This is a genomic window from Microbacterium sp. P03 (assembly GCF_043556235.1).
Taxonomy (GTDB): domain Bacteria; phylum Actinomycetota; class Actinomycetes; order Actinomycetales; family Microbacteriaceae; genus Microbacterium.
In genome coordinates, this window is record NZ_JBIGIM010000001.1 from 114,693 (window position 1) to 172,363 (window position 57,671).

The window sequence follows — 57,671 nt, forward strand, 5'->3', positions numbered from 1 at the left end:
TGTAGTCCTCGATGCCGTGGGCGGCGGCGAGCTCGGCGAGCTTCGCGGCGCTCCGCCCGACCAGGAGCGGCTTCACCGTGACCTTGGTGCCGTCGCTGAGTTCGATGCCACCCTGGTCGCGGATCGCGAGGATCGAGCGCACGAGGTGCTGCCGGTATCCCATGCGGCCGGAGACGCCGTTCATGATGATGCCGATCTCACGAACGGAGGGGGCGGATGCCGCCGGCTGTGACGGGGCGAGGACGGTCGTCTCTGACACGGTGTCTTCTTTCTTCGGTCTGGCTGATGGTCGAGAGGAGGAGCAGGGTGGTGATCGGGGGAGAAGTCCGCCCGAGGCAGTGAGGGTAAGCGCTTTCCAACTCCCCCAATGGTGCCACGGAGGGGAGGTCGGGCGCAAGCACGGCTACTCCAGGCGGAGGGCCGTCCATGACACGGCGGGAAGATCGATCTCGAGGAAGCCGTCGACGACCGAGGCGCTGTCGACGGCGCGCACGCCGACCCGGTCGGGGTGGGCGAGGGTGTTGACCGCGTAGATGTCGTCATCCGCCAGCTGATGCGTCTCGCTGAGCGAGACGGTGCGTTCGATGAAGTCCTGCAAGGGGCGCAGGTCGATCCGGACCGGGCCACCCTCCGTCGTCGAGCGGTTGACGAGGAACAGGCTCGCACCCGCGGCATCGATCGTCGCCACGGCGTTGACCGCGTCGACATCGCCGAAGCGACTGCTCGGAAAGGTGCCCGAGCGGACCGGGACGTTGACCGCGCGCCCCTGCGCGAGACGCGAGGTGAGGGAGAACGGGAAGAAGGTCGTCTGCCGCCACGCGGGTCCGCCGGGCTCGGTCATGATCGGCGCGATCACGTTGACCAGTTGCGCGAGCGATGCGGACCGCACGCGATCGGCGTGCTGCAGCAGGGTGATCAACAGGTCGCCGAACACGACGGCATCCAGCACGCTGTAGACGTCCTCGAGCAGACGCGGCGCGACCGGCCACTCGTCTTCGCTCTTCTCGTTCATCGTGCCGTCATCGTTGAAGAGGTACCAGACGTTCCACTCGTCGAACGAGATGTCGATGCGCTTGTCCGTCTTCCGGGCGGCGGCGACCGCGTCGGCCGTCGTGATCACGCTCTCGATGAACATCTTCATGTCGACCGCCGACGCGAGGAACTCCTGCGCGTCGCCGCCCTGCTCCTGGTAGTAGGCGTGGCACGAGATGAAGTCCACGTCGTCGATCGTGTGCTCGAGCACCGTGCGCTCCCACGTGCCGAAGGTCGGCATGCTGCGCGCCGACGAGCCGCAGGCGACGAGCTGGATCGTGGGGTCGAGCATCCGCATGGCCTTGGCCGTTCGGGAGGCGAGCTTGCCGTAGTCGTCGGCATTGCGGTGCCCGAGCTGCCACGGGCCGTCCATCTCGTTGCCGAGGCACCACATCTTCACGCCGAAGGGCTCGGGGTGCCCATTGGCCGCTCGACGGGCCGTCCACGCGGTGGGCACGCGCGCGTTCGCGTACTCGAGCAGGTCGAGCGCTTCGGCGGTGTCGCGCGTGCCGAGGTTGACGGCGAGCATCAGGTCGCTGCCGACGCGATCGAGCCACGCGACGAACTCGTGCAGTCCCACCTCGTTGGTCTCGGTGGAGTGCCAGGCCAGGTCGAGCCGTGTCGGTCGCTCGTCGACCGGTCCGATGCCATCCTCCCAGCGATACCCCGACACGAAGTTGCCGCCGGGATAGCGGATCGACGAGACCCCGAGCTCGCGGACGAGCTCGATGACGTCGGTGCGGAAGCCCGCGGCATCGGCGGTCGGGTGCCCCGGCTCGAAGATGCCGGAATAGATGTGCCGGCCGAGGTGCTCGACGAAACCGCCGAACACCCGGCGGTCGATGTCGGCGATGTCGTTGTGCGGATCCAGCCGTGCGGACGCGCCGTCCCCGATGGGCCGGCCGCTCACGAGAGCCCCGCCGTCTCGAGCACGCTGCCGGCCCGTGACGGCGCGATGGGCTCGGCATCGACGGGCACGAGCGCGAACAGCACGCCCTGCGGAGGCAGCTCCCGGCGGTCGACCTGTTCACCGGTCTCCAGATCGGTGCCGACGAGCTCGATCGTCGCGGCCGCGTCGGTGTGGTTGATGACCGTGACGAGGTCGCCCCGACGTGCCGCCTCGACGCCCGCGGGGAGGCCCTCGACCACGGGGACGACACCGGATGCCTCGATCAATGCGTCGAGGACGGCGGCGACGCCCTCACGGTCGGGCATCGTCGCGACGTACCAGCCCTCCCCGGCGCCGTGCCGGTGACGCGTGAGCGCGGGGGAGCCGGCCGAGAGTCCGTCGGCGAACACCGACACGACGTCGGCGCCCGCGGTCTCGATCAGCTCCGCCACCAGGGTGCCGGTGCGGGGAGCGCCACCGAGATCGAAGTGGACGGTGTCGACGGCGATGGGGGACCCGGTCGGGGTGGTCTGCGCCCCGACGCCGCTTCCCCCGGTCGACGAGCGGCCGCCGAGGGCACCGAAGTCCTCGAAGCGGATGCCGAGCATCGGAGCCAGCTGGGTGATGAACCCGCCCGGACGGAACTGGTCGTTCGGGTCGACGATGTCGCTGAACGGGCCCGTGAGCAGCGTTCCACCGCTCTCGACGAAACCGGTGAGAGATGCCGCGCCGGCGTCGCTCAGCAGATACAGCGCGGGCGCGATCACGAGGTCGTAGCCGCTGTCGACCTGTTCGGGGCCGATGACGTCGACCATGAGGCCCCGATCGTGCAGCCCGCCGTACCAGGCGAGCGACAGGGCGAGGTAGTCGATCACGGTCGGGTGATCGCGCTCCTCGACGGCCCACCAGTTCTCCCAGTCGAACACCAGCGCGACGCGCGCATCGCGCCCGGGCGACGGAAGCTCGGGGAGCGCCGCCAAGCGCTCGCCGAGCTCGGAGACCGCCCGCCAGGTGCGGGTGTCGGTGCCGGAATGCGGCAGCATCGCGGAGTGGAACTTCTCGCTGCCCGCCTGGGACTGACGCCACTGGAAGAACATGATGCAGTCCGCTCCGCGCGCGATCGACTGCGCGGTCTCGGCGGCCAGGGCACCCGGTCGCTTACCCGGGTTGGACGGACGCCAGTTCACGGCGTCCGTGGACTGCTCCATGAGCAGCCACGGCGTGCCGGGCTTGAGCGAGCGCACGAGGTCGCGCTGGAACGCGGCATCCCGCACCCGATCGGGGTTGCTCGGATCGGTGTAGCAGTCGTCGGCGATCACGTCCATGAACGGAGCCCACTTGCGATAATCGGCGGGCTTGAACGGACCCATGAAGTTGGTCGTGATCGGCTGTGTCGCTCCGAGCGAGAGGAGGATCTCGCGCTCCATGAGGTAGCACTCGAGCAGCATGTCCGACGTGAAGCGGCGGAAGTCCAGCATCGACGACGGGTTGTGGCTGTACGGGGCGAGGCGCGGGGGGAAGATCTCGTCGAACTCCCCGTAGCGCTGCGACCAGAAGTTCGTGCCCCACGCGTCGTTGAGCGCATCGATCGTGCGGTAGCGCGACCTCAGCCACTCGCGATACGCGTCCCGCGCGGCATCCGAGTAGTCCATCCACAGGTGGCAGCCGTACTCGTTGCCGATGTGCCAGAGGACCACGCCGGGGTGGTCGACGTACCGCTCGCCGATGCGGCGGACGAGGTTGCCGGCCAGCCGCCGGTAGGTGGGCGAGGACGGCGCGAAGTGCTGGCGGCTGCCGGGCCAGTACGAGGCTCCGCTCTCGTCGGCCGGGAGGGTCTCGGGGTAGCGCGCACTCACCCACGGCGGGGGCGAGGCGGTGGCGGTGGCGAGGTTGATCTGGATGCCGCCGGCGTGGAGCTTGTCGATGATCCGGTCGAGCCACCCGAAGTCCCAGGTCTCTTCGGACGGCTGGATGCGCGACCAGGCGAAGATCCCGAGGCTGACGACCGTGACGCCGGCCTGGCGCATGAGGCGGATGTCGTCATCCCAGACCTCTTCGGGCCACTGGTCGGGGTTGTAATCGGCGCCGTACAGCAACGGGGGTCTCCTCGAGGGTGCAGGAAAGCGGGGGAAAGGAAAGGGAAGAGAGGGCGTGGAGTCATCCACGACGCGCGGGACGCTCGGGAATCGCGACGGCGGCCAGTGCCGCGCAGCCGAGAGCCGCGATGATGAGCGGCGGAAGCGCCCACGTCACCACCACGACGAACCCGACGGTCGCCACGAGGAAGAGCGCACCGCGGACATCGCCGGCGATCATCGCCGGCACGCCTCGGACCGCCCGGCGCCACCCAATCTCGGGCGACCACGCCGACGCCGCGGCGAGGAGTGTCACGCCCACGGCCGCGAGCCCGATCCAGCCGACGGCGGCGATGGCCGGGCCGCCGGGGAGGGCGCCGGACCCGGCGAGGTCGATGTCGAGCAGAAGCAGGAGCGTGAGCACCACCGCCCCCGCTCCGACCGCGAGACTCCCGAGGAGGCCCGCACGCAGGTCGCGCCAGAAGAATGCGAGACGAGAGTCTTCGGCGTGCAGGTAGCGACGCAGGTGACGGATGCCGGCCGCCAGCGCGGCGGGCAGCGTCACGACGGGAAGGCTGACCAGGGTCACCAGCATCCCGATCATCACGACTTCGCCGAACAGGGCGAATCCTGCGGTGGCCCCGGGGAACCGCGCGGCGGGCCCCTCTGTGGTGGGACCGGCGCCCGAGACCGCGGCGCGGTGCGCCGCCTTCTGTGCGCGTCTGCTCATGTCGAGGCCTAACCCTTGAGGCCCTGGGTGGCGACGCCGTCCACGAGGAAGCGCTGGAACACCAGGAAGAACAGCAGCACGGGCAGAAGCGCGATGAACGAGGCGGTCACCGTCGCGCCGTAGTCGCTCGTCGACGACTGGTCGTTGTAGAGGCGCAGCGCGATCGGCAGCGGGTAGTTCTCGGGGCTCGTGAGGTACAGCAGCGGTCCCAGGAAGTCGTTCCACGCCCAGATGAACGCGAAGATCGCGCACGTGATGAGGGCGGGACGGATGAGCGGCAGGATGATCGACCAGAACACGCGGAAGTGACCGGCGCCGTCGATGCGGGCCGCCTCGTCCATGTCGCGGGGCATCTGCCGGATGAACTGCACGAGCAGGAACACGAAGAACGCCTCGGTGGCGAGGAACTTCGGCAGCAGCAGCGGCCAGAAGGTGTCCACCATGCCGAGGTTGTTGAACAGGATGTACTGCGGGATGATCACGACGTGGAACGGCAGCAGCAGCGTGCCGATCATGGCGGCGAACAGGATGCCGAGTCCCTTGAACTGCACGCGGGCGAACGCGTAGGCGGCGAGGGCCGACGAGATCACCGTTCCGACGACGGATCCGACGGCGATCAGCAGCGAGTTAGCGAAGAACTGCCACATCGGCACGCCCGCGATGCCCTCCATGACCTTGACGTAATTGTCGATCGTGGGGCTGTTGGGGATCAGGGCGGTGTTCGAGCCGAACTCGGAGTTGGGCTTGAACGTGGAGAACAGCAGCCACACGAGGGGGTAGAGGACGACCGCGGTGATCGCGAGGAGGACGACGAGCCAGATCACCGTCTGCCAGGTGCGGCGCTTGACGCGGCGTCGCGGAGTGGGAGCGGCCTTGGGGTCGGGGTCGACCTGGTTCTCGACCTGTAGAAGGGCGTTCTCGGAGAAGGATGAAGTGGTCATCGGTTGTCTCCTGAGTAGTGCACCCAGGAACGCTGGGTGCGGAAGAGGATGAAGGCGATGATGGCGACGACGACCAGCAGCACCCACGCGATCGCGGCGGCGTAGCCCATCTGTCCGTCGCTGAATCCGCGCTTGTAGAGGTACAGGGTGATGAAGTTCGTCATGCCGGCAGGTCCGCCCGAGCCGTTCGAGATGATGTAGGCGGAGGCGAAGACCTGGAACGCGCCGATCAGGCCCAGCAGCAGGTTGAAGAAGATCACCGGCGACAGCATGGGGACGGTGACGGCCCGGAAGCGGTGGAACGCGTTCGCGCCGTCCATCTCCGCGGCTTCATACAGCTCCTTCGGCACCTGCTTGAGGCCCGCGAGGAAGATGACCATGGTTGCGCCGAACTGCCAGATCGACAGCAGGATCATGGCCGGGAGCACGAGATCGGGGTTGCCGATCCAGCCGCCGAGGTTGATGCCGAAGATCGACAGCGAATTGTCGACCGGGCCGTCGTTCGCGAACATGGCCCGCCAGACGATCGCCACGGACACGGATCCGCCGATGAGGGACGGGGCGTAGAAGGACGAGCGGAAGAAACCGGCACCCTTGTCGCGGTAGTTCAGCAGCATCGCCACGAGGAGGGCGGCGATCAGGGTGATCGGGGTGCCGACGAGGACGTAGACGAGCGTGATCTGCGCGGACTGAATGAACGACGGGTCGCTCGTGAACATCCGGATGTAGTTGTCGAGCCCGATCCAGCGGGGCGGCGAGAAGATGTTGTAGCTCGTGAACGACAGGTACAGCGAATACGCCATCGGCAGGAGCGTGAGGCCGAAGAATCCGATCAGCCAGGGGATGAGGAAGCCGTAGCCGGCCAGGGTCTCTTTGCGCTGTCGGGCTCGCTGTCCCGGGCTGCTCAGATTCTCGGGCCGTTCCTTTCGGAACAGGGAGCGACGTGACGGCTTCCCGGTCACGATGACTCTCGTCGCGGTGGTGGTCACGTCGGCTTCTTCCGTATCGGTGGTGCAGGGGGAGGCGACGGGGTCCGGGCGCTGGGCGCCCGGACCCCGCGCGGACTTACTGGTTGAGGACGACGTCCATCTCGCCGAAGAACTGCGAGACCGCGTCCTCGACGGTGACCGTACCGAAGTTGAGCTCGGCGCCGAGCTGGCGGAACTTCTCCTCGAGCGTGCCGTAGCCGACGATCGGCACCGGCGGGGCGTCGCCCAGACGGTCTTCGATCGACGCCTCGTAGTCCTTGACCTGCTGGCTCAGCGGGTCGAGGTTCGCCGCGGCGAGCGCCGTCTCCGACGCCGGCAGACCGCGGTTGGTGCCGAAGATCTCACCGGACTGCGGCGAGTTCACGAGGAAGTTCACCAGGGTCGCGGCCGCCTCGGGGTGCTCGGTCTTGGAGGAGATCGAGTGCAGCATCGAGGGCTTCAGGTACAGGTCCTTCGCGCCCTCCTTCGTGACCGGCGGGGCGACGAGGTTGAGCTCGGTGTAGCCCTCGCCGAGGTTGCCGAGGTAACCCGATCCGAAGTTGTCCCACGTCAGCTCGCTCGCCGTGTTGGCGGTGTCGAAGGGACCCAGGGGGACGACTTCCTCGACGCGCTGCTGCGGCACACCGATGCCGTCGCGGATGTCCTGGCCGGACTCCCAGAATTCGGTGAGGCGCGCCTCGTCGAAGCCGGGGGTGCCGTCTTCGTTGAAGAGGTTCTTGTCTTCGGAGCGCAACTGCAGCTCGAAGTTCTGGATGCGGCCCGAGAAGTCGCTGCCGCCCCAGAATTCCCCGCCCGACGCGTCGGTGACTTCGCTCATCCAGTCCGTGTAGTCCTCCCACGATCCGCCGGCGAAGTTCTCGACCCCGGCCGTTTCGAGCAGCACGGGGTTCGTGAAGAGCCCCCAGGCGTTGGTCGAGGTGGCGATGCCGGTGGTCACGTCGTCGACGACGCCGATGCCGAGGATGTTCTCGGGGAGCGGTTCGGTGTCGATGATGTTGCCGAGGTACGGGCCGAGGTCCAGCAGCAGGTTGTTCTGTGAGTACTGACGCAGGTACGAGTAGTCGAACTGCATGACGTCGGGCAGGTTGCCGCCGGCCGCTTCGGTCTGACGCTTCTCCCAGAACTCCGGGAAGCCCAGGAACGACGCGTTGACCGTGATGTTCGGGTACTCCTCGTTGAACGCGGCGATCGCCTTGTTGTAGAGGTCGGCGCGCACGTCGTTGCCCCAGAAGGCGAGGTCGAGCGTGACAGCCTCGTCAGGGTTGAAGGTGGGCGTCGCGTCGGGGCTGGCCGAGGTTCCGCCCGAGCAGCCCGCCAGGATCAGTGCGGTGCCTGTCGCGAGGGCGACGGCGGTGCCTATCCGCTTCTTGCTGAACATCCTTGTCCTTTCAATGAACGTCTGCGTTCGAATCCCGCTGAACGTCCGTGTCCGAGTGAGTGGTGCTGTGTGCGCGCCCCCAGCAATGTTGGAAAGCGCTTGCCCGCCACGCTACTACGCGGAAAAACGTTTCGCAAGAGCCATCGTCCCTCAATTCGAACGATTCAACGATTCCTGTCGAGTGGTACCGCCGACGGCGTGCTCAACTCCGCAGGTCGGTGACGGGGCTCGCGAACCCGCGACGGTGCGTCGGGTGATTCGCCAGGTCATCGGGTGTGACGGGGGCTCCGTCGGCGGCGGCCGACGCGTAGATCGCAGCCACGAGCTCGAATGACCGCGCCGGTGCGTCGGCGGTCGCCGGCAGCGGCGAATCAGACAGCAGCGCGTCGTAGACGTCGCGGACGAGGGGTTCGTGGTCGCTGCGCTCCTCGACCGCGGGCAGGTCCCACGTCGCCGCCTCTTCGGCGCCGACGTGCGGCGCAGGCGTGATCTTCCAGTTCTCGTGCCCATGGCCGTAGAGGTGATCCACCGTCACGGTCGCCCGCTGGGTGTCGATCCGGATGGTGCTGATCTCGCGGGGCGAGACGGCGCTGGTGGTGACCTGCGCGACCGCACCGCCCGTGAACGTGATCGTCGCGGTCGAGGCATCCTCGGTCTGCGTCTCACGGTCCAGACGCCACAGACGCCCCTGCACGGTGGCCCAGTCGCCGAGGAGGAAGGCCAGCAGGTCGAGCTGATGGATGGCGTGGCCGAGCGTCGGCCCGCCGCCCTCGGTCTCCCACTTCCCGCGCCACGGCACGGCGAAATACGCGGGGTCGCGGAACCACAGCGTTTCGCACAGCGCGATCAGCGGACGACCCAGTGCGCCGGAGGTGAGCAGCCCGCGCACGTGCGCGGCCGCGGTTCCGGTGCGCTGTTGAAAGACGACGGCGAGCTGTTTCCCGGCCGCGGCGGCCGCATCCCGCATGGCGTCGAGCTCGTCCAGCGACGGTGCGGGGGGCTTCTCGACGATGACGTGCGCGCCCGACTCGAGGGCGGCGATCGCCTGGGCGGCGTGGGCGACGGGCGGGGTGCAGACGTGCACGACGTCGGGATGCTCGGCGGCCAGCAGCTCCTCGAGGGTCTCGTACACCGTCGGCTCGCCGTAGCGCTCCGCGAAGGCCCGCGCGGCCGCGGGGGAGAGGTCGGTGACCGCGACGAGTTCGGCGTGCGGGTGCGCCAGGACGGAACGGGCGTGGGCGTTCGCGATGCCGCCGGTTCCGACGATCGCGGTGCGCAGGGTGTTCACGGGGTGCCTCCTGAGGGGTGGGGCGGAAGGGTGGTCATCACGACGGCGTCGGCGTCGACCGCGCCGGGTCTTGACGCGCGGGGTCGTCGCCCGTCGGGTCTTGGTGGCTCGTGCCGTCGTGTGCCGTGCCGGGGTGGGCTGCTTCGGGGTGGTTCCAGGTGCGGAGCCGTCCGCACATTCCGAAGCCGCGCTCGCCGACGGACTGCTCGGCATGCGCGACGGCGGCGTCTCCGAGCGTGCCCGGCAGGCCCTGCGACAGGGCGTCGAGCTGGCGGCGCGTGCGATCGGTCTCGGCGGCGACCGTGCTCTCCCACAGCGACCGCCACTCCGCGGTGCGGGACTGGACGAGGCGGGCGGCCCGCGCGTGCAGCTCGGCGAGGGGCGCGGAGCCGTGCTCGAGGGTGGCGGCGTGCAGCTCGAGGTAGCCCTCCATCGCGAGGTCGCGACGACGGCGGGCGGCCGTCCCGCGGGCATCGTCCTCGCCGTCGGCGGGCAGTGCGGCGGCTCGGGCGTAGGCGTCGGGATCGTCGAGCACCGCGGACGGGAAGGTGAGCACTGCATCGCCCGCCTCCGGGAGGCCCGCGTTCTGCATCACGACGAGCAGGCGGAGATCGCCGTCGTTGACGAGGCGGTGCACGGTGCCGGGGGAGAACCACAGCACGACTCCGGGATGCAGGCGATCGACGCGGATGCCTGCGGGGGTGATCGTGTGCACGGCTCCCGACCCGCTCCGCACGACGTAGCCCTCGCTCGAGACGGTGTGCAGGTGCGGGGACCCGCCGCAGCGGCCGTCCACCGCCTCCCAGTCGTAGACGGCGAGGTCGCTGACAGCGACGCCGCCCGGGAAGAGGGGCACGGTCGGCAGGATGGTCACGGTGCGAGCTCGTCTGCGAGCGCGGCGATCTCGTCTCGATCCCAGCGGCGGTCGAGGAACACGTGGCGATGGGTGAGTGCGAGCTCGTCGCCGTCCGCGAGCACGACCTCCTCGTGGAACGAACCGGACGGGGCCAGCACCGGGAAGGGCTCGCTTCGCACGAACCACGCGATCGCGGGGCTGCCGGTGGATGTGCCGGCGAACGCCAGAACGGTCGCTCCGCCGTCCACGTCGTCGTGCTGACCGGAGAAGGCGACCCACGCGGCCGCACTGCCCATCACGGTGTCCGCGTCGGTGGTGCCCGGCGCGGTGACTTCGCCGCCGGTCCAGGAACGCGGCATCCGCAGAAAGAGTCCCGTGTAGCCCGCGGCCGGCCGGCCCGCCGTGGTGGGGCTGCCCAGCCGCAGGTCCTGGCCGCGGGTGTTCCGGATCGTCGTGGAGAAGTCCATCGTCCACGACCCGCGTGCACGGTCGAGGGAGTGCATGCGATGCGTGCGGGTCTCATCGACCCACCGCTCGCCGCCCGCCGTGATCCAGGTGAGGTGCTCGGTGAACGACACGTCCGCGCCCTCGGTCACGACGTCGTGGAAGCCGTCGTGACGCATGCTGCCGACGTTGTCCTGCATGACGTACCCCTCGCCGTCGACGAAGGTGGGGCCGCCCCAGAAGTTCTGACCCGACACGTGCGTCCACGTCATCTGCAGGCCCTTGTGCCAGCGGTGATCCCACGGCCGGTAGCCGGTGAGAAGTCCGCCGTCGAGGGCACGCAGCGGATGCCAGTACGGTTTGGGAGCCTCGCTCGCGGGCGCGTCCGGCGACGGGACATAGCGCCCGAGCTGCACGTCGCCACCCCTGAGGAGCACCTCGTCCGGGGTGATCTCGAGGGTGAAACGATCGGGTTCGAAGGTCATGGGAGTCCTTTCTCCGCGCATCGGGTGCGATGCGTCATGTCGTGGCGTCAGCCCGCCTGCGTCGCATGCAGATGGGCGTAGCGGCCGTCGCGCGCCAGCAGATCGTCGTGCGAACCCTCTTCGACGATACGACCGTGCTCCAGCACGATGATGCGATCGGCCTGACGGATCGTGGAGAGCCGGTGCGCCACGACGAGGGTCGTCCGCCCCCGCATCAGCCGCCCGAGGGCTTCTTTCACGAGCTCCTCCGACTCGGGGTCCAGCGCGCTGGTGGCTTCGTCCAGCAGCAGGATCCGTGGGTCGCGGACGAGGGCGCGGGCGATCGCGAGCCGCTGGCGCTGCCCGCCCGAGAGGCGTGCACCGCGCTCGCCGACCACGGTGTTCCACCCCTCGGGCAGCGAGTCGACGAACTCGAGCGCGTTGGCGTCGCGGAGCGCCGCGCGGATGCGTTCGTCCGGCAGCTGGGGGAGTCCGTAGGCGATGTTCTCCCGGATCGAGCCCTCGAAGAGCACCGACTCCTGGGGGACGACGGAAACGAACCGCCGGGCCGTCCGCATGTCGAGGGACTGCGTGTCGACGCCGTCGAGCAGGATCCGCCCCCGTCCGGGGCGCACGAACCCCAGCACGAGGTTCAGCAGCGTCGACTTGCCCGATCCCGACGATCCGACGAAAGCGACGGTCTCTCCCTCGCGGATGTCGAGATCGAGGTCGTGGATCGCGTCGGTGTCGGCACCGGGGTAGCGATGGCTCACACCCTGGAGCACCACTCGGCCGGTGACGGCATCGACGGTGCGCTTGCCCTCGTTCTGCTCGAGGTCGGGCTCCTGCAGCACTTCGGCGATCGATCGCACCGACTCGAGGCCACGTGCGCCGACGGGGATGAGCATGAGCAGCTGGGTGAGCCCCTGCGTCAGCAGGGCGAAGTAGGTCGACAGCAGCACCACTTCGCCGGGACTGATCGGCAGGATGCCGGTCAACGAGAAGACGGCGGCCAGGACGAGGCATCCGGCTCCCAGCAGCTGCATCGCGACCCAGGAGATGGACGCGACGTGCCCGTTGAGCATGTCGAGATGCAGTCCCGCGCGCTTGACCCCGTCGGCGCCGTTCGTCACGCGGGTGACCGCGGTCTCCTCGAGACCGTGCGCACGCGTGACGGGGATGAGCGAGGCCATCTCGCCGACGCGCGCGGCGAAGACCTCGACCTCGCGACGGAACACCTCATTGCGCGTGCGCGACCTGTTGCGCATGCCCATGCGGATGCCGATCGCGATGGGGACCGTGAGGGCGTAGACGGGGAGGAATTGCGGAACGGTGATCGCCGTCATCGTGAGGGCGCCGATCATGACCATGGTGGCCGAGAGGAGCGGATGCGTGACCTGCTGCAGCATCAGCTCGACGTTCTCGACGTCGCGCACCACCTTGGTCTGCACGATCGACGAGCTCATGCGGGTGTGGTAGCCGATGGACAGGCTCTGAAGCCGCGCGGCGAGGGCGTTGCGCAGATCAGCGCCGGTGTCGCGGACGACGGTCATGAAGTTGCGGGTGTAGATGATGTGATTCGGATAGTTCTGCAGGAGCAGCACCACCGCCAGTGCGAACCACCACAGCACCGACATGACTTCCCCGCGATCGGCGACGATATCGATGATCGACGCGGTGATGACCGGCAGGAACCACATCGGGATCTCCTTGATCGCGAAGGCGATCACGGCGACGGTCATCCGTCCGGGGCGACGCAGCAGCAGACGCAGCACCGATCGTGTCGGATGGTCTCCGTCGATGAGGGCGGAGGTGGCGTGATGGGTTCGGTGCGTCATTGCTTTCTCGGTGAAGCGTCAGGCGAAGCGCGACGAGCGCTGATGGGTAAGCGCTTTCTCAGGTGATCCCATGCTAGTCCCGGGCACGCCTCGACGGCACCCCTCGGCCGTGATCCGTCCGGGTTCGGACGGGGCGATCCCTCAGCCGGCCGCCGCCCCCGTCGTCGTCGCGGCCGCCGTCGATGTCGTCTTCGTCGACGCGCGCACGACGAGCTCAGGCTGGAAGACGAGGGCGCGGTGCTCGCGCGAGCCCGCGATGTGCTCGACGAGCAGCTCGGCCGCGCGCCGACCCATTTCGCGCGCGGGCTGTCGCACCGAGGTCAGGGGCACCGCGGCGACCGATGCGAACTCGATGTCGTCGTAGCCGATGACCGCGATGTCCTCGGGGACCCGCACGCCGGCTCCCACAAGACCCGACACGATCCCGCACGCGAGGTGGTCGTTGGTCGCGAGGATCGCATCGGGCCACTCGGCGCGGGGCGCGGCCGCGATGTCGGCACCGAACGCCTGGCCGAGCGCCGCTGTCGTGCGGGTGGAGATCACCACCTCCAGCCGGGCGTCGGTGTGCTCGGCGACGGCTTCGCGCGCACCCTGCAGACGTTCACGCACCTGTCGGACCTCTTCACGCGCACCCACGAAGGCGATACGTCGGCGACCGTTGGCGAGCAGGTGCTCGGCGGCGAGGCGCCCGCCGGCGACGTCGTCGAACGACACCGACGGCAACTGCGCGTCATCGTCCTTCGCGTCGGCGAGGACGACGGGGATGCCGCGGGCCTGCAGCCGACGGATCGACGGTCCGGCGTCACCGAACGGCGAGACGATCACACCCTCGACCTGCACGCGCTCGAACAGCTCGAGGTGGCCGCGCTCCTTGACGACGTCGTCGTCGCTGTTTCCGACGAGGATGCGGTAGCCCGCGGCGGCCGCAGCCTCCTCGGCCCCGCTCACGAGCGCCGCGAAGAAGGGGTTGGCGATGTTGATGACGGTCATGCCGAGCAGTCCGTTGCGACCCGCGCGCAGCTGCTGTGCAGCCTGCAGCGGCAGGTATCCGAGCTCGTCGGCGACGCGCCGCACCCGTTCGACGAGAGGAGCGCTCACCGTGTGCGGGTGGTTCAGCGCGTTCGAGACCGTGCTGATCGAGACGCCGGCACGCTCGGCGACGTCCCGGATGCCCACTCGCTTCACTGCGTCTCCCCGCGATCGGCGGCGATGCGTCATCGCCGTCACGGTGCCGAGGCGGCCCGCTCGATCATGGTAAGCGCTCACCTCCGGCGCACGTCGACGCCCCGCGCGACGCGCGGGACGCGGCCGACCCGGCGGCTCCGGCGCTTCAGGCCATGGCGTCGTGCACGTCGCGCGCCTTCTGCGTGCGGTACGGGGCCGCGAGTCGGGTGCCGAGCACGATCTTGCCGCGCGAATGGAGGCGGGCAAGGTCCTCGTACGCCTCCACGATGTCATCCAGGTCGTAGAGCCCCGAGATGAGGAGCGTGAACGCACGCCGGTCGGCCAGGTCCGCCAGCCGCGCGAGCAGATCGCTGCCGTGGGCGACCGATTCGGGATCGTCCTGCAGCAGCTTCAGCTCGACGTCACGCCGATCGGCGCTGGAGCGATAGCGGGTCTCGGGGACCCCCAGCGCATCGGCGATGTCCCTGCCGTCTTTGCCGAAATTGTCGATGAACGCCGTCACCGGCCCCTGCGCCGCGCGCGATATGCGCTCCGGCATCCCCTCGCCGTACTTGACCGGGGTGATGCCGAGCTGGCGGAGGTAGTCGAAGTTGCGCTCGCCGCACGTCCCGATGACCTTCGCGCCGCGATGCTTCGCCAGTTGCACCTCGATGCTCCCGACCGCGCCCGCGGCGGCCGAGACGACCAGGGTGTCAGCGGCGCCGATGCGGAGATCGTCCAGGGTCTCGAGAGCCGTCGCGCCCGCGAGGTACAGCCCACCGGCGACCTCCCAGCTGACATTGCGCGGCTTGAGCACGAGAGAGGTCGACGGCACGAGGACGTGTGTGGCGTGCGCGCCGGTGCGCACGTGGCCGATCACCTCGGCGCCTCGGGGGAAGCCGGTCACTCCCGCGCCGGTCGCGGTGACGATGCCGGCGAAGTCGCTGCCCGATCCTCGCGGCCACGGATCGTCGACCCACGAGGCTTCGTTGCCGTTGCGGAGGAAGACCTCCATGTGGTTGATGCCCGTCGAGATGACTTCGACGCACACCTCGCCCGCGCCGGGGCTGGCCACGGGATGCATTCGCTTGTGGAGGACGTCGGCGTCGCCGAACTCCTCGTACTCGAAGGTTCCGGTCTGCATCTGCTTCTTCGCCATGCTTCTCCTCCTCGAACGCGCGGATCACTCGCGTCGCGAACGGCACGGAGGCGACGCATTCTCAGCCTGGCGCAGGATCCGGCCCCCGAGGGTCGGTTCCGAGAGGTTTTTCGTCCCGCGGGCGATACCGGCCGCAGGGACGCTGGCGCCGGCGCGCGTGTCGCGAACGGTCACGACTCGCCGTTGCGCCGGCGCGCGTCGGGGCCGGTACGGCGTGTCGCGACCGTTCGCGCCGGACCGGGCCGCGACACGACCGGGACCGGGCCGGGACCGCGCGCCGCCGAGAGGGACGGCCCGGGGCGGGCCCGCGGCCGGCCCTCAGGCGTCGCCGAGCGCCTCGGTCACGACGGCGCGGGCCTCCTCCTGCACCTCGTGCAGGTGATCGGCCCCGCGCAGCGACTCCGCGTAGAGCTTGTAGACGTCCTCCGTGCCCGAGGGGCGCGCGGCGAACCACGCGTGCTCGGTCTGCACCTTCAGGCCGCCGATCGCGGCGCCGTTGCCGGGGGCGTGCGAGAGCTTGGCCGTGATCGGCTCACCCGCCAGCTCGGTCGCCGTCACCGCGTCGGGCGAGAGCTTCGCGAGCGCGGCCTTCTGCGCGGGCGTCGCGGGGGCGTCGACGCGCTGATAGACGGATGCCCCATACTCGCCCTCGAGCTCGGCGTAGCGCTGCGACGGCGTCTTGCCCGTCACCGCGAGGATCTCGGCCGCGAGCAGCGCGAGCAGGATGCCGTCCTTGTCGGTGGTCCACACACTGCCGTCGAAACGCAGGAACGACGCGCCCGCCGATTCCTCGCCGCCGAATGCCACCGAGCCGTCCAGCAGCCCCGGCACGAACCACTTGAAGCCGACCGGCACCTCCAGCAGCGTCCGGCCGAGCGATTCGGCGACCCGGTCGATGATCATCGACGACACGAGGGTCTTGCCGACCGCGGCATCCGTCGGCCAATCCGGTCGATGCGAGAACAGATAGTCGATCGCGACGGCGAGATAGTGGTTCGGGTTCATCAGCCCGGCGTCGGGTGTGACGATCCCATGCCGGTCGGCGTCGGCGTCGTTGCCTGTGAGGAGGTCGTAGTCGCCGCGCTTGGCGACGAGCGAGGCCATCGCGTTGGGCGACGAAGGATCCATCCGGATCTTCTCGTCCCAGTCGAGGGTCATGAAGCGCCACGTCGGGTCGACGTCGGGGTTCACGACGGTCAGGTTGAGGTCGTAGTGCTCGCCGATCAGCGCCCAGTACTCCACGGATGCTCCGCCCAGGGGATCGGCCCCGATCCGGACGCCCGCCGTGCGGATCGCGTCGATGTCGATGATGTTCGACAGGTCGCGGACGTAGCCGTCGCGGAAGTCGTAGGTGCCCAGCGTGTCGGCGTCGATGTCGGCGAACGGGGTGCGCTTGACGCCGTCGAGTCCCGCGACGATGAGTTCGTTCGCACGATCGGCGATCCACGAGGTGGCGTCGGTGTCGGCGGGCCCGCCGTGCGGCGGGTTGTATTTGAAGCCGCCGTCGCGCGGCGGGTTGTGTGACGGCGTGACGACGATGCCGTCCGACCGGCCCGGGTCATCGAGCGCGCGGCCCTTGTTGTAGGCGAGGATCGCGTGGCTGAGGGCCGGGGTCGGCACCCACGCGTCGCGGGAGTCGACGCGGACGTCGATGCCGTTGGCCACGAGCACCTCGATCGCGCTGCGCTCCGCCGGCAGCGACAGTCCGTGGGTGTCGCGGCCGAGGAACAGCGGGCCACTTATGCCCTGACCGATGCGGTAGTCGATGATGGCCTGCGTCGTGGCCAGGATGTGGTCTTCGTTAAAGCTGGTCGACAGCGACGACCCCCGGTGCCCGCTCGTGCCGAAGGCGACGCGCTGCGCCGGGATGGAGGCATCCGGCTTCCTGTCGTAATAGGCGGCGATGAGTTCGTCGATGTCGATCAGATCGGATGCTTCGGCTTGCTGTCCTGCGCGGCTCATGGGTTCATCCTTGCACCGGCGGCGGCGTCGCGCCCATGTTTGATCGCGCGGCGCGCTCTCCCAGCCCGCGACCGCCCCTCCTCATCGTCGTGCCACTCTTGCGTCCCGTCGTTCTGCAGCGTGGTGCCGGAGTCCACACCGGGGAGGCGCCAGCACCACTCCTGCCCCGCGGTGCAGAAGCTGGGCACCTCATGGGCGGGGTACCTCACCCGCGCGGCTAGGCTGGCGATCGTGACGTCCGACCCCGCCGGTGTGCATCCCCGCGTCCGCCGCACGTACAGCTACCTGGGGCCGGCCGGAACCTTCACGGAAGCCGCCCTCGCCCAGGTGCCCGAGGCGCGCGACCAGACGTGGCGTCCGGTCCGCAACGTGGGCGAAGCGCTCGCCGATGTCATCGACGGCCGCTCCGACGCCGCGATGATCGCGATCGAGAACTCCGTCGACGGCGGGGTGTCGACCGCCCAGGACGCCCTCGCGACGATCCCGGGCCTGCGGATCGTCGGCGAATACCTCGTGCCGGTGAACTTCGTCCTGGTGGCCCAGCCCGGTGTGCGGCTCGAGGACGTGTCGCTCGTCGCCGCGCACCCGGTCGCCTACGGCCAGTGCCTGCAGTGGCTCACGCGGACGCTCCCGGCGCACGCGCACCTGCCCGCGGCGAGCAATGTGGCCAGCGCCGTCGGTCTGGTCGACGGCACGAGCAATGCGGATGCCGCGATCGCGCCCCCCGGAATCCTCGAGCACTACGACCTCGAACTGCTGGCCGAGCACATCGGCGACAACCCGAACGCCGTCACGAGGTTCGTCCTGGTGAGCCGCACCTCCGCGCCGCAGCCGCCGACCGGCGCCGACAAGACCTCGCTGATCGTCGAGCTGCCCGAGGATCATCCCGGCGCCCTCCTGGAGATGCTCGAGCAGTTCGCGACGCGCGGCATCAACCTGTCGCTGCTCGCGTCACGGCCGATCGGCGATGCGCTCGGGCGGTACCGGTTCGTGATCGACGCGGACGGCCACGTCAGCGACGAGCGGATGGCGGACGCGCTCCTCGGACTCCGCCGCTTCAGCCCCCGGGTGATCTTCCTCGGTTCGTACCCGCGGGCCGATCGCGCCCTCGTGCGCTACCCCGACCGGTACTCGGACGATGTGTTCGTCGAGGCGCGCGAGTGGCTGCGCGGTCTCGTGAGCGGCGAGCCCGAGGCGTAGCCCGGCCGGTGGCGTCAGGCGGCCAGTGCCGCCGAGACCAGCTCGAGGGTCTGGATGCGGCCGGGCGCGGCATCCACCGGCTCTCCGTCGTAGCCGCCGGCGATCGGTGACAGCATGACCTCGTCGACGTCCCAGCGGGCGGCGAACGCCGACAGCTCGGCGGCGACGGTCTCCCCCGTTCCGACGAACCACTTCGAGCGCGCGGATGCCATCACCGACTGCGCCATCGTGTCGAAGTCGCCAGCGGCACGCGACTGCTCGACGCTCTCCATGGCCACGAGCGGCCGGTTCGTGCGCAGGCGAGCCATCATCCGCTGGTTGGGGAGCGAGCGCTCCTCGGCCTCTTCGGCCGTCGGCGCCGCGACGACGTTGACGGTGAGGAAGGTGCGCGGTGCATCGAGGGTCTCGCTCGGCTGGAAGCCCGAGCGATACACGTCGAGTGCGCGCTCGAGGCCCTCGCCCGAGAAGTGGTTCGCGAACACATAGGGCAGGCCGAGCGACGCGGCGAGCTGCGCCGAGTAGTCGCTCGATCCCAGCAGCCAGACCTCGGGGGTGCCGGCGGCCGCGGGCGTGGCGTGCACGTCGTAGGTGCCGCCGGACGAGAACTGCACGGTCGCTCCCTCGGCCGACATGAGCGAGCGGATGTCGCGCACGTGCTGCGGGAACCGCTCCACGTCGCTGGAGGTGCCCGACATGCGCAGCAGCTGCGTGATCACCGGGTCGCTGCCGGGTGCGCGACCGAGGCCGAGGTCGATGCGTCCGGGTGCGATCGCCTCGAGCGCGGCGAACTGCTCCGCCACGACGAGCGGCGCGTGGTTGGGCAGCATGACGCCGCCGGAGCCGACCCGGATCCGGGAGGTGCGAGACGCGGCGGCGGCGATGAGCACCGGAGGGGTGGTCGAGGCGACGGCGGGCATGTTGTGGTGCTCGGCGAACCAGTAGCGGCGGAACCCGAGGCGGTCCGCGTGCCCGGCGAGGTCGAGGGAGGCCGCGACCGCCTGCGCGGTCGTCTGCCCGGTGTGCACCGGGACCAGGTCGAGGACGGACAGGGCGGGAGCGGCGATCGTAGACATCACCACAACACAAGGCGCGCGGCACCCGCTCTATTCCGTCCGACGCGTCCACACCTCGTGCGGGGTCGCGGTCACCTCGAGCCGGGTGTCAGCGCGACGTCCTCTTGACCTTCTCGTAGGCCTCCAGCGCCGCGGCGCGCGAGGCCTTGAGATCGACGATCGGCTCGGGGGTCGAGGCATCCGGATCGGTGTACTCCGGAGCCCAGCGCCCGATGTACTCGCTGTGCTTGTCGAACTTCTGCGCCTGCAGTTCGGGGTTGAACACGCGGAAGTACGGCGCCGCGTCGGCACCCGAGCCGGCGACCCACTGCCAGTTGAACGGGTTCGAGGCGCCGTCTCCGTCGACCAGGCAGTCCCAGAACCACTGTTCGCCGAGGCGCCAGTCGATCAGCAGATTCTTGATGAGGAAGGATGCCGTCACCATGCGCACCCGGTTGTGCATCGCGCCGCTCTTCCAGAGCTCGCGCATGCCCGCATCGACGAGCGGTACGCCGGTCCTGCCCTGCTGCCACGCCTCGAGGTGGGCGGTGTCGAGCTCGGGCCACGGGAACGAGTCGAACTCCGGCCTCAGGTTGACGGTCGCGAGGTCGGGGTGGTGGAAGAGCACGTGGGTCGCGAATTCGCGCCACCCGATCTCGGAGAGGAACCGCTGCGCGGCCGCCGCGCGTGTACCGGTGGCCTTTGCCGACACGGTCTCGTGCCAGACGGTGTGCGGCGAGAGCTCGCCCCAGCGCAAGCGCGGCGAGAGGTTCGAGGTGACGCCGGCCGCGGGCTCGTCGCGCGCACGGTCGTAGTCGCCGAGGTCGTCGTCGAGGAATTCGCGGAGGCGCGCCCGTGCCGCCGGCTCTCCCGGCTCCCACGCGTCGCGCAGCCCGCCGGCCCAGTCCGGCTTCGTGGGCAGGAGCCCCCAGTCGTCGAGCTCGTCCGATGCGGGCGCGGTGGCCGGGCCCCGCAGCTGCCGGGGTTCGGGTAGGGGTGCGCGGGGAGCCGGCATCCCCAGGCACGCGCGCCAGAAGGGCGTGAACACCGAATACGAGCTGCCCGAGCCGGTCTGCACGGTCCACGGTTCGAAGAGGACGGATGCCGCGAACGACGCCACTTCGACGCCCCCGCCATCGCCCTCGCCGTCGTCGCCGCTGCCGCGGAGGGCGGTCTTGAGCGCCGTGTCGATCTCGCGCTCGGCACCGCCGTAGCGGCGGTTCCAGTAGACGGCTCCGGCGTCGACCTCGGCCACGACCTCGGCCACGACGTCGGCAGCGGGCCCGCGCCGGAGCACCAGCACCCCGCCGCGCTCCTGGATGCGATCGCGGAGCGACGCGAGGCTGTGATGCAGCCACCACTTCATCGCGCCTCCGAGCGGTCGGATGCCTTCGGACTCCTCGTCCAGGACGTACAGCGCGATCACCGGTTCGTCGCGGTCGATGGCGGCGCGCAGGGCCGGGTTGTCGGCCAGTCGGAGGTCTTCGCGGAACCAGACGAGTGAAGGGCGGGGCATCCGCTCATTCTTCCCGCTTCGGGGCCGGCTCGGGCGGGCTTGACACGATCCCGCGCCGCGGGGTCCTCAGAGCGCCGAGACGGAGTGGCCGCGCGGGAGCGCGACGATCAGGCCGCCGGCATCCACTCGGCACCACACCCGGACCGCCTCGCCGAACTCGTCCCCGTCGAGCTGCACGGGCTGCGGTGTGCCCGCGGCCACTTCGATGCCGGTGCCGCGCGCGTAGACGACGGCGTTGTCCTTCGTGCGCAGTGCCAGCACCCGGCGCCCGGCGCGGAAGCGGCGGAGGAACGAGTTGTCCCACGCGACGCGCCGCCAGACCAGGAGCCATCCCAGGGCGTTCTTCGGCTGGAAGATGACGATGTCGAGCTCGCCGTCGGTGACGGACGCCTCGGGAATGAGGTCGAGTCCCGCCGGCAGCCTGCCGCAATTGGCGAACATGATGCTCTGCACTTTGGACGAGTGCAGTCGGTGCCCGTCGAGCTGGTACATCATCCGGTACGGCTTCGCCTTGACGAGTGAGCGGGCGGCGCCGTCGACGTACGCGACCCATCCGACGCGCTTCTTCAGGTCACCGCTGGTGTGCGCGATCATCGAGGCGTCCAGTCCCATACCGCCCATCACGACGAAGGCGTACTGGTCGGTCGACCCGTCGGTGCGGCGGAGCGAGGCGATGCCGACATCCATCGCCAGCCGGTCGCCGTCGAAGGCGGCGCGCACCATGGTCTCGGGCACGGACAGGGGGAGCGAGAGGTTGCGGGCCAGGAGATTTCCGGTGCCGCTGGGCACGATCGTCAGGGGCACGCCCGAATCGTTCATCGCCTGCGCCACCGCGCGGACGGTGCCGTCGCCACCGGCCACCAGCACGGCGTCGGCACCGGCGGCCAGCGCCTCGCGCGTCACGCCGTCGCCGAGATCCTCGACGCGGGTCTCGAAGAAGAGGGGCTCCGCCCACCCGGCCTCTGCGGACTGACGGGTGACGATCTCGCGCAGGCTCTCGGGGTCGACCTTGATCGGGTTGTAGACGAGGGCGGCGCGCTGACGGGCGTCGGTCTCGGTCATGGGGCCACACTATCCGGCACGATCCGGCGATATCGCGCTCCGAAGCCGCCGCTCCACCGCTGGATAGACTTGCACGATGATCGATCCCGCCCTCCTTCGTGACCACCCTGAGCTCGTCAAGCGCTCGCAGGAGTCCCGTGGCGAGCCCACGGAGAGCGTCGACGAGGCGCTCGCCGCCGACCGCGAACGACGCGCTGCGATCACCGCGTTCGAAGAGCTGCGAGCCGCTCAGAACGTGCACGGCAAGCGCGTCGCGCAGGCGCCGAAGGACGAGAAGGCCGCGCTCGTCGCCGAGGCGAAGGCTCTGAGCGATCAGGTGAAGTCGGCGCAGCATGTCGTCGCGGCCGCCGAGGAAGCGGCATCCGCGGCCCTCGGCAAGATCGAGAACGTCGTGCTCGACGGCGTTCCGGCAGGCGGCGAGGAGTCGTTCGTCACGCTCCGCACCCACGGCGAGCCGCCGACGTTCGACTTCACCCCGCGCGACCACCTCGAACTCGGCGAGCTGCTCGGCGCGATCGACATGGAGCGCGGCACCAAGGTGTCGGGCAGCCGCTTCTACTTCCTCACCGGCATCGGCGCGCGGCTCGAGATCGCACTCATGTCGCTGGCCCTCGACCGGGCTCTGCGCGCGGGCTTCACCCCGATGATCCCGCCCACCCTCGTGCGGCCCGAGGTCATGCAGGGCACGGGGTTCCTCGGCCAGCACGCCGCCGAGGTCTACCACCTCGAAGAGCAGGACCTCTATCTCGTCGGCACGAGCGAGGTGGCCCTCGCCGGCTATCACATGGGCGAGATCCTCGACTTCGCACGCGGGCCGAAGCGCTATGCCGGCTGGTCGACCTGCTATCGCAGCGAGGCGGGTTCGTACGGCAAGGACACCCGCGGCATCATCCGCGTGCACCAGTTCAACAAGCTCGAGATGTTCATCTACACGACACCGGATGCTGCCGAAGCCGAGCATGATCGCCTCGTGGAGATGCAGGAGGGCATGCTGCAGGACCTCGGACTCTCGTACCGTGTGATCGATGTGGCGGCCGGCGACCTCGGGTCCAGCGCTGCGCGCAAGTTCGACGTCGAGGCGTGGGTGCCCACGCAGGACGCCTACCGCGAGCTCACCAGTACCAGCAACTGCACCACCTACCAGGCCCGCCGGCTCGACGTGCGGTACCGGCCGGACGGCGCGAAGACGTCCTTCGTCGCGACCCTGAACGGCACGCTGGCGACCACGCGCTGGATCGTCGCGATCCTCGAGACCCACCAGCGCGCCGACGGATCGGTCACGGTGCCGGAGGTGCTGCGGCCCTACCTGGGCGGCCTCGAGGTCATGGAGCCGACCGGATGACCGACGACGCGAACACCGCGAGCCCCGAGCCCGTCGACGCGATGACCCACCGCCCGCACCTGCCCGAGACCGGCTCGGTGGAGGTCGTGGCGCCGTCCGAGGCTGCCGAACTCGTCGAGGAGATCGCCGCGGATGCTGCGGACCCGACGACTCCGACCGACCCGCTGCTGATCGTGCTCGACATCGACGGCACGATCCTGCTCGAAGACGAGTCGCTGAGCCCCGGGGTCCTGCAGGCGGTCGAGGACGCCCACACCGCCGGTCACGAGGTCATGCTCGCGACGGGGCGCAGCTGGAGCGGCACCCGCGGCATCCAGCGCCTGCTCGAGATCGAGCCGGAGTATCTGGTGTGCTCCAATGGCGCCGTGATCATGCGCCGGCTCGACCAGCCCGACGCCGACGGCGAGCGGTACGAGCGGTTCCACACCGAGACCTTCGACCCCACGGCGGTGCTGACGCTTCTGGGCGAGCATCTTCCGGACGCGCGTTACATGGTCGAGCTCGAGAACGGCGACCGGCTCTACACCGAGTACCTCGACGACTGGAACATGAGCGACGCGAAGCGGGTGACGTTCGACGAACTGTCGCATGCACCGGTGAGTCGTGTCGTGGTGGTCTCGCCCGATCAGGACGAGCACGACTTCATGAAGCTCGTCGAGGACATCGGATTGAACCAGGTCTCCTACGCGATCGGGTGGACCGCATGGCTCGACATCGCCCCGATGGGAGTCGACAAGTCGTCGGCTCTGGAGCTCGTGCGGGGCTGGCTCGGCGTCGACCCGGCGCACGTGCTGGTGATCGGCGACGGGCGCAACGACGTGGGCATGTTCCGGTGGGCGCGCGAGAACGGCGGTCGTGCGGTGGCGATGGCGCAGGGTCCGCAGGAGGTGCGCGATGCCGCCGGCGAGCAGACCTCGTCGGTGCAGGACGGTGGCGTCGCCGCCGTGCTGAAGGCCCTCTGAGGACACAGATCCGGTGCACGTGGCGGGAGAAGCGCCGATGAGACCGGGGAATCTCCCGGTGCGTCGTTCAGCACCTCCCCAGCCACGATGGGGACAATGGCGGGATAGGGCCGTCGACTAGACTCGGGCACTGTTCGGTGAATGCCTCGGCATTGATCGGGAGGGTTGTCCGAGCGGCCGATGGACCTGGTCTTGAAAACCAGTGGGCAGCAATGTCCCGTGGGTTCGAATCCCACACCCTCCGCAGTGGAACCAGGGTGTGCCGAGCGCACCCTGGTTCAGCCCCGAGAGGACCCGAGTGAGTCAGTCGACCAAGCCCGGCACACGTGGCCGCCGCACCGTCGCACGTCACGGCGCCCTGAAGTCGCCGCATCCGTTCAGCCAGCTGATGAAGATCGTGGGCGTCATGCTCGCCGTCGTGCTGGTGTCGGGTGCGGGCGTCGCCGCGTACGCGGCCTACGACCTGACCGCGAGCTTCACCGATGACGCCGTGGCCCTCGAGGGCCAGAGTCCTGTGCCCCCCGACATCGGAGCCATCGAGGGCGGCATCGACGTGCTGCTCACCGGCACCGACGAATGCCTGCCCGAGTTCGCCGCGTACTTCGGCGACCGATGCACGGGCGCCGACGCCGGCGGGGAGCTGAACGACGTCAACCTGCTGATGCACATCTCGGACAACCCCCGTCGCGTCACGGTGATCTCGTTCCCCCGCGACCTCATGATGCCGATCCCCGCGTGCACGGAGGAGGACGGCACGGAGCACGCCGCGATGACGAAGCAGCAGCTCAACTCCGCGTACTCGTACGGCGGGCTGTCCTGCGTCGCGAAGACCATCTCGCAGCTCACCGACATCAACATCCCCTTCGCCGCGAAGGTCAACTTCGGCGGCGTCATCAATATCACCGACGCGATCGGCGGTGTCAGCGTCTGCATCGGCAACGGCGGCATCCGCGACAGCTACACCGGCATCGACTGGCCGGCCGGCGAACGCACCGTGCAGGGCCTCGAGGCGCTGCAGTTCCTGCGCACACGCCACGGCCTCGAGAACGGCAGCGACCTCGCGCGCATCAGCAACCAGCAGCAGTACATGTCGCAGCTGGCCCACAAGCTGGTCAGTGACGAGGTGCTGTCGAACCCCGCGACCCTGTACAAGCTCGCCACGACGGCGGTCGACAACATCACCCCGAGCAAGAGCCTGACCAACCCGCTCACGCTCGTCCAGATCGCTCTGGCCGTGAAGAGCGTCCCCTTCGAAGACATCGTGTTCGTGCAGTACCCGGTCCAGACCGACCCGTACGACGCGAACCGGGTCGTACCCAACTACGACTCGGCGCAGGTGCTGTTGGACGCTCTCGCGGCCAATCAGCCGCTGCAGCTCACCAGCGACGTCGACGCGGGCGGCGGCTCGATCGTCGTGAGCCCGGAGCCCACGACCGAGCCGGTCACGCCCGACCCCGCCGCCACGACGGATCCGGGCGCCACGCCTGCGCCGACCGAGACCGCAGCGGTGCTGCCGAGCGACGTGCCCGGACAGAACGCCGCGACGCAGACCTGCTCGGCGGGCAACCTCCGCGAATGACGGTCGGGAGGAGGAGGGACGGATGCCGCGGCATCCGTCCCTCCTCCTCCCGAGCGGCGCCGGCGTTCGTCTGAGCGGACCGCAGCGGTTATGATTGCTGAGCGCAGGTGCGCGCTTTCGAGCGTCGCCTGACTGGAGACGTCGCATAGTTCGGCCTAGTGCACCACCCTGCTAAGGTGGAGACCCCTTAAGGGGTCCGAGGGTTCAAATCCCTCCGTCTCCGCACTGAGAATGCCTGGTCAGACGACGTTTCATGACGGCCCTCGTGTGCCCTCATGATCGGTGTCGTGCGGCGCCCGTGGTTCGGACACATCGAGCTCGCGGACTGCGCGCGAGCCTCGTCCCGATCCATTCGCCGATACTCCCGCACGGGAATGCGCGCCATTGCTCGTCGTGGGGTGGCGCAGTCCGTAACGTGGAGGTATGGCGCGCAACGACCTCCGACCGGAAGATCTGTACACCGGTCCGATCGACCTCCCCCGCACGGATACGACCGACGGGGAGAACGACTCAGAGAAGAACGAGATCACCTACGACGAGCAGCGCTATCCCGCGCGGCCGAGGCGGCTGCGACCGCGTGACCACTTCCGCGGCGGGAGCGTCCGCCGCATCACCACCGATCCGCGCACGGCCAACGGCACCAACCCGTCGTACGTCGAGTGGCTCGTGCGGCAGTCGATGCTGAAAGACGCGGACGTCCTCGCCCGGCAGCTCTCCGGGCAGCCGGCGATGTGGCGCAATCCCTACGCGCGTCCCGACGCGCGACGCGCGATCGCCACCAGCGATGTGTGGTTCACGGCCTATCCGATCTCCTTCATCACGCGGCCTGGGCAGTCGTTCCTCTCGGCGCTCGGCGACGACCAGCTGTGGTCGGCGTTCGAGCGCGTCGGGATCACCGCGATCCACACCGGCCCGGTGAAGCGCGCGGGCGGGATCGCCGGGTGGCTCGAGACCCCCAGCGTCGACGGGCACTTCGACCGCATCAGCACGTCGATCGATCCTGCGTTCGGCACCGAGGACGAGTTCCGCGCGCTGTGCGACGTCGCAGAGTCGCACGGCGGCAGCGTCATCGACGACATCGTGCCCGGGCACACCGGCAAGGGCGCCGATTTCCGCCTCGCGGAGATGGGCTTCAAGGACTATCCCGGGATCTACCACATGATCGAGATCCCGCCCGAGGACTGGTCGCTGCTGCCCGACGTGCCCGAGGGGGTCGACAGCGTCAACCTCGACCCGGCGACCGAGCACGAGCTCGCCGAACGCGGGTACATCATCGGCGCACTCCAGCGCGTCATCTTCTACACGCCGGGCGTGAAGGAGACGAACTGGAGCGCGACGGCCCCCGCCATCGGACCCGACGGGATCACCCGTCGGTGGGTCTATCTGCACTACTTCAAGCAGGGTCAGCCGTCGATCAACTGGCTCGACCCGACGTTCGCGGGTATGCGCCTCGTGATCGGCGATGCCCTGCACTCCCTCGGGGAGCTCGGCACGAGCGCACTGCGCCTCGACGCCAACGGATTCCTGGGCGTGGAGAAGAGCGCCGAGGGTCTGCCCGCATGGTCGGAGGGGCATCCGCTCTCCCACGCGGCGAACCACATCATCGCCGGGATGGTCCGCAAGGTCGGTGGCTTCACCTTCCAGGAGCTCAACCTCACGATCGAGGACATCCGCGACACGGGGGCCGTCGGAGCCGATCTGTCGTACGACTTCATCGGGCGGCCGGGCTACCATCACGCGCTCGCGACGGGGCAGACCGAATTCCTGCGGCTGGCGCTCACCACCTCGCTCGAGCTCGGCGTCGCACCCGTGCAGCTCGTGCACGGGCTGCAGAACCATGACGAGCTCACCTACGAGCTCGTGCACTGGGCGACGCGTCACGGCGAGGACCTGTTCCGCTTCCGCGGGCGGGAGATCACGGGCGGACAGCTCGCCGAGGAGGTGCGGGCCGACCTCACCGAGAGCCTCACCGGTTCGGCCGACTTCAACCGCGTCTTCACGCAGAACGGCATCGCCTGCACGACGACATCGCTCATCGCGGCCACGCGCGGCGCCTCGCGACTCGACGAGATCACCGACGCCGACGTGCCGGCCATCCGTGATGCGCATCTTCTCCTCTGCGCCTACAACGCGTGGCAGCCGGGTGTCTTCGCGCTCTCCGGGTGGGACCTGACGGGCATGCTCACCGTCCCCTCCCGCGAGGTCGCGGACCTCCTCTCGGCCGGTGACACGCGGTGGATCGAGCGCGGCGCGCATGATCTGCTCGACGTCGATCCGGGAGCCACGCGCTCGGCGGCCGGCATGCCGCGCGGGCGGGCGCTGTACGGTCCGCTTCCCGCGCAACTCGACGACCCGACTTCGTTCGCCTCGAAGCTGGCCGGTGTGCTCGAACTCCGGCGGGAGTACGGCATCGCGACGGCCACGCAGGTCGACATCCCCGAAGTCGCACACGCGGGGATGCTGGTGCTCGTGCACCGTCTCGACAACGGCGACGCCGCAGCCGATGCGCAGATGCAGGTGACGGTCCTCAACTTCTCCGCCGAGGCGATCGAGGGCACGGTGCGCTCCGAACAGCTCGTGCCGCAGAGCGATGTGATGGATGCCGCGTCCGGCGACATCGTCGGACGCGTCGACGATCTGCAGAGCTTCGCCGTCTCGCTTCCCGCCTACGGGGCGAAGTTCCTCGTGCTGAAGCCGCTGGAGAGCGCGGAGGCCGGCGCCGAGTGACTCAGGCGAGCGCGGCGTCGATGCCCGCGAGCGGTACCGCGAGCCAGTCGGGACGGTTGCGCGCCTCGTAGATCGCCTCGTAGACGGCCTTGTCGAGGACGAGTGCGCGCAGGAGCACGGGATCGAGATCGATCGATCCGGCCGCGTGGCTGTACGCATCCAAGAAGGCGGTCCGGCAGGCCGTCGCCCAGTCGTCGGCGCCGGGCCCGCCCGCGACTGCGGCCGCGTAGTCGAACGAGCGCAACATGCCTGCGACGTCGCGGAGCGGGAGGTCGGGGATCGCGCGCTCCTCCATTGGCCGGAGGGGCTCGCCCTCGAAGTCCACGATGCGCCATCCGCCGTCCGGGACGGCGAGCACCTGCCCGAGATGGAGATCTCCGTGGATGCGCTGCAGCAGCGGCCACGGGCGCTCGAGTGCCTCGCGGTAGAGCTCGTCGATCGCCGACAGACGGTCGGCGACGGCGGGCACTTCGGCGGCGGCGATGCGGAGACGACGTCGCCAGGCCGCACCTGTGAGGGTCACGTCCTCCGGGGTGGCCACCGTCGTATCGAGAGCTGTGGCGAGAGCGTCGTGCACCAGGGCGACCGCGGTGCCGAGGTCGCGGGCGGCACCCGTGAAGTCGGAGTCCGCGCGGGCTGCCCCCAGCGCGATCGACCACCCGTCGCGCACACCGGGAAGGAACTCCTGCGCGAAACCGAGAGTGCCCCGCGCGACACCGGACTCGCGCCCGACATCCGGCCATTCGGCGTCGACGCTGCCGAAGAACCGTGGCACGAACGGCGACCCGGCCTCGCTGAGCGCCCGCTGAACCGTGACGTCGGGATTCTCGCCGTGATGAAGTGTCCGGAAGAGCTTGAAGATGATCGTCGGCAGGCCGTCCTCGTCGAACACGATGGAGGTGTTGGACTGCTCGCCCGTGAGCACCCGCGCGCCCGTCACCCGGCTCACGACCACCCCGGTCTCGGCGAGCATCCCGATGGCGAAGTCCGCCTGCCGGGCAGCGTCGACGAGGTAGCTGTCCCCATCGGGGCCGATCACCTCATCCGTGGGCGCCGGCGTCGCGACGCGCGCGAGGGGCACGTTGTAGAGAGCGGGAGAAGAGCCGGCATCGTCCATGAGCAGATATCGCGTGGCCGAGGGAGCAGGTTGAACGTCGAGGATCCGGAAATCCGGTTCGTGGCTCTTGCCCGCGTACCACCGCTGCTGCGCCACCCAGGCGCTGAGATCATCCGTCTGCTGCACGCTCCACCATGACACGGTTGCCGCCGCAGAAGAAAGGGGTTGACGGGCGTTCAGCCGTGCAGGGTCGGGGAGCCGCCATGGTGACGGCTTTCCGCGATCGCGTCGATCACCTCGGCGAGTGCGTCCGTGGCCGAGATCGCGGGGTCCCACCCGAGCACCTGCCGCGCGCGGTCCGTCGACATCACCGGCACCTGGGTGGCCATGTCGATCCACCCCGCGTCGGTGCGCTGCAGCCGCAGCCGCCAGCTGAGTTCCACGAGGAGACGGACCACACGGCCGCGCATCGGCACCCAGCGCCCCGCCCCGATCGTGTGCGCCACGGTCGGGGGGTCCAGGACGGGTTCGCCGGCGATGTTGAACGCTCCACCGGCCCGGCGGTCGACGATGCGCCAGATGGCATCGGCGAGGTCATCGGCGTGGACGCCCTGGAAGATCGCCTGACTCGGGAACGGCAGGACGGGCGGTCGCCACGTGCGGAGAACGCCCACCGGTATCCAGCGTCCGAGGAAGAGGCGCGCGAGCTCCGCGCCTGCTGCCGCCTGGAACACGAGACCCGGGCGCACCCTGGTGAGGATCGCCTCCGGGTGGCGACGCTCGAACTCGTCCATGGCACGTTCGTTGGCCGCCTTGTGCCGCGAATAGTGCGAGGTGGGGATGCCGCCCGTGGGCCACGACTCGTCGACCCTGCGGCGCTTCGGCCCAAAGCTGTACGCGCCCACCGACGATGCGACGACGACGTGGGGGACCCCCACTGCCGACGCCGCGGCGAGCATGCGGGCCGTGCCGCCGACGTTCGTCGCCCGCATCGCACCCTCATCGTGGTTCGGCTGCAGCGCCCACGCGAGGTGGATGACCGCGTCGGCGCCGTCGAACACCGACCGCAGTCGTGCCACGGCATCGGCCCGGGAGACGTCGATGCCGTGCCACCGCACTCCCGCGTACGGCGGTGAGGCCGTGTCGGGTTCACGGCGGGCGACGCCGACGATCTCGGTCACCCTGTCGGCAGCGTGCAGGCGTCGCAGCACCGCCGTGCCGACATTGCCCGTCGCCCCCACCACCACGACCTTCATGCGTGGTCGCCCGCGGCTTTCACCGGAGCGAGGCGTGCGGGGATGGTGGGATGTCGATCAGTGCTCATGTCTCACCGTAGATCGATGGGATGACCGTGCGGGCCGATTCCGGCCCGCGCGGCGCCCAGTCCTGATCCAGGGCGATGACTCAGCGCGGCATCCGCCTCCGGCGAGCCGAGAACGCGAGAGCGCCCAGGACGATCAGCGCTCCGCCGCCCCAGAGCCACGGTGCCGCATCGAACGCGAGCCCCGTCCGTGCGAGACGTCCGTCGGCATCGCGCTCGCCGGCGGGCGAACCGACGACGACACCCGGAGTCGGACTCGGGCTGGGTGCGGGTGATTCGACCACCGGTGCAGCGGAGACGACCAGGGTCGCGGCATCCGTGTAGGCCCCTCCTGATCCGTTGTCGAAGAAGGCCCGGAACTGCGCGCCGTCATCGGCGGCCACCGTGCGGAACGCGAACGTCGAGCCCGTCGCTCCGACCACCGGCGTCCACACTCCGTCGACGAGCCGCTGCCACTCCGCCGTCGGCACGGGATCTCCCGAGGCGGTGGCGCTGAAGACCGCGGAGTCTCCGATCGTCACGGCGGCGTCCCGCGGGTGAGACGTGATGCGCACGACGCTGCCGGCGTCGGCGCGCGCGCCGGCACCCTGATCGGCCACGAACGACGCGACCCACGACAGGGCCGAGTTCCAGTTGACGGTGATCTCGTTCGTCGACCACGACTGGATGTCATCGAGATAGCACAACTGCGGCGCGCACATCCGGGCGGGCGTATAGGTGCTGCTGATCACCGGATCCCACGTGCCGGTATCGGAGTTGGGCCCGCCGGCGACCGATCCGCGTGGCGGGTTCGGAAGGGACGGCTCGATGGAATCCGCGAACCACCGGCTGTGCTGGTTCTCGGAGAACGCGTCGCCGTAGCCCGTGATGTACGAGTGATTCAGTGCGTTCCGTCCCAGCAGGTAGTCCATCGCCTCGACGACGGCGTCGGCGTAGCGCTGATCGCTCGTGAGGTCGAACGCCGTCGCCAGCACGACCTGATTGTTGAGCACCATGCTGTTCGAGCCCCACTGGTAGCCACCGTCGAGGCCGGGATAGGTCGTCCCGAACGGCTGGGCCTGCTGCCATGCGAGATACCGGTCCGCCCCGGCGATCACCGAGTCGCGCACCTGCTCCCGTCCGGGGAGGTCGGATTCCACGGTCGCGAGATCGAGGCGCGCCAAGGCGGCCGTGTGGCCCCAGTCGAAGCCGTCCGCACCCCAGATGTCGGCCGTGTGGAACGGGCTGGAGAGCACGCGATCCTCGAACGGCTGCTCTCCCGTGGTCAGGAAGAGCTCAGCGGCGGCCCAGTAGAACTCGTCGCCGACCTCGTCGTCGTCGTAGGGACCGCTTCCGGGGCTCGGGTCGGCGTTGGGCGCGGGAGCGAAGACGGCCGGATCGGCGACGGCGGCCGCCCACGCGACGCGTGCGGCGGCCAGCAGGCTCGTTGCGAACTCGGCGTCGTACGGCGCCCACAGGCGCGAGCCCTGCGCGGCGACCGCCGCGAAGTTCAGCGTCGCTGCGGTCGACGGCCGGTGCAGGTACCGGGCTTGCGGGTCCTCGGAGGGCAGCAGGGGGAGTCCGGTCCAATCGACGTCGGCGATCTTGTGATGGACCATGCCCGCGAACTGCGCACCGGCCGGAACCTGCATGCTCGCCATCCACTCGAGCTCCCAGCGAGCCTCATCGAGGACGTCGGGAACGCCGTTCGCACTCTCGGGCACGTTCAGCGTGCCGTCTGCGAGAGCCGACGCGGTGGCCGTGGGGCTGTAGCGGGTGCGTTCGTATGTGCTGAGCAGCTGCGACACGGCGATACCGCCGTTGACGACGTACTTGCCGTGGTCGCCGGCGTCATACCAGCCGCCGACGACGTCGAGCGTGTAGTCGCACGACCAGTCGCCGTACATCCAATACTCGCCTTCGGTCGCGGGTGACAGGCACGGTACGTCGAGGTCACCCTTGTTGGCGCTGTCGCCGACCAGGGAGCTGTCCGGGTCATCGACATGGCCCGCGTCGCGGGTGAATTCGGCGGCATCGGGCTGGCCGTCCATGATCGATCCGTCGATCGCGATGCCGCTGCGCACGGGGTAGAAGTAGTTGAGCGCGTCCACGCGCAGCTGCTGGTAGATCTCGGCGCCGATTGTGAACTCGTAGCTCGTCTCGCCGTCCGAGGTCAGGGTGTAGGTGCCGGGGGTCGTGACCTCGCTGAAGTCGATCACCTGCACGTTCAGACCCGCTGTCTGATCGACGCCCGCGGGAACGGTCTCGCCCGTTGCGATGCTCACGCCCCCGCGGGACAGGTCCCAGCCGACGGCCGCCGTCGCGTCGGTCACGAGCGTGGCGCGCTTGGGAGCGTCCGGCAGGTAGCCGACCTGGTTGACGCGCACGCGGGAGCCGGTGGCGGGCGTATACGCCTCCTCTTCGGTGCCGCCGAGCAGCGACACGTCGTCGAGGCACAGCGTCCACGGATCGGGCGAGCCTCCGACCTGGAACGCGACCTGGCCGCTGGGCGGAGTCTCCGAGCCGTCTGCGCCCCCGTCGAAGCCGCTCGCGGCGGTGAAGGTGTACTCGTAGCGGGTGAGGTCGGGGGTGAGGGTCGGATTCTGCTCCAGGAGCACCTGGTAGGGCGCGTCGTCGTCGCCGATGATCGCGCGGATCGGTCGTCCGGACGATGAGCTCGCGTCGAAGGACATCGTGTACGTCGTGCCCGCATCGATGACGATGCCGTTGACGCCGATGATCTGATCCCACCGGTTGGTGGATCCGCCCGGCAGGTCGACGCAGAGTGTTCCGGCGGTGATCGTGGGGGTGCCGGCGGTGGCGAAGAACGGGTCGAGCGTGCCGTCGGCGAAGTCACCGCCCGGTACCTGCTCGATCGGGGCCGCGGCAGCGGGCTCGGCGACTGCGACGAGCGAGGTCGCGAGGAGGCTCGCGCTGAGGGCTGCGGCCAGACGGGTGAAGCGAGAGGGTGCTGAGACCACGGTGTCTCCGATGGATCCGGGGGAAGCGAACGCAAGTGGGAGCGCTCTCATAGGAAGTTCCCAGGTTAGTCGGACGTGCCGGCGACTGTCTAGGAGCTCGCGCGAAAGAACCGGACGGGCTCCGTCGAGTGGGAATAATCCGTATGGCGAGCGGTTATACCTGACATGTCAGCAAAAATGTCTCCGGAGGCACTGCGCGTCTGGCAGCGCCTGCAGACCGTGACCGAGGTGCTCCGCCGCGAAGTGGGACGGGGGCTGCAGGCCGACGCCGGCCTGTCTGACTCCGAGTTCGCCGTTCTCGCGCACCTCGTCGAGCTCGGAGGATCCGCACGTCCCTCGGAGTGCGCGCGGGCGATGGGCTGGGAATCCAGCAGACTCGCGCACCAACTCGGACGGCTGGAGCGCAACGGGCTGATCCTCCGGGTGGCGGAGGCCGGCGCTGACGGTCGCGCGTCGACGGTGACCATGACGGATGCCGGACTCGCCGCGCACCGGCAGGCGGTCGGACCGCACCTGCGAGCGGCCCGGCTCTGGTTCGCGGACGCGCTCGACGAGGCGCAGCTTGCCGCCCTCGATGATGTGCTGGCAGCGCTGGAAGACCATGCGCGTGCGAAGGAGGAAACCCGCCTGGCGGGTTCGCAGAAGGAGAGGCAGACGAAGTGACGGAACGCAAGCAGTTCGCATGGGAGGGCGCTCGACCCGATCTGACCGGCAAGGTCGTCGTGGTCATCGGTGGCTCCGGGGGAGTGGGCGAAGGGGTGGTCCGCACTCTCGTGACCGACGGCGCGACGGTCGTGGCGACCGGCCGAGACCTGTCGCGACTGGCGGACCTCGTGGCGAACATCTCGACGGTGGGGGGCGGTGGACGGCTGGTCACCGAGGTGCTCGATGCCGCCGGCGACGGCCTGGACGATGAAGCCGCCCGTCTGGCCGAGCGCTACGGACCCTTCGACGGCGTCGTCATCAGCGTCGCGTCGTGGGGCGAGCAGGGCCGCAAGCCCGCACTCTCACTCACGGATGCCGAGTGGGACGACCTCATCGCCGGCAATCTGACGAGCGTGTTCCGGCTGCTCCGCGCCTTCGTCCCACACACGAAGAAGTCCGGCATCGTGCTGCAGCTGAATGGCATGAGCGCCGACCTCGCGTTCCCGGGCGGAGCCGGCATCGCGCTGAGCGCCGCCGCCACGAAGTCGTTGACGCGGACGATCGCCGCCGAGCTCGGCAGCCGTGGGCCGCGGGTCTATCAGGTGGTGCTCGGCGTGGTCCGCACGCGCGCACGCCGGGCAGCGGGGATCGACGACCTCGGCTGGCTCGACGGCGAGGAGATCGGCGCACACATTGCCGGCCTCGTCGCGGCGACGAGTCCCCTGGTCGGCATCGCCCTGCAGTACCACGTCGAGAAGGCGACCGGACCGGTCGCCGGATCGGACAGGTTCTGACGTGCGCACGATCGAGGACATCGAGGTCGTGCGTCCTGGCGGGACCGATTACGAACGGGTCAGGCACGTGTACTCGGCGAAGGGATCGCCCGCGACAGTGCTGCTCCCGCGCACGACGGGCGAGACCGCGCGCTCCCTCGCGTTCGCTCGCAACCAGGGCGGCCCCCTCGCGGTGCGCAGCGGTGGCCACGGCATCAGCAGCATCGCCACGAACGACGGTGGCGTCGTCATCGACCTGCGCCGCCTGAACGGGGTGGATCATCTCGGCGGGGCGACAGTGCTCGTCGGGCCCGGTGCGCGCTGGTCTCAGGTCGCACACGGTCTCGGTGACTGGGGCCTGGCTCTCACCTCGGGCGACTCCGGCGATGTGGGAGTCGGCGGACTGGCGACCACCGGCGGTATCGGGCTGCTGGGGCGCCTGCAGGGCTTGACGATCGATCGGATGCGGGCGGCTGACATCGTGACCGCCGACGGCCGCCTGGTGCGCGCATCCCCTGAAGAGCACCCCGATCTGTTCTGGGCGGTGCGGGGCGCGGGCGCCAACATCGGCATCGTCACCTCGTTCGAGTTCGAGGCGGGAATGACACCGGTCGTCGCGCAGGCCACGTTCGCCTACGAGATGACGGATGCTGGGGCATTCCTCCGCTCGTGGGGCGACGTGGTCGAAGCCGCACCGCGTGAGGTCTCGGCGTTCCTCTACGTCGGGGCCGGCGCCCGGCCGTTCGCGCAGGCGACGGTCGTGTTCGCGAGTGACGATGCGAACGCGGCAAGCACTGCGCTCGAGCCGTTCACGCGGCTGCGTGGTCTCGCCGGACAGCGAGCCGGTATGACCGCCTATGCGAACGTGCCGCTCACTTCGGGAGCCCCGCACAGCGGACAGCAGGGCGCCGCCATGCACTCGGGTCTGGCCGACCACCTCGACGAGGCCGTGTCGGGTGGTCTCGCGGAGCTTCTCGCATCAGGTCGCGCGGAGATGGTGCAGATCAGGTCGGCAGGCGGCGCGATCAACGACGTCGCCGCCGACGCGACGGCCTACGCCCACCGACACCAGAATTTCTCGGTGACGGCCGTCTCCACCCGGCCGGGGCCGGCTTTCGACGACGCGTGGGCTCCGGTGCGCGCGACGCTGGACGGCCTCTACCTCAGCTTCGAGTCCACCCACCGCGCCGCCGACGTCGAGGCGGCGTTCCCGCCCGCCACCCTCGCCCGCCTCCAGAGGATCAAGAAGCGCTGGGACCCGGATGACGTGTTCTCGCAGAACTTCGACGTCTCGCCGGCGGGCGCATCACCGCGATAGTCGAGGCGCTTTTACGGCAGTCCACCTCCGTGCGCAAGCCCCTGATCCGCGGCATCGTTTCCTTCCTACAGTGCCGCGATACCCCGCCACCCGGTTCCGACGCGCACAGAGGGAACGACGATGACAGACACCACGGAGCAGGCTCCTGCGGCGCAGGGTCGTCCGACCACGCTGCCGGCGCGGCAGGCGGCTCTTCTGAGTTCGACGCGTGTCGAGCAGAAGGGCAACATCGTCGTCAAGTGGATCACGTCCACCGACCACAAGACGATCGGATACATGTACCTGATCTCGTCGGTGGTGTTCTTCATGTTCGCGGGTGTGATGGCGCTTCTCATCCGGGCGGAACTGTACGAGCCGGGAATCCAGATCGTCCCGACGAAGGAGCAGTACAACCAGCTGTTCACGATGCACGGCACGATCATGCTGCTGATGTTCGCGACGCCGTTGTTCGCGGGTTTCGCGAACGTGATCATGCCTTTGCAGATCGGTGCGCCCGATGTCGCGTTCCCGCGGCTGAACGCGTTCGCGTTCTGGCTGTTCCTGTTCGGCTCCACCATCGCCGTCTCGGGCTTCCTCACGCCGCAGGGGTCGGCGTCGTTCGGCTGGACGGCGTATCAGCCGCTCGCCAGCGCCACATTCACCCCCGGCGCGGGCGGAAACCTGTGGATGCTGGGATTGGGGATGAGCGGGTTCGGAACGATCCTCGGCGCGGTGAACTTCATCACGACGATTATCACGATGCGCGCGCCCGGTATGACCATGTGGCGCATGCCGATCTTCACGTGGAACACGCTCATCACCAGCATCCTGGTCCTCGTGGCTTTTCCGGTGTTCGCGGCGGCGATCCTCGCTGCCGCCGCCGATCGTGTGCTGGGATCGCACATCTACGATCCGGCCAATGGCGGGGTGCTGTTGTGGCAGCACTTGTTCTGGTTCTTCGGGCATCCGGAGGTGTACATCATCGCGTTGCCGTTCTTCGGGATCGTGTCGGAGATCTTCCCGGTGTTCAGCCGGAAGCCGATCTTCGGATACAAGACCCTGGTGTACGCGACGATCGCGATCGCAGCCCTGTCGGTGGCGGTGTGGGCGCACCACATGTATGTGACGGGCTCGGTGCTGCTGCCGTTCTTCGCCCTCATGACGATGCTGATCGCGGTGCCCACCGGGGTGAAGATCTTCAACTGGATCGGCACCATGTGGGGCGGCTCGCTGACCTTCGAGACGCCCATCGTCTTCGCCCTCGGCTTCCTCGTGACCTTCGTTTTCGGAGGACTCACCGGAGTGATCCTCGCGTCGCCGCCGCTGGATTTCCACGTCTCCGACACGTATTTCGTCGTCGCGCACTTCCACTACGTGGTGTTCGGGACGGTCGTGTTCGCGATGTTCGCGGGCTTCTACTTCTGGTGGCCGAAGTTCACCGGCCGCATGCTGAACGAGCGCCTGGGGTACATCCACTTCTGGATGCTGTTCGTCGGCTTCCACATGACCTTCCTCATCCAGCACTGGCTGGGAGCGGACGGGATGAACCGGCGTTATGCGGACTACTCCGACGCCGACGGCTTCACGTGGGGCAATCAGGTCTCGACCGTCGGATCGCTTCTCCTCGGCGCATCCATGATCCCGTTCCTCTACAACGTGTGGGTCACCGCGCGGAAGGCGCCGAAGATCACGGTGAACGACCCGTGGGGATATGGCGCGTCATTGGAGTGGGCGACGTCGTGCCCGCCGCCGCGGCACAACTTCACGTCGATCCCGCGCATCCGCAGCGAGCGCCCCGCCTTCGATCTCAACCACCCCGAGGCCGGACTGCCCGTCGGGGTGGGACCCAAGGACGCGCCGCAGGCCCCCGTACGGGACGCGGACGGCGGAGGGATGAAATAGGAGCTGCGTGTCGTTCTCCGACGGAGCACACGAGGGGCTCAGGGCTGCAGCCGCTCCACCGTCCAGCGACCCGCATCGCCAGGATCGCGTGTGAAGACGAGGCGATCGTGCAGGCGCGAGGTGCGGCCCTGCCAGAACTCCACGCGCGACGCGCGGACGCGATAGCCGCCCCACCGGTCCGGCCTCGGCACGTCGACGTCCTCGGGGTACTGCGCTTCCAGGTCGCGCACCCGCTGCTCGAGATCGGACCGCGCGGCGAGGGGCCGCGATTGCGCGCTGGCCGTCCCTGCGATGCGCGAGCCGTGGGGCCTGCTCGTCCAGTACGCATCGGACTCGGCGTCCGTCACCGTGGTCACGTCGCCGGTGACGATCACCTGGCGGTGCATCACGTACCAGGGGAAGAGCAGCGTGACCGTGGGATGCGCGTCGATCGCGAGACCCTTGCGGGACGACCGGTCGGTGTAGAACACGAATCCCGCCTCGTCGACCCCGCGCAGCAGCACGGTCCGGCTCGACGGGGTGCCGTCGGCGCCGACGGTCCCGAGCACCATGGCGTTGGGCTCGTAGATATCGCGGTCCGCAGCATCGGTCAACCAGCGCCGGAACTGCGTGACGGGGTCTGCCGCGAGATCGGGCTCTTCGAGACGCTCGACGCCGTAGTCGGTGTGGCGCGCGAGGGCGTCGTCCGGGCCGGGTTCCTGGTCAGTCACATCTCGACCCTAAGCCCGCGCGCGAGGGGCGCGGCCGGGCCGTTACGCTGACCTCGGGCGGCACTGCGACCGTCATCTCGACGCGAAGGAGTGCTCGATGAGCGAGGTCGACACGATCATCGTCGGCGCGGGTGTCGCGGGCTTGACCGCCGCCCGCCTGCTTGCGGGTGAGGGGCGATCGGTCATCGTGCTCGAGGCGCGGGATCGCATCGGCGGACGGGTCTGGACCGACCGCACCGACGGACTGGTCACCGATCTGGGTGCGTCGTGGATCCATGGAATCGACGACAGCCCGGTGGCGGATGCTGCCCGCGCGTTCGGTCTTCCGACGATGGAGTTCACCGTCGGCGGGTATCAGCCCGATAGTCGTCCGATCGCCTACTACGATCCGGCCGGGCAGCGTCTGGACGCCGCAGCGACGGCGCGCTACGTCGCCGACATCCACGCCGTGGACGCCGCGCTCGTCGGGGCGATCGCCGCGTCGGCTCCCGGAAGCTCGTATCTCGATGTCACCGAAGAGGCCCTCGCGGCCCAGGGGTGGGATGACGCGCGCACCGAGCGGGCCCGGGAGTATTTCCGGCACCGGTCCGAGGAGCAGTACGGCGTGTGGATCGCCGATCTCGATGCGCATGGACTCGACGACGATTCCATCGACGGTGACGAAGTGGTCTTCCCGGAGGGGTACGACCAGCTCCCGGCGCGACTCGCCGACGGCGTCGACGTCCGGCTCGAACATGCCGTCACGCGCGTGCAGTGGTCGCCCGACGGCGTGTCGGTCACGACCGACCGTGGCGAGTTCATCGCCCGACACGGGGTGGTGACGGTGCCGATCGGGGTGCTGAAGTCCGCGGACTTCGTGATCGACCCCCCTCTGCCCGACCCCGTGGCGGGCGCCGCAGCCCGACTCGAGATGAATGCCTTCGAAAAGGTGTTCCTGCGATTTCCGAAGAAGTTCTGGGATGACGACGTCTACGCGATCCGTCAGCAGGGGCCGACCGCCGCATGGTGGCACTCCTGGTACGACCTGACCGCGCTGGACGGGGTGCCGACCCTGCTGACCTTCGCGGCGGGGCCGGCCGCCCACGAGACCCGGGAATGGAGAGCGGAGCAGGTCGTGCACTCGGTCCTCGGCGAGTTGCGCCGTCTGTACGGCGGGAGGGTGCAGACGCCGACTCACGCCCACATCACGTCCTGGCAGGACGACCCGTACGCACGCGGGTCCTACGCCTACATGGTGGTCGGGGCGACGCCCGACGACCACGACATCCTCGCCACCCCGATCGGCGACGTGCTGCACATCGCGGGTGAGGCGACCTGGACCGACGACCCGGCGACGGTCACCGCCGCCCTGTGCTCGGGCCATCGCGCGGCCTCTCGCATCCTCGGCCGCGACATCGCCGTCGACCAGCTCTGGGCCCCTCGCTGACAGCCGACCACTGCCGGAGGGGATCGGCGAGCCGGCCCACCGCGCCCCGCTGAGATGCGGATGAACGCGTCGCAACGCCCGGGTGGCGCGCCGGCGGACTGATCACGAAATCAAATCGTCGATCCGGCCCCTGCCGTATCTTCCGCGCCTAAAATGTCGGGCTCCGCCCGTGATCTGTGCGAGACTTCAGCGTCGAGATTGCCGTGGGGGAGGTCTGATGCCGCGGACGAGCGTGCGCGCACCGAAGCGCCGAAGGCCCTACCGGGCGATCCTGCTGATCGCGGGCCTGGTCGTGGTCCTCGCGGGAGCGGGTACGGCCACGGTGGCGCTTCTGGGCACTTCCGCGACCGGCGCCTCCTCCGACGGGTCGCCGAGCCCGAGCGCCAGCACGATCTCTCATCCGGACGTGACCCAGGTGCCCACGCCACCGCCTCCGCCGCCCCCGCCGCCCCCACCTCCGCCACCCCCGCCGCCTCCGCCCGCTCCGGTGTCGCCGGCAGACACCATCTGCGCGACGCCGGTGACCATGTCGGTGTGGGCGCACTACGACGACGACCTGCTGTTCATGAACCCCGCGCTCGATGAAGCCTTCGACGCCGGCAACTGCGTGCGCACCGTGTTCCTGACCGGGGCCGATGCCGGCAAGGGCGACGCGTACGCGAAGGGCCGCGAGCTCGGCATCCTCCGGGCGTACAACACCATGCGGGGCCAGCAGGGGTTCTGGGCCGAGAAGCGCGTCACCCTTCTGACCGGCGTGGTCGCCAGCCAGTGGTCGCCCGAGAACGACCCCGATGTGACGATCACCTTCCTGCGTCTCCCCGACGGCAACCTGACGGGTCGCGGATTTCCCGCGACCGGCGGCGTGAGCCTGCCGGAGCTGCTCTCGGGCGAGATCGCGGCACTCACGCCGGTGGGCGGGGGAGCGCCCATCACGCTGCCCGCCCTGATCGCCAGCGTGGGGGAGCTGATCACCGCGTACCACGCCAACGCGCTCTACACGAGTATTCCCGTGGAGGCGACGGAATGGTCCACGGGCGACCACCCCGACCACTCGGCGACCGGCACCATCACCCGCGCGGCCTGGCATCAGATCTCCTACCCCGCGGACGCCGTCCACTACGTCATCGGCTACCCGACGGCGAACCTCGCCCCCAACGTCGACGGCGGCGCTCTCACCCGGAAGATCGAGGCGTTCCGCGTGTACTCGTCGCAGGACTCGGTCGTGAAATGCGAAACCGATACCGTGTGCCTGACCAAGAGCAGATTCGGCCCGATGCTCCAACGGCACTACGCGAAGACCGAGGTCGAGCTCTTCCCCACCGGCTGAGCGCGCCCGGCCTCTCCGAGCACCGGGCGCGCAGCATCCGCACGTCTCTGCAGATCAGCCCCCGCCGGTCAAGTCCCTGCCCGCCGGCGAGCTCAGGGGCGACACTGCTGACACAGGAGTTCGGCGAGAGGATCTTTCGATGGCACGGTTCGGGTACACGTTGATGACGGAGCAGAGCGGTCCGCGGGAGCTCGTGCGGTACGCCGTGGCCGCGGAGGAGCTCGGGTACGATTTCGAGGTCTCGAGCGATCACTTCTCACCGTGGCTGACCAGCCAGGGACACGCGCCGAACGCGTGGGTGACTCTCGGCGCCGTGGCGCAGGCCACCTCGAAGGTCGAGCTCATGACGTACGTCACGTGCCCCACGATGCGGTACCACCCTGCGCTCGTGGCCCAGCAGTCCGCGACGCTCCAGATCCTGTCGGAGGGCCGTTTCATCCTCGGACTGGGGTCGGGCGAGAACCTGAACGAGCACGTCATCGGCGAGGGGTGGCCCTCGGTGGCGGTGCGTCAGGACATGCTGCAGGAGGCGATCGAGATCATCCGAGAGCTGCACACGGGCGAGTTGACGACCTGGGAGGGCGAGTACTTCCGCGTCGATTCCGCGCGCATCTGGGACGTCCCCGAGACCCCCGTGCCGATCGGGGTGGCCGTCTCCGGCGACCGGTCGATCGAGAGGCTCGCCCCGCTCGCCGACCACCTCGTCGCCGTCGAACCCGACGCGGACCTCATCACGGGGTGGAACGAGACGCACGGCCCGGGTTCGCGCAAGATCGGCCAGATCCCGATCAGCTGGGACCCCGACGAGAAGACCGCCATCGCTCGCGCGCACGATCAGTTCCGCTGGTTCGCCGGCGGCTGGTCGGTCAACGCCGATCTGCCGACTCCTGCGGGATTCGCCGGCGCGAGCGCGTTCGTGCGCCCGGAGGACGTGGCCGAGTCGATGCCCTGCGGCCCCGATCTCGACAAGATCGCCGAGGCTGTGCAGGAGTACGTCGAGGCCGGCTTCACCGACGTCGCGATCGTGCAGGTCGGCGATGAGGCGCAGGCGCGCTTCCTCGCCGAAGCCGCCGGTCCGCTCCTCGAACGACTCCGCGCCCTGTAGGCCGGGCGAGGCGCGAGGATGGACGCATGACGTCGATCCTGCGCCTCACCTCCGACGGTGAGCAGTTCGTCCGCGACCGCCACCTCGCCACCCTGTCGACGATCGGCCCGTCCGGTCTGATCCACGTGGTCGCGGTCGGGTTCACGGTTGACGACGGCATCCTGCGGGTCATCACGAGCGACGCGACGCAGAAAGTGCGGAACATCGAGCGCGACCCGCGCGCGACGATCAGCCAGGTCGCAGGACCGCAGTGGCTCACGGTCGCCGGCCACGCCACGATCGAACGCGAGCCCGCCGCCGTCGCTCGCGCCGTGGAGCTGTACGCGGCGCGCTATCGGCAGCCGAGCGTGAACCCGCGGAGGGTCGTCATCCGCCTCGAGCCGGCGCAGGTGCTCGGATCGTCCGGGCTGCTCGAGCGGTCCTGAACCGGATCCCGCGGCGCGCGTCGAGCGGATGCCGCGTCCCGGAGCGTGTCGGCGCGGTACGGTCGTTTCGTGGCCTCCGCGTATCCCGATGACGAAGTCGACCTTCTGATCGACGCCTGGTCGCGCCGGCTGCCCGAGGTGGACCTGACGCCGCTGGACGTGATGTCGCGGCTGCGTCGTGCATCACTGCGTCTCGCGCGACTGCGGGCGGAGGCGTTCCGCACCGCGGGACTCTCCTCGTGGGAGTTCGATGTGCTGGCCGCCCTCGGCAGGGCGGAGCCGCCCCACGAGCTCACCGCGACCCAGCTGGTCGACCTCACGATGATCGGCAGCGCGGCGATGACCAATCGGCTGACCAACCTCTCCGAGCGCCGGTTCATCACCCGCATGCCCAATCCGAACGACGGCCGGAGCGTGCTGGTCCGGCTGACGTCGGAGGGCGCTGCCCACGTCGATGCCGCCATGACCGAGCTCGTCCGCCGTGAGGCCGCCGAGCTGAGCGGTCTGACGCCCGCCGACCGCGCCGCACTGGTCCGTCTGCTCCGAGCTCTCGCCACCGACTGAGCTTTCTGCGTTCCCGGGCGGCGATTGTCAACCCCGGATCGCACTCCCGCCCCGACGGTTAACGTCGCGGTAGGAGGTCGCCGTTCATGACTCGGAGTCACAGGACTCACTCGCTCGGTCCCACGACCCCGTTCGTGCGGGCCGCCATCGATGCGGCACGTGCGGTCCCCGGATTCGGTGTGGATGTCGAGGTGACCCTGCGCTGGTGCGTCGAGGTGGCCCAGGACACGCCTCCGATCGCGACGGGCCGCACCACGGAGTTGTGGGACCTGCTGGCCGCGACCGCCGCCCTCGACGTCGCGGCCGGACGCATGCTGGAACCTCATCTGGATGCGCTGTCGATCCTGCAGCAGGCGGGCGCCGCACATCGTGCCGACCGCGATCCGCGGGGCGTGGCGGCCATCCGGGCCGACGCCTCATCATCGTGGGGCGTCTTCGCCGCCGAGGCGCCCGGCGCGCGACTGACGGCGAGGCCCGACGGAGACGCCTGGCGGCTCGAAGGTCGCAAGGCCTGGTGCTCGCTCGCGGGGTTCCTCTCCCACGCGCTCGTGACCGCCACGCTCGAGGACGGCCGTCGAGGGCTGTTCGCCGTCGCCCTGAGCGATCCCACGGTGACGACGCACGCGGGTCCGTGGCATCCGCGCGGGTTGACGCAGGTGGTCAGCGCCCCCGTCGATTTCGCGGGCACGCCGGCCGTGGCCGTGGGAGACCCGGAGTGGTACCTGCAGCGGCCCGGCTTCGCGTGGGGCGGGATCTCGGTCGCCGCCGTCTGGTGGGGCGCGGCTCTCCCGTTCATCGACCTGCTCGCGTCGGCGGCCGCATCGGAGCGCGCCGACCAGCTCGCGTTCGCGCATCTGGGTCGTGCGGATGCGGCACTGTGGGCGGCCCGCGCCGCGCTGCGCGAGGCATCCGCTCTCGTCGACCGCGCTGCCGACCCTGCCGACGCGCCCGACCCGAGGATGCTGGCCGCGCGCGTGCGCAACATCGTGGCGGCGGCGGTGACCGCAGTGTTGACAGAAGCGGATGCTGCGCTCGGTCCGGCGCCGCTGGTCGAAGCCGACGCGTACCCGCGGCGGGTCGCCGACCTGCATCTCTACCTGCGCCAGCATCACGGTGAGCGTGACGCAGCCCGTCTGGGTCGTCTCTTGGCCCCGACCGGGGAGAACTCATGATCCCGGCCTTCAGTCACCTCGACCCCGGCACGGACGAGACGGTGTGGGCGGAGCACCTCGGCGGTGTCGCGTTGCGGCCCTTTCCCGAGAGCGTGCAGAGCCTCGTCGTGGTCGCGGCGCACCCCGACGACGAGACCCTCGGCGCCGCAGGCGTGATGCAGAGGGTCCGGGCGGCAGGCGGAACCGTCACCGTGGTGGTCGCGACAGACGGCGCGGCGTCGCACCCCGACTCGCCGACGCATACGCCGGGCGCGCTCGCGCGCGACCGGCGCGGCGAGGTCGTCCGCGCCGTCGACCTGGTGGCGCCCGGCGCCCGCCTGCACTTCCTGGGGCTGCCCGACGGCGGGCTGCGCGAGCACGCCGGCGTGCTGCGTACCGCGATGGACGGGATCCTCGACGGGCTCGCAGCCTCATTCGACGACGCGGACCGAGGTGAGGGCGGCCGACACGGGGTCGCGTCCGACATCGTCGTGGTCGCGCCCTGGACGGGCGACGGGCATCGCGACCACCGCATCGCCGGCGAGATCGTGGTCGCCGCGTGCGCGGCGCGCGGGCTCGCGTCCTTCGGCTACCCGATCTGGCTGTGGCATTGGGGCGCGCCGTCGGACCTCCCGTCGCTCGCGGCCCGCGCGGTCGAGCTGTCGCCCGAGGAACGTCGCGTCAAAGCGGCGGCCATCCAGCTGCACACGAGCCAGGTCCAGGCTCTCTCCGCTGCGAAGGGCGACGAGGCGGTCGTCCACGACCGCATGCGGGCGCACTTCGAGCGCGCGACCGAGGTCTTCATCGCGGAGACCGACGTCGAGGCGCTCGCGTCGCTCGACGCCGCGTGGTTCGACGAGTTCTACGCGCGCAACGGGGACGACCCCTGGGGGTTCGAGACCCGATGGTACGAGGAGCGCAAGCGCAGCATCCTGCTCGCTGCCCTCCCCACTCCCGAGTTGGGTGCGACACTGGAGATCGGCTGCTCGACGGGAATGGTCACGGAGCAGCTCGCCGCGCGCGCGACGAGCGTCATCGCCCTGGATGCGGCGGAGGCCGCGGTGCGCCGCTGCCGCGAGCGTGTCGCGTCGCTCGCGCACGTCAGCGTCGAGCTCGCGACCGTCCCGCGCGATTGGCCGGAGGGCTCCTTCGACACGATCGTGCTGTCGGAGGTCGGGTACTACCTCTCGTCGGACCGTCTGGCCGAACTCATCGATCGGATGCACGCGTCCTTGAGCGCGAACGGCCGTGTCGTGGCGGTGCACTGGCGGCATCCGGTGGCGGCGTACCCGCAGAACGGCGATGACGTCCACCGGTCGCTGCGGGCACGGCCCGAGTGGGAGGCGAGCGTGCGCCATCTCGAGAGCGACTTCGTGCTCGAGGTGTTCGAGTTCCGCCCGGCGGTCTCGGTCGCACGACGGGAGCGGCTGATATGAGCACCGATGTCATCCGGGCTGTCGCCGTCGTGATCCCGGTGCACAATGAGGCGGCGCTTCTGCACCGGTGCCTGCTGGCCGTCCGCGCCGCGGTCCGCGAGGTCGATCCGTCGGTGCAGGTCATCGTGCGCGTCGTGCTCGACGACTGCACCGACCAGTCGCCGGCGCTCGTACGTGCGCACCGGCTCGTCGGTCTGCCCATCACCGCGAACGCCGTCGGGCGGGCGCGGGCGGTGGGCACGGCCTCGGCGCTGCAGGCGCTCCGCGGCATCCCGCGGGAGAGTATATGGACGGCGCACACGGACGGTGACTCCGAGGTGCCGGCCGGGTGGCTGACGACCCAGCTGGCCGCCGCGCACCGGGGCGCCGACGTCTTCCTCGGAACCGTGCGTCCCGATTTCGCCGACCTCACCGCGGCCCATCGGGAGCACTGGATCGAAACGCACGCGGGAGGGCGCGGGGTCGGCAACGTGCACGGCGCGAACCTCGGCATCCGCGCGTCCACATATCTTGCTGCGGGGGGCTTCGCTTCGGTGACCGAACACGAGGACGCCCAGCTCGTCGCGAGCTGCCGGCGCCGCGGCGCCCGCATCGCCGCGTCAGGACGAGCGGAGGTCCTCACCTCGGGGCGGCTCTTCGGACGCACGCCCGGTGGCTACGCGGCGTTCGTACGCGAACAGGCCGCCCACTTCGGAGGGGCGGGTTCCGCGGAGACGAGCCCGTCCCCGCGGGCTGAGGAGCTCCTCGACGCCGAGGAGCGCGCGGGCTGACCGCGAGGCGGCTGAGCCGCCCGGACGCGGAAATGCCCGGCACGGATGACTCCGCACCGGGCATTCCACAGGCTCAGTGCTTGAACGCGTCCTTCACGTTCTCGCCGGCCTTCTTCGCGTCGGCCGCGACCTGATCGGTCTGGCCTTCCGCTTCGAGCTTCTCGTTGCCGGTGACCTTGCCGGCACCCTCTTTGACCTTGCCGCCGAGGTCTTCAGCGGCGTTCTTGATCTTGTCGTCCAAGCCCATAGTGAGCTCCTTCCGTTGGCTCGGCGATGATGTTCTCATCGCCTTCCGATGCCCGGAGAAGCTCGTGCAACCCCGCGCGTTCCTCATTATCGGCACCGACCCTGTCAATCGGATGGGATTGACAGCCGCAGACCTCTGTGACATAACGATGCGCGGATGCTGCGCACGGTGCACATCCATCGGACTGCGCATTTCGCGGCGTAGGCTCGCCTCGACACCGAACGTAGGGAGTGGCGATGCAGCTGGGAATGGTCGGCCTCGGCCGGATGGGCGCGAACATCGTGCGCCGACTGATGCGCGACGGACACGAGTGCGTCGTGTACGACGTCAACCCCGCCTCGGTGGCCTCGCTGGTCGACGAGGGAGCGGTCGGCGGTGACAGCATCGCGGACTTCGTCTCGAAGCTGCAGACGCCCCGGGTGGTCTGGCTCATGATCCCCGCCGGACTCACCGGCATGGTCGTCGACCAGGTCGCCGAGGTGCTCGAGCCGGGCGACATCATCATCGACGGCGGCAACTCGAACTATCGCGACGACGTGCGCCGGGCGGCGAAGCTCAAGAGCACCGGCATCCACTACGTCGACGTGGGCACCAGCGGCGGTGTCTTCGGACTCGACCGCGGGTACTGCCTGATGGTGGGCGGCCCCGACGAGGCGTTCGAGATCATCGAGCCGGTGCTCAAGACGATCGCGCCCGGACCGGGCGAGATCGACCGCACGCCCGGTCGTTCGGGTTCCTACGCCCCCGAGGAGCAGGGCTATCTGCACTGCGGGCCCTCGGGCGCGGGTCACTTCGTGAAGATGGTGCACAACGGCATCGAATACGGCATCATGGCGGCGCTCGCCGAGGGACTCAACCTGCTCGACAACGCCGACGCCGGAGTGCGCGAGGCCGACCACTCCGCGGAGGTCGCCCCGCTAGAGGATCCGGAGTTCTATCAGTTCACGATCGACACCCCGAAAGTCACCGAACTCTGGCGCCGGGGATCGGTCATCTCGTCCTGGCTGCTGGATCTGGCTGCGGCCGCGCTCGAGGAGAACCCCACACTCGACGGCCTCGCCGGACGGGTGTCGGACTCGGGTGAAGGGCGCTGGACGGTCAAGGCCGCGGTCGACGTGGGGGTTCCGGTGCCGGTGCTGGCTGCCTCCCTGTTCGAGCGTTTCGCCTCGCGCGGCGAGGACCACTTCGCCAACCAGGTGCTGTCGGCGATGCGGCTGCAGTTCGGCGGCCACCAGGAGCTGCCCGCGGGCGATGTGCTCGAGGCGGGCGGTCGCAAGGCCGAGTCCGAGTGACCCCGCCCCGACGGTGACGTCGCGCGGCTCCCGGCGTACCGACGTCGCACAGCCGAGGCGACTAACGTTGCCGTCATGGCCTCTTCACATGATTCCGACACCCTCGAGGCGCAGGATGCTCCGCCCACGCTCACCTTCTCAGACCTGGGCCTCGACGACGGAGTGCTCAAAGCGCTGAAGGACGTCGGGTACGAGACGCCGTCGGCGATCCAGGCCGCGACGATCCCGCTGCTCCTCCAGGGGCGCGACGTCGTCGGACTCGCCCAGACGGGCACCGGCAAGACCGCGGCGTTCGCCCTGCCCATCCTGTCGCGTCTTGATCTCGCCCAGAAGACCCCGCAGGCGCTGGTGCTGGCACCGACGCGAGAACTCGCGCTGCAGGTGTGCGAGGCGTTCGAGAGCTACTCGGCGCACCTCCGTGGGGTGCACGTGCTGCCGGTCTACGGCGGGCAGGGCTACGGCCAGCAGCTGTCGGCGCTCCGTCGCGGCGTCCACATCGTCGTCGGCACCCCGGGCCGGATCATGGATCACCTCGACAAGGGGACGCTCGACCTCTCCGAGCTCAAATACCTCGTGCTCGACGAGGCCGACGAGATGCTCAAGATGGGCTTCGCCGAAGACGTCGAGACGATCCTCGCGGACACGCCCGACGACAAGCAGGTCGCCCTGTTCTCAGCGACGATGCCCGCGCAGATCCGGCGCATCTCGGCGCAGTACCTCCACGACCCCGAAGAGATCACGGTCAAGAACAAGACCACGACCTCGGCGAACACGACGCAGCGCTACCTGATGGTGTCGTACCCGCAGAAGGTCGATGCCCTCACGCGCATCCTCGAGGTCGAGAACTTCGAGGGCATGATCGTCTTCACGCGTACGAAGAACGAGACCGAGACGCTGGCCGAGAAGTTGCGCGCCCGCGGCTACACGGCCGCCGCGATCAACGGCGACGTGCCGCAGGTGCAGCGCGAGCGCACGGTCAACCAGCTCAAATCGGGCAAACTCGACATCCTCGTGGCAACCGACGTCGCGGCGCGTGGCCTCGATGTCGAGCGGATCAGCCACGTCATCAACTACGACCTGCCGATCGACACCGAGTCCTACGTCCACCGCATCGGCCGCACCGGCCGTGCCGGCCGGTCGGGTGCCGCCATCAGCTTCGTCACGCCGCGCGAGCGACGCATGCTCACCTCCATCGAGAAGGCCACCCGCCAGCCGCTCACCGAGATGAAGCTGCCGAGCGTCGACGACGTCACCGCGACGCGCTTGACCCGCTTCGACGACGCGATCACCGCGGCGCTCGCCGACCCCGCTCAGATCAGCCAGTTCCGCGATGTCGTCGCGCACTACGTGGCGCACCACGACGTCCCCGATGTGGATGTCGCCGCCGCGCTCGCCGTCGTCGCGCAGGGCGACCAGAAGCTGTTCGAAGAGGTCGAGGAGATCTCGCTCCCGCGCGCTGATCGCGGTGACCGCGACGGCGGGCGCTCGGGCGGCGAGCGGGCTGAGCGTCGTCCCCGCGCCGGCGGCGGGTCGATGACGACGTACAAGATCGCGGTGGGCCGTCGGCACAAAGTCGAGCCGCGCCAGATCGTCGGTGCGCTCGCCAACGAGGGCGGTCTGCGCCGGGAGGACTTCGGCGCGATCCAGATCCGCCCCGACTTCTCGCTCGTCGAGCTGCCGGCAGACCTCCCGGCGGCCACTCTCAAGCGGCTGGAGAACACCCGCATCAGCGGCAAGCTGATCGAGATGCAGCTCGACCGGGGCGCCCGCTCCGCGAAGCGCGAGGATCGTCCGCGCTACTGAACGGGGGAGCCCTTCGTCAGCAGCGCGGAGGCTCCAGCATCCGTGACAGCATGGCCAGCGCTTCGTCCTGCGGGGCGTCGGCGTCCAGCAGCCATTGGATCTGCAGGCCGTCGGAGGCCGCGATGACGAGCGCGGCGATGGCGTGCGGATCGACGTCGCGGCGCATGAGACCGCGCTCCTGACGGTCGGCGATCTGTGTCGCGAGCGTGTCCCGGAGATCGGCGAAGCGCTCGCGGGCGAACTCGGTCGCCGCCGGATGCCCGTCCTCGATGGCCGACGCGACGAGGGTCGAGTAGAGCTGCACCAGGCCCGGCACCTCACGGTTGCGTTCGGCCGAGACGGCCATCATCTCCACGGGGGAGAGGTCGCGGAGGGTGGCCTCGTGGTCATCCTCGCGTTTCGCGGCTTCGCGGTAGACCTCTACGAGCAGCTGCTCGCGCGATGAGAAGTAGTGCGTCAGGGCGGCGTGCGAGACGCCGATGCGCTCGGCGATGGCCCGCAGGGACGTCTTCTCGGCGCCGCGGGCCGCGAAGACCTCGATCGCGCGGTCGAGGATCTCCTGCCGGCGGGCGATGCCCTTGGCGTACGTGCCGCGCGCGCGTTCGCGGTCGGTGTCGTTCGCGTCTCTGGGCATGGGACCACTGTACTCAGCAAAAGCTCCGCGTGGAGGTTTCTTCTGGTAGCGTCGGACCGTCACGGCATCGCCCGTCAACGGAGACCAGGAAGAAGAACATCATGCAGCCCACCACATCGGTCCAGCTGTTCACCGTCAACGCCGCCCTCGAGGCCGACATGGACGGCACGCTCGCCAAGATCGCCGACGCCGGATTCACCTCCGTCGAACCCTACGACTTCGTCCGCCGTGCCGACGCCCTCGCCGCGGTGTTCTCGAAGTACGGGTTCGCGGCGCCCACCGGCCACGCCTTCCTCGCGTCGGAATCGTTCGTGAACCCGGACGGTTCGGGCTCGACCGTCCCGGTCCCCAGCCACGACGAGGTGTTCACGGCAGCCGAGACGCTGGGCATGAACCTCGTCATCGACCCCTACACGGCGCCCGCCCGATGGGAGACGCGCGAGCAGATCGAACAGACCGCGCGGCTCCTCAACGCCGCGGCGGCCTCCGCCCGCGCCCGTGGCCTGCGCGTCGGGTACCACAACCACGCTCACGAGCTCGAGGCGACGATCGACGGCCGCACGGGTCTCGAAGTGCTCGCAGAGCTGCTCGACGCCGACGTCGCTCTGGAGGTCGACCTGTACTGGGCCGCCCGCGCCGGAGTCGATGTGCCCGCGCTCCTCGGCCGCCTCGGCGACCGGGTGAAGGCCGTCCACGTCAAGGACGGCACCCTCGCCCCCGAGCTCCTGGCCGCCTACCCGCCGGCCGATCAGGTGCCGGCCGGACAGGGGAGCGTCCCCCTCGCGGACGCGCTGGCCGCAGCATCCGCCGTCGAATACGCCGTCGTCGAGTTCGACGCCTACGACGGCGACATCTATGACGCGATCGGTCAGAGCCGCGCATTCCTCGAAGCTCAGGCGACCCGCTGATGGCCACGACATCGGATGCCGTCGGCGTCGGCTTCATCGGAGCCGGGAACATCAGCGACACCTATCTCGAGAACCTCTCGTCCTTCCCCGACATCAGGGTGGTCGCCGTCGGCGACCTCGACGAGGATCGTGCACGCGCGCAGGCCGCGAAGCACGGTGTTCCGGCCGGGGGGAGCGTGCAATCGGTGCTCGATGATCCCGACGTCGAGATCGTCGTCAACCTGACGATCCCGGCGGCCCACGTCGAGGTCTCTTCGGCGGCGATCGCAGCGGGAAAGCACGTCTGGAGCGAGAAGCCGATCGGCGTCGACCGCGACAGCTCGCGCGCGCTCCTCGCGCAGGCAGCGGCCGCGGGCCTTCGGGTGGGCATCGCGCCCGACACCGTGCTCGGTCCCGGCGTGCAGTCGGCCAAGCGCGCGATCGCGCGCGGCGACATCGGTCGCCCGCTGTTCGCGCAGACCTCGTTCCAGTGGCAGGGCCCGGAGCTCTTCCACCCGAACCCCGCGTTCCTCTACGCCCGCGGTGCCGGTCCGCTGCTCGACATGGGGCCGTACTACGTCTCGGCGCTGGTGCACATCTTCGGACCCGTCGGCGCGGTCGCCGCTCTCGGGCTGTCGGCGACGCCGACCCGGCGCGTGCAGGTCGGCGAGCTCGCGGGTCAGGAGTTCCCCGTCGAGATCCCCTCCACCGTGTCGGTGCTCACCCGGTTCGAGCAGGGCGGCCAGGCGCAGAGCCTGTACAGCACCGACTCGGCGCTCCGGCGCCACGGCGTGTTCGAGATCAACGGCACCGAGGGGACGCTCGTCATCCCCGACCCGAACACGTTCGGTGGACGCATCGCGTTCGTCCGTCCGCTCGAGAAGATCGAGGTCCCGCCGGCGACCAACGTGCAGGAGTGGATCGAGGTCGAGCAGGACGGGGTCACGGTCGGCCGTGGTCTCGGGCTGCTCGACATGGCGCGCGCGATCCGTGAGGGTCGGCCCCACGTGGCGAGCGGCGAGCTGGGGTACCACGTGCTCGACACGCTCCTGTCGATCGAGGAGTCGGTGGTCTCGGGCGCGTTCGTGGAGGTCGGGAGCACGGTCGCGGCCGTCGGTTCGGTCTCGGCGGACTTCGACCCGTTCGCGCGCACGATCTGAGGCTGGCGCCGCGGCGCCGCGTGGCGGTGCGGCGGGGCGTGGCGTTCCGACGCTCGGACGCGCCGCGAGCGGTCGCGACATGCCGTTCGGCGCGTGCTCGGGTCGGTGAGCCGCGGCGTGTCGTGACCGTTCGCGGTGGCGCGGGGAACCGTCGCGCGCGGTCGTGCGAGGCATCCGCAGCGCCTCGTGGCGTTCCGACGTGGCGCGAGCGGTCGCGACATGCCGTTCGGCGCGTGCCCGGTCGGTGAGCCGCGGCGCGTCGTGACCGTTCGCGGTCGCGCGAGGAACGGAACACGTCGCGCGCGGTGCGCGAGCAACGGAACACGCCGCGCGCGGTCGCGCGAGGAACACCCGCGCGGCGCGGCGGGCGTCGCGTACCGCGGGGCGGGAGCCCGGCTTCCGTCGTCGGGCCGCGTGTCGGTGCATCCTGAGAGACTCGAGGGGTGAACCCCGACGCCGCCCCGCCCGTACCCGCGACGTCCGATCCGGCCGAGACCGGCACCCGCGGTGCGGCACTAGCGACGCTCCGCACGCTCGTCGGCCGCGACGACGTGGACTTCCACGAGGGACAGTTCGAGGCCATCGCGACCCTGGTCGACGGGCGTCGCCGCGCGCTGGTGGTGCAGCGGACGGGATGGGGCAAGTCTGCGGTCTACTTCGTGGCCACCCTGCTGCTGCGGCGGCGCGGGGCAGGCCCGACGGTACTCGTCTCGCCGCTGCTCGCCCTCATGCGTGACCAGATCTCGGCCGCCCAGCGGGCGGGTGTGCGCGCCGTCGCGATCAACTCCACGAACGCCCACGAGTGGGAAGACGTGCGCGCGGCGCTCGAGCGCGACGAGGTCGACGTGCTCCTGCTCTCTCCGGAACGTCTGAACAACCCCGCGTTCCGCGATCAGCAGCTTCCCGACCTGGTGGACCGCATGGGGATGCTGGTGGTCGACGAGGCCCACTGCATCAGCGACTGGGGGCACGACTTCCGCCCCGACTACCGACGCCTCGGCGACCTCATCGCCCAGATGCCGACCGGCGTGCCGATCCTCGCGACCACTGCGACGGCCAACAGCCGCGTGGTCACCGACATCGCCGAGCAGCTCGGCCGGGGGAGTGGGACGACGGATGCCGCGACGCGTGGAGGTGATCCCGACCTCGACGCGGAGGTGGTCACGATCCGGGGCCCGCTGGCCCGGGCATCCCTCCGACTGGGCGTGCTGCGCCTCTCCGATGCCCGCGCCCGCCTCGCCTGGCTGCTGACACACCTCGGCGACCTGCCCGGATCGGGGATCATCTACAGCCTCACCGTGTCGGGTGCCGAAGACACGGCCCGCCTCCTGCGTGAGGCGGGCCACGAGGTGCGCGCCTACACGGGCAGGACCGACCCGGCGGAGCGGGAGGAATCGGAGGCGATGCTCAAGGCCAACGAGGTGAAGGCGCTGGTGGCCACCAGCGCGCTCGGCATGGGGTTCGACAAACCCGACCTCGGGTTCGTCGTGCACCTCGGCGCACCGTCCTCGCCCGTCGCCTACTACCAGCAGGTCGGCCGTGCGGGTCGTGCCACCGCGAACGCGGACGTGCTGCTGCTGCCCGGTCCGGAGGACCCCGACATCTGGCGGTACTTCGCGACCGCATCGATGCCGACGCAGGAGCGCGCCGAGCGCGTCATCGCCGAACTGGGCGATCGGCCGATCTCGACGCCGGCGCTCGAGGCCCTCGTAGACATCCGACGCACACCCCTCGAGCTGCTGCTCAAGGTGCTCGACGTCGACGGCGCGGTGCGAAAAGTGCAGGGCGGGTGGGTGTCCACCGGCGTCGCGTGGACCTACGACGCCGAGCGGTACGAGCGCATCGCCGAGGCTCGACGGGCCGAGCAGCAGCACATGCTCGACTACGAGCGCACAGACGACTGCCGCATGGAGTTCCTCCAGCGCACGCTGGACGATCCGACCGCGGCGCGGTGCGGCCGCTGTGACAACTGCGCCGGCGCGTGGTTCGACTCCGGCGTCGCGTCCGAGGCGACGGATGCTGCGGCCGGCGCTCTTGCGCGGGTCGGCGTGCCCATCGAGCCGCGGGCGCAGTGGCCCGTCGGAGCCGACCGTCAGGGCGTGCCCGCCAAGGGTCGCATCGCCGCCGACGAGCGGTACGAGGAGGGACGTGCGTTGTCCCGGCTGAGCGATCTCGGCTGGGGAGGGGCTCTGCGCACGCTCTTCGCGCAGCCTGTCACAGACGCGCCGATCAGCCCCGCACTCTTGGACGCCGCCGTGCGGGTGCTCGCCGACTGGTCGTGGGAGCACCGACCCGTGGCCGTCGTGGCGATGCCGTCGCGCGGGCGCCCGCAGCTGATCGAGTCGGTCGCCCGAGGCCTTGCGAGTGCGGGCAGACTGCCCTACCTCGGTACGCTCGGTACGCGCAACGGCGGCCCGAGCGGCGGACCAGGCGGCAACAGCGTCTACCGACTCGCCGGGCTCTGGGACCGCTTCGACGCGTCGGGCCTCGACGTCCCGGGCGGACCCGTTCTGCTGATCGACGACCTCGCCGACAGCCGCTGGACGTTCACGGTCGCCGCCCGCGAGCTCCGGCGGGCGGGCGCTTCCGCCGTGCTTCCCTTCGCCCTCGCGCTGAACGGCTGATCGAGGACGCCCGTTCGCGCGAGCCGCGGGGGTTGACCCGCGTCGATCCGCCGCCTAGCGTTCACCGCGACGTGAGGAGTCGCAGATGATCGACACGACGAAGGGGTTCACGCTGACGCGTGTGCTCGACACCACCCCCGAAGAGGTCTGGAAAGCGTGGACCGATGCCGACGAGGCCGCCCAGTGGTGGCATCCGCGTGATCTGGTCACGCCGCGGGAATCCGTCCGCATCGACGCGCGGGTCGGAGGAGAGTACGCGTACACGATGGTGAACGAGACCGACGGCGAGGAGTACCCCACGGGCGGCGTCTATCGGGAGGTGGAGCCGCTGCGACGCCTGGTGTTCACGTGGGGCGACCCGTCGGCCGACCCGGACGACACCCCCATCGTCACGGTGACCATCGATGACCTCGGCGAGCTGACCCGCCTGACGTTCGATCTGCGCGGCGTCGACGGGGTGAGCGGGGACGACGAGTTCTACGACGGGTGGGACAGTGCCCTCGACCAACTGGTGGAGCATCTCGGTCAGACCGCCGTCCACGGCTGACTCGATCGCCACCGGCCTCGGACGCGGTCCTGCGTCCTCCCAGGCGTGGCAGAGTTGACGATCATGAGCACACGCACGATCGTCATCACGGGAGCCAGCGACGGAATCGGGGCAGCGGCGGCGCGCGAGCTGTCGAGCAAGGGCCATGAGGTGGTCGTGGTCGGGCGCTCCGCCCCGAAGACCAAGGCCGTCGCGGATGAGATCGGCGCCGAGTCGCATCTCGCGGACTTCTCCGACCTCGACGACGTCCGACGCCTCGCCGATGAGCTGGCGTCGCGGCATCCGCAGATCGACGTGCTCGCGAACAACGCCGGCGGCATCTTCGCCAGCGAACGCGCCGAGACCGAAGACGGGCACGAGATGACGTTCCAGGTGAACTACCTGGCTCCGTTCCTGCTCACCCATCTGCTCCACGACAACCTCGTGGCCGCGGGCGGCACGGTGATCAACACCTCGAGCGCGGCCGGCCGACTGTTCTCGAAGCTCGACCTCGACGACCTCGATGCCCGGCGGAACTACGACGCCCGCCGTGCTTACGGCAATGCGAAGCTCGCGCAGGTGATGTTCGCGAAGGAGCTCGACCGCCGTTACCGCGACGAGGGCGTCACCTCGACGGCCTTCCACCCCGGAGTGATCGGATCCAACTTCTCGGGCGACCCGGGTTCGGCGATGGCTGCCGTCTACCAGTCGAAGATCGCGCAGCGCTTCCTCGCGCCGGTGGAGAAGGGGGCTGACACCCTCGTCTACCTCGCCGAGCATGCGCCCGGCGTCGACTACCCGTCGGGTGAATACTTCGTCGACCGCAAACGCGCCCGTGCCCACCGGATGGCGTCGGATGCCGCGCTGGTCCGTCAGCTCTGGAACCGCTCCGCCGAGATGCTCGAGATCGGCTGACCCGGCCGGGATCATGCAGGAGGCTCAGGACCCGCGCGAGGCGGCGGCGCGCTACCGCCAGGGTC

At 69.7% G+C, this 57,671-nt stretch carries 48 protein-coding genes and 2 tRNA genes (2 of these 50 cut by a window edge); 27 read left to right on the forward strand and 23 right to left on the reverse strand.

All coding sequences use genetic code 11. The features are described 5' to 3' along the window. The 14 genes from ACFXOO_RS00470 to pgm form a co-directional block, all read right to left on the reverse strand. On the reverse strand, window positions 1-184 hold the 5' portion of the coding sequence (locus tag ACFXOO_RS00470; RefSeq protein WP_394563164.1) for a Gfo/Idh/MocA family protein. It extends 944 nt beyond the left edge of the window; only the first 184 of its 1,128 coding nucleotides appear in the window; the start codon lies at window positions 182-184; the stop codon falls past the left edge of the window. A 219-nt stretch (window positions 185-403) separates the two neighbouring features. Further along, on the reverse strand, window positions 404-1,942 hold the full coding sequence (locus tag ACFXOO_RS00475) for an alpha-N-arabinofuranosidase (RefSeq protein WP_394562443.1): 1,539 nt from the start codon (window positions 1,940-1,942) through the stop codon (window positions 404-406). Further along, window positions 1,939-4,017: a beta-galactosidase gene (locus ACFXOO_RS00480; RefSeq protein WP_378853297.1), complete on the reverse strand. Its 2,079-nt coding sequence runs from the start codon at window positions 4,015-4,017 to the stop codon at window positions 1,939-1,941. The genes ACFXOO_RS00475 and ACFXOO_RS00480 overlap by 4 nt, the downstream gene beginning before the upstream one ends. A 61-nt stretch (window positions 4,018-4,078) precedes the next feature. After that, a complete protein-coding gene (locus ACFXOO_RS00485) occupies window positions 4,079-4,726 on the reverse strand; it encodes a hypothetical protein (RefSeq protein ID WP_378843523.1) in 648 nt (215 codons plus the stop codon). 8 nt (window positions 4,727-4,734) lie between these two features. Continuing rightward, complete coding sequence (locus ACFXOO_RS00490) at window positions 4,735-5,667, reverse strand: carbohydrate ABC transporter permease (RefSeq protein WP_378843525.1); 933 nt, start codon at window positions 5,665-5,667, stop codon at window positions 4,735-4,737. Then, window positions 5,664-6,656: a carbohydrate ABC transporter permease gene (locus ACFXOO_RS00495; protein ID WP_378843527.1), complete on the reverse strand. Its 993-nt coding sequence runs from the start codon at window positions 6,654-6,656 to the stop codon at window positions 5,664-5,666. Before ACFXOO_RS00495 ends, ACFXOO_RS00490 begins: the two co-directional genes overlap by 4 nt. 76 nt (window positions 6,657-6,732) lie before the next feature. Continuing rightward, window positions 6,733-8,034, reverse strand: a complete 1,302-nt coding sequence (locus tag ACFXOO_RS00500) for an ABC transporter substrate-binding protein (protein WP_378843529.1) — start codon at window positions 8,032-8,034, stop codon at window positions 6,733-6,735. Window positions 8,035-8,236: 202 nt separating this feature from the next. Next, the gene (locus ACFXOO_RS00505) at window positions 8,237-9,322 is read right to left on the reverse strand and encodes a Gfo/Idh/MocA family protein (RefSeq protein ID WP_378853301.1); all 1,086 of its coding nucleotides are present in this window, start codon (window positions 9,320-9,322) and stop codon (window positions 8,237-8,239) included. A gap of 37 nt (window positions 9,323-9,359) precedes the next feature. Next, window positions 9,360-10,196: a cupin domain-containing protein gene (locus tag ACFXOO_RS00510; protein WP_378843531.1), complete on the reverse strand. Its 837-nt coding sequence runs from the start codon at window positions 10,194-10,196 to the stop codon at window positions 9,360-9,362. Beyond that, window positions 10,193-11,107 (reverse strand): PmoA family protein, encoded by a 915-nt coding sequence (locus tag ACFXOO_RS00515; RefSeq protein ID WP_394562445.1) that lies wholly within the window; start codon window positions 11,105-11,107, stop codon window positions 10,193-10,195. Before ACFXOO_RS00515 ends, ACFXOO_RS00510 begins: the two co-directional genes overlap by 4 nt. A 47-nt stretch (window positions 11,108-11,154) precedes the next feature. Continuing rightward, complete coding sequence (locus tag ACFXOO_RS00520; protein ID WP_378853307.1) at window positions 11,155-12,924, reverse strand: ABC transporter ATP-binding protein; 1,770 nt, start codon at window positions 12,922-12,924, stop codon at window positions 11,155-11,157. Between the two features lie 141 nt (window positions 12,925-13,065). Then, the gene (locus ACFXOO_RS00525; RefSeq protein ID WP_394562446.1) at window positions 13,066-14,109 is read right to left on the reverse strand and encodes a LacI family DNA-binding transcriptional regulator; all 1,044 of its coding nucleotides are present in this window, start codon (window positions 14,107-14,109) and stop codon (window positions 13,066-13,068) included. Between the two features lie 145 nt (window positions 14,110-14,254). Beyond that, window positions 14,255-15,247 carry an NADP-dependent oxidoreductase gene (locus ACFXOO_RS00530; protein ID WP_378853312.1) on the reverse strand — a complete coding sequence of 331 codons (993 nt, stop codon included), beginning with the start codon at window positions 15,245-15,247 and terminating at the stop codon, window positions 14,255-14,257. A 318-nt stretch (window positions 15,248-15,565) separates the two neighbouring features. Then, complete coding sequence (gene pgm, locus ACFXOO_RS00535) at window positions 15,566-17,209, reverse strand: phosphoglucomutase (alpha-D-glucose-1,6-bisphosphate-dependent) (protein ID WP_378853314.1); 1,644 nt, start codon at window positions 17,207-17,209, stop codon at window positions 15,566-15,568. Between the two features lie 231 nt (window positions 17,210-17,440). Here pgm and pheA point away from each other — a divergent pair, with 231 nt between their 5' ends. Further along, window positions 17,441-18,409 carry a prephenate dehydratase gene (pheA, locus tag ACFXOO_RS00540; protein ID WP_378843544.1) on the forward strand — a complete coding sequence of 323 codons (969 nt, stop codon included), beginning with the start codon at window positions 17,441-17,443 and terminating at the stop codon, window positions 18,407-18,409. 14 nt (window positions 18,410-18,423) lie between these two features. Here the strand turns inward: pheA and ACFXOO_RS00545 are convergent, their stop codons facing one another. The 3 genes from ACFXOO_RS00545 to ACFXOO_RS00555 form a co-directional block, all read right to left on the reverse strand. Next, entirely contained in the window at window positions 18,424-19,482 is a 1,059-nt protein-coding gene (locus ACFXOO_RS00545; RefSeq protein ID WP_394562447.1) for an LLM class flavin-dependent oxidoreductase, read from the reverse strand. Window positions 19,483-19,570: 88 nt separating this feature from the next. Then, a complete protein-coding gene (locus ACFXOO_RS00550) occupies window positions 19,571-20,977 on the reverse strand; it encodes a cryptochrome/photolyase family protein (RefSeq protein WP_394562448.1) in 1,407 nt (468 codons plus the stop codon). A gap of 66 nt (window positions 20,978-21,043) precedes the next feature. Continuing rightward, on the reverse strand, window positions 21,044-22,039 hold the full coding sequence (locus tag ACFXOO_RS00555; RefSeq protein ID WP_378843550.1) for a diacylglycerol/lipid kinase family protein: 996 nt from the start codon (window positions 22,037-22,039) through the stop codon (window positions 21,044-21,046). A gap of 76 nt (window positions 22,040-22,115) precedes the next feature. Between ACFXOO_RS00555 and serS the strand changes: the two genes are divergently transcribed. The 6 genes from serS (at window position 22,116) to treS (ending at window position 28,649) form a co-directional block, all read left to right on the forward strand. Further along, window positions 22,116-23,381: a serine--tRNA ligase gene (serS, locus tag ACFXOO_RS00560; protein ID WP_378843552.1), complete on the forward strand. Its 1,266-nt coding sequence runs from the start codon at window positions 22,116-22,118 to the stop codon at window positions 23,379-23,381. A 41-nt stretch (window positions 23,382-23,422) separates the two neighbouring features. Further along, window positions 23,423-24,343, forward strand: coding sequence for an HAD family hydrolase (locus ACFXOO_RS00565; protein WP_394563166.1), 921 nt, complete (start codon window positions 23,423-23,425; stop codon window positions 24,341-24,343). A gap of 159 nt (window positions 24,344-24,502) precedes the next feature. After that, a tRNA-Ser gene (locus tag ACFXOO_RS00570) sits at window positions 24,503-24,587 on the forward strand. Between the two features lie 54 nt (window positions 24,588-24,641). Further along, a complete protein-coding gene (locus tag ACFXOO_RS00575) occupies window positions 24,642-25,922 on the forward strand; it encodes an LCP family protein (RefSeq protein WP_378843554.1) in 1,281 nt (426 codons plus the stop codon). Window positions 25,923-26,056: 134 nt separating this feature from the next. Further along, window positions 26,057-26,145: transfer RNA gene (locus ACFXOO_RS00580), tRNA-Ser, on the forward strand. 200 nt (window positions 26,146-26,345) lie between these two features. After that, a complete protein-coding gene (treS, locus tag ACFXOO_RS00585) occupies window positions 26,346-28,649 on the forward strand; it encodes a maltose alpha-D-glucosyltransferase (protein WP_394562449.1) in 2,304 nt (767 codons plus the stop codon). A 1-nt stretch (window position 28,650) separates the two neighbouring features. On the opposite strand, the gene ACFXOO_RS00590 is transcribed toward treS, so the two are convergent. From ACFXOO_RS00590 to ACFXOO_RS00600, 3 genes are all read right to left on the reverse strand, one after another. Then, window positions 28,651-29,892, reverse strand: a complete 1,242-nt coding sequence (locus tag ACFXOO_RS00590) for a hypothetical protein (RefSeq protein WP_394562450.1) — start codon at window positions 29,890-29,892, stop codon at window positions 28,651-28,653. Between the two features lie 50 nt (window positions 29,893-29,942). After that, complete coding sequence (locus ACFXOO_RS00595) at window positions 29,943-30,962, reverse strand: NAD-dependent epimerase/dehydratase family protein (protein WP_394562451.1); 1,020 nt, start codon at window positions 30,960-30,962, stop codon at window positions 29,943-29,945. Window positions 30,963-31,110: 148 nt separating this feature from the next. Next, window positions 31,111-33,987 carry a glycoside hydrolase family 9 protein gene (locus ACFXOO_RS00600; protein ID WP_394562452.1) on the reverse strand — a complete coding sequence of 959 codons (2,877 nt, stop codon included), beginning with the start codon at window positions 33,985-33,987 and terminating at the stop codon, window positions 31,111-31,113. 177 nt (window positions 33,988-34,164) lie between these two features. On the opposite strand from ACFXOO_RS00600, the gene ACFXOO_RS00605 reads away from it, so the two are divergent. From ACFXOO_RS00605 to ctaD, 4 genes are all read left to right on the forward strand, one after another. After that, a complete protein-coding gene (locus tag ACFXOO_RS00605) occupies window positions 34,165-34,650 on the forward strand; it encodes a MarR family winged helix-turn-helix transcriptional regulator (RefSeq protein ID WP_394562453.1) in 486 nt (161 codons plus the stop codon). Then, window positions 34,647-35,426: an SDR family oxidoreductase gene (locus ACFXOO_RS00610; protein WP_394562454.1), complete on the forward strand. Its 780-nt coding sequence runs from the start codon at window positions 34,647-34,649 to the stop codon at window positions 35,424-35,426. The genes ACFXOO_RS00605 and ACFXOO_RS00610 overlap by 4 nt, the downstream gene beginning before the upstream one ends. A 1-nt stretch (window position 35,427) precedes the next feature. Then, window positions 35,428-36,723 carry an FAD-binding oxidoreductase gene (locus ACFXOO_RS00615; RefSeq protein WP_394562456.1) on the forward strand — a complete coding sequence of 432 codons (1,296 nt, stop codon included), beginning with the start codon at window positions 35,428-35,430 and terminating at the stop codon, window positions 36,721-36,723. Between the two features lie 120 nt (window positions 36,724-36,843). Beyond that, on the forward strand, window positions 36,844-38,604 hold the full coding sequence (ctaD, locus tag ACFXOO_RS00620) for a cytochrome c oxidase subunit I (RefSeq protein ID WP_378843570.1): 1,761 nt from the start codon (window positions 36,844-36,846) through the stop codon (window positions 38,602-38,604). 38 nt (window positions 38,605-38,642) lie between these two features. Here ctaD and pdxH read toward each other — a convergent pair whose 3' ends face one another. Continuing rightward, window positions 38,643-39,314, reverse strand: a complete 672-nt coding sequence (pdxH, locus tag ACFXOO_RS00625; protein WP_394562458.1) for a pyridoxamine 5'-phosphate oxidase — start codon at window positions 39,312-39,314, stop codon at window positions 38,643-38,645. Window positions 39,315-39,411: 97 nt separating this feature from the next. Between pdxH and ACFXOO_RS00630 the strand changes: the two genes are divergently transcribed. From ACFXOO_RS00630 to ACFXOO_RS00665, 8 genes are all read left to right on the forward strand, one after another. Further along, window positions 39,412-40,740, forward strand: coding sequence for a flavin monoamine oxidase family protein (locus tag ACFXOO_RS00630; RefSeq protein WP_378843574.1), 1,329 nt, complete (start codon window positions 39,412-39,414; stop codon window positions 40,738-40,740). A gap of 217 nt (window positions 40,741-40,957) precedes the next feature. Then, entirely contained in the window at window positions 40,958-42,067 is a 1,110-nt protein-coding gene (locus tag ACFXOO_RS00635; protein WP_378843576.1) for a PIG-L deacetylase family protein, read from the forward strand. A 139-nt stretch (window positions 42,068-42,206) separates the two neighbouring features. Then, entirely contained in the window at window positions 42,207-43,172 is a 966-nt protein-coding gene (locus ACFXOO_RS00640) for an LLM class F420-dependent oxidoreductase (RefSeq protein WP_394562459.1), read from the forward strand. Window positions 43,173-43,198: 26 nt separating this feature from the next. Then, on the forward strand, window positions 43,199-43,597 hold the full coding sequence (locus ACFXOO_RS00645; RefSeq protein WP_394562461.1) for a PPOX class F420-dependent oxidoreductase: 399 nt from the start codon (window positions 43,199-43,201) through the stop codon (window positions 43,595-43,597). 69 nt (window positions 43,598-43,666) lie between these two features. Beyond that, complete coding sequence (locus ACFXOO_RS00650; RefSeq protein ID WP_378843582.1) at window positions 43,667-44,161, forward strand: MarR family winged helix-turn-helix transcriptional regulator; 495 nt, start codon at window positions 43,667-43,669, stop codon at window positions 44,159-44,161. Between the two features lie 86 nt (window positions 44,162-44,247). Continuing rightward, the gene (locus ACFXOO_RS00655; RefSeq protein WP_394562463.1) at window positions 44,248-45,333 is read left to right on the forward strand and encodes an acyl-CoA dehydrogenase; all 1,086 of its coding nucleotides are present in this window, start codon (window positions 44,248-44,250) and stop codon (window positions 45,331-45,333) included. Beyond that, entirely contained in the window at window positions 45,330-46,748 is a 1,419-nt protein-coding gene (locus ACFXOO_RS00660; RefSeq protein ID WP_394562464.1) for a PIG-L family deacetylase, read from the forward strand. The genes ACFXOO_RS00655 and ACFXOO_RS00660 overlap by 4 nt, the downstream gene beginning before the upstream one ends. Beyond that, on the forward strand, window positions 46,745-47,518 hold the full coding sequence (locus tag ACFXOO_RS00665; protein WP_394562465.1) for a glycosyltransferase: 774 nt from the start codon (window positions 46,745-46,747) through the stop codon (window positions 47,516-47,518). Before ACFXOO_RS00660 ends, ACFXOO_RS00665 begins: the two co-directional genes overlap by 4 nt. A gap of 73 nt (window positions 47,519-47,591) precedes the next feature. Here the strand turns inward: ACFXOO_RS00665 and ACFXOO_RS00670 are convergent, their stop codons facing one another. Next, complete coding sequence (locus tag ACFXOO_RS00670) at window positions 47,592-47,765, reverse strand: CsbD family protein (protein WP_378843590.1); 174 nt, start codon at window positions 47,763-47,765, stop codon at window positions 47,592-47,594. 236 nt (window positions 47,766-48,001) lie between these two features. Between ACFXOO_RS00670 and gnd the strand changes: the two genes are divergently transcribed. Further along, window positions 48,002-49,057, forward strand: coding sequence for a phosphogluconate dehydrogenase (NAD(+)-dependent, decarboxylating) (gnd, locus tag ACFXOO_RS00675; protein WP_378843592.1), 1,056 nt, complete (start codon window positions 48,002-48,004; stop codon window positions 49,055-49,057). Window positions 49,058-49,132: 75 nt separating this feature from the next. Then, window positions 49,133-50,860, forward strand: coding sequence for a DEAD/DEAH box helicase (locus ACFXOO_RS00680; RefSeq protein ID WP_378843594.1), 1,728 nt, complete (start codon window positions 49,133-49,135; stop codon window positions 50,858-50,860). A 16-nt stretch (window positions 50,861-50,876) separates the two neighbouring features. Here the strand turns inward: ACFXOO_RS00680 and ACFXOO_RS00685 are convergent, their stop codons facing one another. Beyond that, window positions 50,877-51,494: a TetR/AcrR family transcriptional regulator gene (locus ACFXOO_RS00685; RefSeq protein WP_394562466.1), complete on the reverse strand. Its 618-nt coding sequence runs from the start codon at window positions 51,492-51,494 to the stop codon at window positions 50,877-50,879. A gap of 101 nt (window positions 51,495-51,595) precedes the next feature. Between ACFXOO_RS00685 and ACFXOO_RS00690 the strand changes: the two genes are divergently transcribed. The 6 genes from ACFXOO_RS00690 to ACFXOO_RS00715 all read left to right on the forward strand — a co-directional run. Continuing rightward, complete coding sequence (locus ACFXOO_RS00690; RefSeq protein ID WP_378843598.1) at window positions 51,596-52,402, forward strand: sugar phosphate isomerase/epimerase family protein; 807 nt, start codon at window positions 51,596-51,598, stop codon at window positions 52,400-52,402. Next, window positions 52,402-53,541, forward strand: a complete 1,140-nt coding sequence (locus tag ACFXOO_RS00695) for a Gfo/Idh/MocA family protein (protein WP_394562468.1) — start codon at window positions 52,402-52,404, stop codon at window positions 53,539-53,541. Before ACFXOO_RS00690 ends, ACFXOO_RS00695 begins: the two co-directional genes overlap by 1 nt. Before the next feature lie 443 nt (window positions 53,542-53,984). Then, window positions 53,985-56,165: a RecQ family ATP-dependent DNA helicase gene (locus ACFXOO_RS00700; protein WP_394562470.1), complete on the forward strand. Its 2,181-nt coding sequence runs from the start codon at window positions 53,985-53,987 to the stop codon at window positions 56,163-56,165. A gap of 85 nt (window positions 56,166-56,250) precedes the next feature. Further along, window positions 56,251-56,712, forward strand: coding sequence for an SRPBCC domain-containing protein (locus ACFXOO_RS00705; protein ID WP_378843604.1), 462 nt, complete (start codon window positions 56,251-56,253; stop codon window positions 56,710-56,712). Between the two features lie 63 nt (window positions 56,713-56,775). Continuing rightward, window positions 56,776-57,606, forward strand: a complete 831-nt coding sequence (locus ACFXOO_RS00710) for an SDR family NAD(P)-dependent oxidoreductase (protein WP_378843606.1) — start codon at window positions 56,776-56,778, stop codon at window positions 57,604-57,606. A gap of 13 nt (window positions 57,607-57,619) precedes the next feature. Then, on the forward strand, window positions 57,620-57,671 hold the beginning of the coding sequence (locus tag ACFXOO_RS00715; protein ID WP_394562472.1) for a DUF1992 domain-containing protein. The gene runs 566 nt beyond the window's last position; the window shows 52 of its 618 coding nt (coding positions 1-52); the start codon lies at window positions 57,620-57,622; the stop codon falls past the right edge of the window.

Bases quoted from the DNA above. Each gene is read 5' to 3' on its own strand.
- ACFXOO_RS00485 (WP_378843523.1), bottom strand. From the start codon at position 4,726: ATGAGCAGACGCGCACAGAAGGCGGCGCACCGCGCCGCGGTCTCGGGC.
- ACFXOO_RS00490 (WP_378843525.1), bottom strand. From the start codon at position 5,667: ATGACCACTTCATCCTTCTCCGAGAACGCCCTTCTACAGGTCGAGAAC.
- ACFXOO_RS00500 (WP_378843529.1), bottom strand. From the start codon at position 8,034: ATGTTCAGCAAGAAGCGGATAGGCACCGCCGTCGCCCTCGCGACAGGC.
- ACFXOO_RS00515 (WP_394562445.1), bottom strand. From the start codon at position 11,107: ATGACCTTCGAACCCGATCGTTTCACCCTCGAGATCACCCCGGACGAG.
- ACFXOO_RS00520 (WP_378853307.1), bottom strand. From the start codon at position 12,924: ATGACGCACCGAACCCATCACGCCACCTCCGCCCTCATCGACGGAGAC.
- ACFXOO_RS00530 (WP_378853312.1), bottom strand. From the start codon at position 15,247: ATGGCGAAGAAGCAGATGCAGACCGGAACCTTCGAGTACGAGGAGTTC.
- pgm (WP_378853314.1), bottom strand. From the start codon at position 17,209: ATGAGCCGCGCAGGACAGCAAGCCGAAGCATCCGATCTGATCGACATC.
- ACFXOO_RS00545 (WP_394562447.1), bottom strand. From the start codon at position 19,482: ATGTCTACGATCGCCGCTCCCGCCCTGTCCGTCCTCGACCTGGTCCCG.
- ACFXOO_RS00550 (WP_394562448.1), bottom strand. From the start codon at position 20,977: ATGCCCCGCCCTTCACTCGTCTGGTTCCGCGAAGACCTCCGACTGGCC.
- ACFXOO_RS00555 (WP_378843550.1), bottom strand. From the start codon at position 22,039: ATGACCGAGACCGACGCCCGTCAGCGCGCCGCCCTCGTCTACAACCCG.
- serS (WP_378843552.1), top strand. From the start codon at position 22,116: ATGATCGATCCCGCCCTCCTTCGTGACCACCCTGAGCTCGTCAAGCGC.
- ACFXOO_RS00565 (WP_394563166.1), top strand. From the start codon at position 23,423: ATGACCCACCGCCCGCACCTGCCCGAGACCGGCTCGGTGGAGGTCGTG.
- treS (WP_394562449.1), top strand. From the start codon at position 26,346: ATGGCGCGCAACGACCTCCGACCGGAAGATCTGTACACCGGTCCGATC.
- ACFXOO_RS00595 (WP_394562451.1), bottom strand. From the start codon at position 30,962: ATGAAGGTCGTGGTGGTGGGGGCGACGGGCAATGTCGGCACGGCGGTG.
- ACFXOO_RS00605 (WP_394562453.1), top strand. From the start codon at position 34,165: ATGTCTCCGGAGGCACTGCGCGTCTGGCAGCGCCTGCAGACCGTGACC.
- ctaD (WP_378843570.1), top strand. From the start codon at position 36,844: ATGACAGACACCACGGAGCAGGCTCCTGCGGCGCAGGGTCGTCCGACC.
- ACFXOO_RS00630 (WP_378843574.1), top strand. From the start codon at position 39,412: ATGAGCGAGGTCGACACGATCATCGTCGGCGCGGGTGTCGCGGGCTTG.
- ACFXOO_RS00635 (WP_378843576.1), top strand. From the start codon at position 40,958: ATGCCGCGGACGAGCGTGCGCGCACCGAAGCGCCGAAGGCCCTACCGG.
- ACFXOO_RS00640 (WP_394562459.1), top strand. From the start codon at position 42,207: ATGGCACGGTTCGGGTACACGTTGATGACGGAGCAGAGCGGTCCGCGG.
- ACFXOO_RS00645 (WP_394562461.1), top strand. From the start codon at position 43,199: ATGACGTCGATCCTGCGCCTCACCTCCGACGGTGAGCAGTTCGTCCGC.
- ACFXOO_RS00655 (WP_394562463.1), top strand. From the start codon at position 44,248: ATGACTCGGAGTCACAGGACTCACTCGCTCGGTCCCACGACCCCGTTC.
- ACFXOO_RS00660 (WP_394562464.1), top strand. From the start codon at position 45,330: ATGATCCCGGCCTTCAGTCACCTCGACCCCGGCACGGACGAGACGGTG.
- ACFXOO_RS00665 (WP_394562465.1), top strand. From the start codon at position 46,745: ATGAGCACCGATGTCATCCGGGCTGTCGCCGTCGTGATCCCGGTGCAC.
- ACFXOO_RS00670 (WP_378843590.1), bottom strand. From the start codon at position 47,765: ATGGGCTTGGACGACAAGATCAAGAACGCCGCTGAAGACCTCGGCGGC.
- gnd (WP_378843592.1), top strand. From the start codon at position 48,002: ATGCAGCTGGGAATGGTCGGCCTCGGCCGGATGGGCGCGAACATCGTG.
- ACFXOO_RS00680 (WP_378843594.1), top strand. From the start codon at position 49,133: ATGGCCTCTTCACATGATTCCGACACCCTCGAGGCGCAGGATGCTCCG.
- ACFXOO_RS00685 (WP_394562466.1), bottom strand. From the start codon at position 51,494: ATGCCCAGAGACGCGAACGACACCGACCGCGAACGCGCGCGCGGCACG.
- ACFXOO_RS00690 (WP_378843598.1), top strand. From the start codon at position 51,596: ATGCAGCCCACCACATCGGTCCAGCTGTTCACCGTCAACGCCGCCCTC.
- ACFXOO_RS00695 (WP_394562468.1), top strand. From the start codon at position 52,402: ATGGCCACGACATCGGATGCCGTCGGCGTCGGCTTCATCGGAGCCGGG.
- ACFXOO_RS00705 (WP_378843604.1), top strand. From the start codon at position 56,251: ATGATCGACACGACGAAGGGGTTCACGCTGACGCGTGTGCTCGACACC.
- ACFXOO_RS00710 (WP_378843606.1), top strand. From the start codon at position 56,776: ATGAGCACACGCACGATCGTCATCACGGGAGCCAGCGACGGAATCGGG.